At 73.0% G+C, this 56,973-nt stretch carries 46 protein-coding genes, 1 pseudogene and 2 riboswitches (1 of these 49 only partly in view); of the genes and pseudogenes, 19 read left to right on the top strand and 28 right to left on the bottom strand.

Going from position 1 to position 56,973, the window contains the following annotated elements; all coding sequences use genetic code 11:
- The 3 genes in view from ACFQO7_RS10305 to ACFQO7_RS10295 are tightly spaced (at most 49 nt apart) and all read right to left on the bottom strand, a layout consistent with a single transcriptional unit that may run on beyond the window.
- A protein-coding gene (locus ACFQO7_RS10305; protein WP_376806150.1) for a cobyrinate a,c-diamide synthase crosses the window boundary here: on the bottom strand, positions 1-22 show its beginning. It extends 1,379 nt beyond the left edge of the window; the window shows 22 of its 1,401 coding nt (coding positions 1-22); it begins with the start codon at positions 20-22; the stop codon falls past the left edge of the window.
- A 49-nt stretch (positions 23-71) separates the two neighbouring features.
- Positions 72-686: a cob(I)yrinic acid a,c-diamide adenosyltransferase gene (gene cobO, locus ACFQO7_RS10300; protein ID WP_376806149.1), complete on the bottom strand. Its 615-nt coding sequence runs from the start codon at positions 684-686 to the stop codon at positions 72-74.
- 22 nt (positions 687-708) lie between these two features.
- Complete coding sequence (locus ACFQO7_RS10295) at positions 709-2,880, bottom strand: VWA domain-containing protein (RefSeq protein WP_376806148.1); 2,172 nt, start codon at positions 2,878-2,880, stop codon at positions 709-711.
- An 84-nt stretch (positions 2,881-2,964) separates the two neighbouring features.
- A riboswitch (cobalamin riboswitch) is annotated at positions 2,965-3,125 on the bottom strand.
- A 220-nt stretch (positions 3,126-3,345) separates the two neighbouring features.
- Here ACFQO7_RS10295 and ACFQO7_RS10290 point away from each other — a divergent pair.
- The 3 genes from ACFQO7_RS10290 to ACFQO7_RS10280 all read left to right on the top strand — a co-directional run bounded on the left by ACFQO7_RS10290 (position 3,346) and on the right by ACFQO7_RS10280 (position 7,929).
- The gene (locus ACFQO7_RS10290) at positions 3,346-4,779 is read left to right on the top strand and encodes a trypsin-like serine protease (protein WP_376806147.1); all 1,434 of its coding nucleotides are present in this window, start codon (positions 3,346-3,348) and stop codon (positions 4,777-4,779) included.
- A gap of 91 nt (positions 4,780-4,870) precedes the next feature.
- The gene (locus ACFQO7_RS10285) at positions 4,871-6,838 is read left to right on the top strand and encodes a M14 family zinc carboxypeptidase (RefSeq protein ID WP_376806146.1); all 1,968 of its coding nucleotides are present in this window, start codon (positions 4,871-4,873) and stop codon (positions 6,836-6,838) included.
- A 170-nt stretch (positions 6,839-7,008) separates the two neighbouring features.
- On the top strand, positions 7,009-7,929 hold the full coding sequence (locus ACFQO7_RS10280) for a GNAT family N-acetyltransferase (RefSeq protein WP_376806145.1): 921 nt from the start codon (positions 7,009-7,011) through the stop codon (positions 7,927-7,929).
- Positions 7,930-7,938: 9 nt separating this feature from the next.
- On the opposite strand, the gene ACFQO7_RS10275 is transcribed toward ACFQO7_RS10280, so the two are convergent.
- The 4 genes from ACFQO7_RS10275 to cobN form a co-directional block, all read right to left on the bottom strand.
- Complete coding sequence (locus ACFQO7_RS10275) at positions 7,939-8,769, bottom strand: DUF6585 family protein (RefSeq protein ID WP_376806144.1); 831 nt, start codon at positions 8,767-8,769, stop codon at positions 7,939-7,941.
- A 1-nt stretch (position 8,770) separates the two neighbouring features.
- Positions 8,771-9,127: a hypothetical protein gene (locus ACFQO7_RS10270; protein WP_376806143.1), complete on the bottom strand. Its 357-nt coding sequence runs from the start codon at positions 9,125-9,127 to the stop codon at positions 8,771-8,773.
- Positions 9,128-9,173: 46 nt separating this feature from the next.
- Complete coding sequence (locus ACFQO7_RS10265) at positions 9,174-10,025, bottom strand: DUF6585 family protein (protein WP_376806142.1); 852 nt, start codon at positions 10,023-10,025, stop codon at positions 9,174-9,176.
- Positions 10,026-10,122: 97 nt separating this feature from the next.
- Entirely contained in the window at positions 10,123-13,773 is a 3,651-nt protein-coding gene (gene cobN / locus ACFQO7_RS10260) for a cobaltochelatase subunit CobN (protein ID WP_376806141.1), read from the bottom strand.
- A 39-nt stretch (positions 13,774-13,812) separates the two neighbouring features.
- A riboswitch (cobalamin riboswitch) is annotated at positions 13,813-14,001 on the bottom strand.
- Between the two features lies 1 nt (position 14,002).
- On the opposite strand from cobN, the gene ACFQO7_RS10255 reads away from it, so the two are divergent.
- From ACFQO7_RS10255 to ACFQO7_RS10245, 3 genes are read left to right on the top strand one after another with little or no spacing between them, the layout of a single operon-like run.
- On the top strand, positions 14,003-14,374 hold the full coding sequence (locus tag ACFQO7_RS10255) for a DUF2784 domain-containing protein (protein ID WP_376806140.1): 372 nt from the start codon (positions 14,003-14,005) through the stop codon (positions 14,372-14,374).
- A gap of 9 nt (positions 14,375-14,383) precedes the next feature.
- A complete protein-coding gene (locus tag ACFQO7_RS10250) occupies positions 14,384-14,713 on the top strand; it encodes a hypothetical protein (protein ID WP_376806139.1) in 330 nt (109 codons plus the stop codon).
- Between the two features lie 32 nt (positions 14,714-14,745).
- Positions 14,746-16,080, top strand: a complete 1,335-nt coding sequence (locus ACFQO7_RS10245; RefSeq protein ID WP_376806138.1) for an HNH endonuclease signature motif containing protein — start codon at positions 14,746-14,748, stop codon at positions 16,078-16,080.
- A 315-nt stretch (positions 16,081-16,395) separates the two neighbouring features.
- Here ACFQO7_RS10245 and ACFQO7_RS10240 read toward each other — a convergent pair whose 3' ends face one another.
- The 8 genes from ACFQO7_RS10240 to ACFQO7_RS10205 all read right to left on the bottom strand — a co-directional run bounded on the left by ACFQO7_RS10240 (position 16,396) and on the right by ACFQO7_RS10205 (position 24,986).
- A complete protein-coding gene (locus tag ACFQO7_RS10240) occupies positions 16,396-18,060 on the bottom strand; it encodes a nickel/cobalt transporter (protein WP_376806137.1) in 1,665 nt (554 codons plus the stop codon).
- 2 nt (positions 18,061-18,062) lie between these two features.
- Entirely contained in the window at positions 18,063-19,451 is a 1,389-nt protein-coding gene (locus ACFQO7_RS10235; RefSeq protein WP_376806136.1) for a tetratricopeptide repeat protein, read from the bottom strand.
- 115 nt (positions 19,452-19,566) lie between these two features.
- The gene (locus ACFQO7_RS10230; RefSeq protein WP_376806135.1) at positions 19,567-21,228 is read right to left on the bottom strand and encodes a DUF4331 domain-containing protein; all 1,662 of its coding nucleotides are present in this window, start codon (positions 21,226-21,228) and stop codon (positions 19,567-19,569) included.
- A 223-nt stretch (positions 21,229-21,451) separates the two neighbouring features.
- Entirely contained in the window at positions 21,452-21,844 is a 393-nt protein-coding gene (locus ACFQO7_RS10225) for a PPOX class F420-dependent oxidoreductase (protein ID WP_376806134.1), read from the bottom strand.
- 37 nt (positions 21,845-21,881) lie between these two features.
- Positions 21,882-22,160, bottom strand: coding sequence for a DUF6510 family protein (locus tag ACFQO7_RS10220; protein ID WP_376806133.1), 279 nt, complete (start codon positions 22,158-22,160; stop codon positions 21,882-21,884).
- Between the two features lie 11 nt (positions 22,161-22,171).
- Positions 22,172-22,936: a ferredoxin reductase gene (locus ACFQO7_RS10215; protein WP_376806132.1), complete on the bottom strand. Its 765-nt coding sequence runs from the start codon at positions 22,934-22,936 to the stop codon at positions 22,172-22,174.
- Entirely contained in the window at positions 22,906-23,502 is a 597-nt protein-coding gene (locus tag ACFQO7_RS10210) for a sulfite oxidase-like oxidoreductase (RefSeq protein ID WP_376806252.1), read from the bottom strand. The genes ACFQO7_RS10215 and ACFQO7_RS10210 overlap by 31 nt, the downstream gene beginning before the upstream one ends.
- Positions 23,503-23,702: 200 nt before the next feature.
- Positions 23,703-24,986: a citrate synthase gene (locus ACFQO7_RS10205; RefSeq protein ID WP_203694184.1), complete on the bottom strand. Its 1,284-nt coding sequence runs from the start codon at positions 24,984-24,986 to the stop codon at positions 23,703-23,705.
- Between the two features lie 210 nt (positions 24,987-25,196).
- Between ACFQO7_RS10205 and ACFQO7_RS10200 the strand changes: the two genes are divergently transcribed.
- Positions 25,197-25,718 carry a nucleoside deaminase gene (locus ACFQO7_RS10200; RefSeq protein WP_376806131.1) on the top strand — a complete coding sequence of 174 codons (522 nt, stop codon included), beginning with the start codon at positions 25,197-25,199 and terminating at the stop codon, positions 25,716-25,718.
- A 131-nt stretch (positions 25,719-25,849) separates the two neighbouring features.
- Here the strand turns inward: ACFQO7_RS10200 and ACFQO7_RS10195 are convergent, their stop codons facing one another.
- The 5 genes from ACFQO7_RS10195 to ACFQO7_RS10175 form a co-directional block, all read right to left on the bottom strand.
- Positions 25,850-26,851: an NAD-dependent epimerase/dehydratase family protein gene (locus ACFQO7_RS10195; RefSeq protein ID WP_376806130.1), complete on the bottom strand. Its 1,002-nt coding sequence runs from the start codon at positions 26,849-26,851 to the stop codon at positions 25,850-25,852.
- A gap of 89 nt (positions 26,852-26,940) precedes the next feature.
- On the bottom strand, positions 26,941-29,208 hold the full coding sequence (gene recD2, locus ACFQO7_RS10190) for an SF1B family DNA helicase RecD2 (RefSeq protein WP_376806129.1): 2,268 nt from the start codon (positions 29,206-29,208) through the stop codon (positions 26,941-26,943).
- Positions 29,209-29,396: 188 nt separating this feature from the next.
- On the bottom strand, positions 29,397-30,776 hold the full coding sequence (locus ACFQO7_RS10185; RefSeq protein ID WP_376806128.1) for an FAD-binding oxidoreductase: 1,380 nt from the start codon (positions 30,774-30,776) through the stop codon (positions 29,397-29,399).
- A gap of 120 nt (positions 30,777-30,896) precedes the next feature.
- Positions 30,897-31,181, bottom strand: a complete 285-nt coding sequence (locus tag ACFQO7_RS10180) for a hypothetical protein (protein ID WP_376806127.1) — start codon at positions 31,179-31,181, stop codon at positions 30,897-30,899.
- Entirely contained in the window at positions 31,175-31,483 is a 309-nt protein-coding gene (locus tag ACFQO7_RS10175) for a hypothetical protein (RefSeq protein WP_376806126.1), read from the bottom strand. The genes ACFQO7_RS10180 and ACFQO7_RS10175 overlap by 7 nt, the downstream gene beginning before the upstream one ends.
- A 150-nt stretch (positions 31,484-31,633) precedes the next feature.
- Between ACFQO7_RS10175 and ACFQO7_RS10170 the strand changes: the two genes are divergently transcribed.
- Positions 31,634-34,444, top strand: coding sequence for an ATP-binding protein (locus ACFQO7_RS10170; protein ID WP_376806125.1), 2,811 nt, complete (start codon positions 31,634-31,636; stop codon positions 34,442-34,444).
- 13 nt (positions 34,445-34,457) lie between these two features.
- Here ACFQO7_RS10170 and ACFQO7_RS10165 read toward each other — a convergent pair whose 3' ends face one another.
- Entirely contained in the window at positions 34,458-35,654 is a 1,197-nt protein-coding gene (locus ACFQO7_RS10165) for an LCP family protein (RefSeq protein WP_376806124.1), read from the bottom strand.
- Positions 35,655-35,812: 158 nt separating this feature from the next.
- Between ACFQO7_RS10165 and ACFQO7_RS10160 the strand changes: the two genes are divergently transcribed.
- Positions 35,813-36,019: a CsbD family protein gene (locus tag ACFQO7_RS10160; protein WP_376806123.1), complete on the top strand. Its 207-nt coding sequence runs from the start codon at positions 35,813-35,815 to the stop codon at positions 36,017-36,019.
- A 74-nt stretch (positions 36,020-36,093) separates the two neighbouring features.
- Here the strand turns inward: ACFQO7_RS10160 and ACFQO7_RS10155 are convergent, their stop codons facing one another.
- Positions 36,094-36,276: a hypothetical protein gene (locus ACFQO7_RS10155; RefSeq protein WP_376806122.1), complete on the bottom strand. Its 183-nt coding sequence runs from the start codon at positions 36,274-36,276 to the stop codon at positions 36,094-36,096.
- A 130-nt stretch (positions 36,277-36,406) separates the two neighbouring features.
- Between ACFQO7_RS10155 and ACFQO7_RS10150 the strand changes: the two genes are divergently transcribed.
- Both ACFQO7_RS10150 and ACFQO7_RS10145 read left to right on the top strand, forming a co-directional pair.
- The gene (locus ACFQO7_RS10150; RefSeq protein ID WP_376806121.1) at positions 36,407-36,796 is read left to right on the top strand and encodes a hypothetical protein; all 390 of its coding nucleotides are present in this window, start codon (positions 36,407-36,409) and stop codon (positions 36,794-36,796) included.
- 75 nt (positions 36,797-36,871) lie between these two features.
- Positions 36,872-37,027, top strand: a complete 156-nt coding sequence (locus tag ACFQO7_RS10145; protein WP_166382865.1) for a DUF6131 family protein — start codon at positions 36,872-36,874, stop codon at positions 37,025-37,027.
- 59 nt (positions 37,028-37,086) lie between these two features.
- On the opposite strand, the gene ACFQO7_RS10140 is transcribed toward ACFQO7_RS10145, so the two are convergent.
- Complete coding sequence (locus ACFQO7_RS10140) at positions 37,087-38,184, bottom strand: hypothetical protein (protein ID WP_376806120.1); 1,098 nt, start codon at positions 38,182-38,184, stop codon at positions 37,087-37,089.
- A gap of 166 nt (positions 38,185-38,350) precedes the next feature.
- Complete coding sequence (locus ACFQO7_RS10135; protein WP_376806119.1) at positions 38,351-38,797, bottom strand: hypothetical protein; 447 nt, start codon at positions 38,795-38,797, stop codon at positions 38,351-38,353.
- Positions 38,798-38,890: 93 nt separating this feature from the next.
- Between ACFQO7_RS10135 and ACFQO7_RS10130 the strand changes: the two genes are divergently transcribed.
- Complete coding sequence (locus ACFQO7_RS10130) at positions 38,891-39,571, top strand: TetR/AcrR family transcriptional regulator (protein ID WP_376806118.1); 681 nt, start codon at positions 38,891-38,893, stop codon at positions 39,569-39,571.
- Here the strand turns inward: ACFQO7_RS10130 and ACFQO7_RS10125 are convergent.
- Both ACFQO7_RS10125 and ACFQO7_RS10120 read right to left on the bottom strand, forming a co-directional pair.
- Complete coding sequence (locus ACFQO7_RS10125; RefSeq protein ID WP_376806117.1) at positions 39,472-40,353, bottom strand: diacylglycerol/lipid kinase family protein; 882 nt, start codon at positions 40,351-40,353, stop codon at positions 39,472-39,474. The genes ACFQO7_RS10130 and ACFQO7_RS10125 overlap by 100 nt on opposite strands.
- Positions 40,353-41,909, bottom strand: coding sequence for an FAD-binding oxidoreductase (locus tag ACFQO7_RS10120; RefSeq protein ID WP_376806251.1), 1,557 nt, complete (start codon positions 41,907-41,909; stop codon positions 40,353-40,355). Before ACFQO7_RS10120 ends, ACFQO7_RS10125 begins: the two co-directional genes overlap by 1 nt.
- A 56-nt stretch (positions 41,910-41,965) precedes the next feature.
- On the opposite strand from ACFQO7_RS10120, the gene ACFQO7_RS10115 reads away from it, so the two are divergent.
- The 4 genes from ACFQO7_RS10115 (at position 41,966) to ACFQO7_RS10100 (ending at position 51,257) form a co-directional block, all read left to right on the top strand.
- Positions 41,966-43,552: a glycerol-3-phosphate dehydrogenase/oxidase gene (locus ACFQO7_RS10115; RefSeq protein WP_376806116.1), complete on the top strand. Its 1,587-nt coding sequence runs from the start codon at positions 41,966-41,968 to the stop codon at positions 43,550-43,552.
- Between the two features lie 59 nt (positions 43,553-43,611).
- Positions 43,612-45,177, top strand: coding sequence for an FAD-binding oxidoreductase (locus tag ACFQO7_RS10110; protein WP_376806115.1), 1,566 nt, complete (start codon positions 43,612-43,614; stop codon positions 45,175-45,177).
- 156 nt (positions 45,178-45,333) lie between these two features.
- Positions 45,334-46,212 (top strand): DUF4132 domain-containing protein, encoded by an 879-nt coding sequence (locus ACFQO7_RS10105; protein ID WP_376806114.1) that lies wholly within the window; start codon positions 45,334-45,336, stop codon positions 46,210-46,212.
- Positions 46,209-51,257: a hypothetical protein gene (locus ACFQO7_RS10100; protein ID WP_376806113.1), complete on the top strand. Its 5,049-nt coding sequence runs from the start codon at positions 46,209-46,211 to the stop codon at positions 51,255-51,257. Before ACFQO7_RS10105 ends, ACFQO7_RS10100 begins: the two co-directional genes overlap by 4 nt.
- Positions 51,258-51,319: 62 nt before the next feature.
- Here ACFQO7_RS10100 and ACFQO7_RS10095 read toward each other — a convergent pair whose 3' ends face one another.
- Entirely contained in the window at positions 51,320-52,999 is a 1,680-nt protein-coding gene (locus ACFQO7_RS10095) for an AbgT family transporter (RefSeq protein WP_376806112.1), read from the bottom strand.
- Positions 52,996-54,531: a leucyl aminopeptidase gene (locus ACFQO7_RS10090; protein ID WP_376806111.1), complete on the bottom strand. Its 1,536-nt coding sequence runs from the start codon at positions 54,529-54,531 to the stop codon at positions 52,996-52,998. The genes ACFQO7_RS10095 and ACFQO7_RS10090 overlap by 4 nt, the downstream gene beginning before the upstream one ends.
- 138 nt (positions 54,532-54,669) lie before the next feature.
- Between ACFQO7_RS10090 and speB the strand changes: the two genes are divergently transcribed.
- The 3 genes and pseudogenes from speB to ACFQO7_RS10075 form a co-directional block, all read left to right on the top strand.
- Complete coding sequence (gene speB / locus ACFQO7_RS10085) at positions 54,670-55,704, top strand: agmatinase (protein WP_376806110.1); 1,035 nt, start codon at positions 54,670-54,672, stop codon at positions 55,702-55,704.
- Between the two features lie 124 nt (positions 55,705-55,828).
- The gene (locus tag ACFQO7_RS10080; RefSeq protein ID WP_376806109.1) at positions 55,829-56,446 is read left to right on the top strand and encodes a class I SAM-dependent methyltransferase; all 618 of its coding nucleotides are present in this window, start codon (positions 55,829-55,831) and stop codon (positions 56,444-56,446) included.
- A gap of 334 nt (positions 56,447-56,780) precedes the next feature.
- A pseudogene (locus tag ACFQO7_RS10075) lies at positions 56,781-56,973 on the top strand (cellulose 1,4-beta-cellobiosidase); the annotation flags it as partial.

The following is a 56,973-nucleotide window of genomic DNA, read 5'->3' as shown; positions in this document are numbered from 1 at the left end:
CGATCCTGGGCACCTTCACCATGCGCTGTCCGTTCGCGACTGCGGGGCTCGCTGCGCTCTCTCCTCGCGCTTCACCATTCGATCCCCGCCTGGCCCTTGCGTCCCATGTCCATCGGGTGCTTCACCTTGCCCATCTCGGTGACCAGGTCGGCCAGCTCCAGCAGCGGCGGCGCGGCGTACCGGCCGGTGATCACGACGTGCTGGGAGCCCGGACGGGTGCGCAGAGTCTCGACCACGTCGGCCGTGTCCACCCAGCCCCAGTGCATCGGGTAGGTGAACTCGTCGAGCACGTAGAAGCCGTACCGCTGCGCCAGCAGGTCGCGTTTGACCTGGGCCCAGCCCTCGGCCGCCTCGGCGGCGTGGTCGCGCTCGTCGCCGGGCCGGGCCAGCCACGACCAGCCCTCGCCCATCTTGTGCCAGGTCACCGGCGCGCCCGCGCCTGACTCGTCGTACGCGCGGCCCAGCGCCCGGAACGCGGCCTCCTCGCCGACCCGCCACTTGGGACTCTTGACGAACTGGAAGACCGCGATCGGCCAGCCCACGTTCCAGGCCCGCAGGGCCATGCCGAACGCCGCGGTCGACTTGCCCTTGCCGATTCCGGTGTGCACGGCCAGCACCGGGGACCTCCGGCGCTGGCGCGTGGTGAGCCCGTCGTCGGGCACGGTCTCCGGCTTGCCCTGCGGCATCAGCGGCCTCCACTCGTCTGCGTCATGCCGCCCTCCGGCGGTCCCGGCGGGCCACCCCGGCCAGCCCTTGCGCGGTCACCTCGGCCAGCGGCACGTGCTCCGCGCCGAGCCGTGCCGCCAGGCGGGCGGCGAGCCCGAGCCGCACCACCCCCGACTCGCAGTCCACGACCACCGCCGACACCCCGGTCGCGGCGAGCCCGCCCGCGATACGCATGGCCTCGCCGACCGGGTCCGCCCCGGCGGTGGCCCGGCCGTCGGTCACCAGCACCAGCAGCGCGCGCCGGTGCGGGTCGCGCAGCCGCTCGACCCGCAGCGTGTGCGCCGCCCGGCGCAGTCCCGCGGCCAGCGGGGTACGCCCGCCCGTGGGCAGCTCGCGCAGCCGCGCCGCGCCGGCCTCCACGCTGGACGTCGGCGGCAGCGCCAGCTCCGCCTCGCTGCCCCGGAAGGTGACCAGGCCGACCTTGTCGCGCCGCTGGTACACGCCGAGCAGCTGCGACAGCACCACGCCCTTCACCGCGCCCATGCGCTGCCGGGCGGCCATCGAGCCGGAGGCGTCCACGCAGAACAGCACCAGGTTCGACTCGCGCCCCTGCCGCACCGGCTCGCGCAGATCGGCCGCGACCAGCCGCAGCGGGCCGCCGGGGGTCCGGCCCCGGGCGTGCTGCCGCCCGGCCGCCGCCCGCACGGTCGCCGCCAGGTGCAGCGCGGCCAGGGTGCCGCCGGGCACCCGCGCGCCGACGGTCCGGCCCATCCGGGTGTACGCGGGCGAGCGCCGCCCCGCCGCGCCCTCCCCCACCCCCTGCACCGCGAACAGCCGCGCCCGCCGTGGCGTCGCCGCCTCGGCGTGCTGCTGCCCCGCCGACACGTAACGCCCCTCGTCGGCCCCGTCCCGCTGCCGCGTGTCCCCCTGCGGCACCGGCCGCGGCGGCGTGCCGCCCTCGTCCGGGACCGCACCGCCGGGCCCGCCCGGCCGCGGACCGCCGTCCGGACCGTCGTCGTCCAGGCCGCCGTCGGGCCCGTCGTCCGGACCGGAGCCGTCCGGCCCGTCACCGTCCAGGTCGGCATCACCGTCGAGATCGGCCTTCGGGGCGCCCGCGCCGCCCGCCGCACGGTCCTGGTCGCCGGGAGCACCCGGGCCGTCGTGGGAGCCGTCGGGTTCAGCCGGCGGGGGTGCGCTGTTCAGCGCGTCCTCCAGGGCCTGCTCGTCGAGGTCCGGGGCGTCGAACGGGTCGCGCCGGCGGCGGTGCGGCAGCGCCAGCCGGGCCGCGTCCCGCACGTCCTGCTCGGTGACCCGGCCGCGGCCGTGCCACGCGGCCAGGGCCAGCGCGGCGCGGGCCACCACCAGGTCGGCCCGCAGCCCGTCCACCTCGAACGCGGCGCACACGTGCGCGATGCGGGTCAGCTCGGCGTCGGGCAGCTCCACCGCGGGCAGCCGCCGCCGGGCGGCGTCGATACTTTCGGCCAGCTCGGCATCGGCTTCGGCCCACCGCGCCGCGAACCCGGCCGGGTCGGCCTCGTACGCCAGCCGCCGCCGCACCACCTCGACCCGCTCCTTCGGCTCGCGCGGGGCGCGCACCTGCACCGCCAGCCCGAACCGGTCGAGCAGCTGCGGGCGCAGCTCGCCCTCCTCCGGGTTCATGGTCCCCACCAGCAGGAACCGGGCGGCATGGCGCACCGACACGCCGTCGCGCTCCACGTACGCCTCTCCCATCGCGGCGGCGTCGAGCAGCAGGTCCACCAGGTGGTCGTGGAGCAGGTTCACCTCGTCGACGTAGAGCACGCCGCGGTGCGCCCCGGCCAGCAGGCCCGGCGAGTACGCGGCCTGCCCCGCGGTCAGCGCCCGCTCCAGGTCCAGCGCGCCGACCAGCCGGTCCTCGGTCGCCCCGACGGGCAGCTCGATCAGCCTGGCGCGCCGGACGATGACGTCCTGACCGGCCCTGTGCGGCCCGTCCGGGCACGCGCCGTACGGCGACGCCGGGTCGCAGCCGAACCGGCACCCGGCGACGACCTCAACCTGCGGCAGCAGCCCGGCCAGCGCCCGCACCACGGTGGACTTGGCGGTGCCCTTCTCGCCGCGCACCAGCACCCCGCCGATGGCGGGCGAGACGGCGTTGAGCAGCAGGGCGAGCCGGAGGTCGGCGAGGCCGACGACGGCGGAGAACGGGTACAGCGGGGTCAAAGCCCGCTCAGGCACGAGCCCATGCGCGAGTCCTCTCCGCGGGTTTCCTCGCCCGCGAAATCCGGTGTGGTGACGCCGTGCGGCGTCGCGAGCGGCCGGAGTGTCCTGGCTCCCGGATCGACGCTTCCCCTCGGCCTTCCAACCGTGTCAACGGCCGTGGCCTGGTGCCGAAACGGCGCGCGTCGTGAGACGGAGCCGCTCGGGAGGGGTCGCTCCCCGGTGACAGTGGCGGGACCGCCCCGGACTCGCACCGGGTTCCTCCACTGCCGCTCACCGGCCATCGTGACGGACGCGGTGCGCCGCGTCAAAGCGGGTCGCCCGGACGGAGGTCTGTGTCACGCCCCGGCGGGCGTGACATCAGCACGTAACAATTAACTTCGATATTGCTATGTATCGTTGTCTTCCGCTAGCTTCCAGGGAAACTCTCCGGCGATCCGGCGCCAGAAGCGCTCGGCGCCGGGTGGACCTTGGGAGGATCCTGTGCGGAATTCACTACGAACGGCGCTGCGCGCCGGCGCGATCGCGCTGGCCGGCGCCATGCTCGCCCTGGGCTCGGCCGCCGTCCCGGCGCAGGCCGCGCCCTCCGGCGACGGCTCGGTCACGCCTCAGGTCGTCGGCGGGACCCGGGCCGCGCAGGGCGAGTTCCCGTGGATGGTGCGCCTGTCCATGGGCTGCGGCGGCGCGATGTACACCCAGAGCCTGGTGCTGACCGCCGCCCACTGCGTCGGCGCGACCGGCAACAACACCTCGATCACGGCCACCTGGGGCGTCGTCGACCTGCAGGACCCGACCCGCACCACCCGCACCTCGAACTACGTCTACCGTGCCCCGGGCTACAACGGCACCGGCAAGGACTGGGCGCTGATCCGCCTGTCCAGCCCGATCACCACCGCCCCGCTGCTGAAGATCGCCACGGACACGTCGCTGCACAGCGGCAACTTCGACGTGATGGGCTGGGGCGCGGCCACCGAGGGCGGCGGCCAGCAGCGTTACCTGCTCAAGGCGCAGGTCCCGTTCATCACCGACACGCAGTGCCAGAGCGCCGGCGGCGAGTACTCCGGCCTGGTCTTCAACGAGGAGATCTGCGCGGGCAACTGGAGCTCCGGCGGCGTCGACACGTGCCAGGGCGACTCCGGCGGCCCGATGGTCAAGAAGAACGCCGCCAACGAGTGGATCCAGGTCGGCATCGTGAGCTGGGGCATCGGCTGCGCCCGCCCGCAGAACCCGGGTGTGTACACCGAGGTCCGCTACTTCGCGACCGACATCTACAACGCGGCGGTCTCCCTCGGCGGGGCCCCGGGCGGCGTCTCCGTCACCGGCCCCGGCAACCAGTCGACCGTCGTCGGCACCGCGGTCACCCTGAACAGCTCCGCCTCCGGCGGCACGTCGCCGTACAGCTGGTCGGCCGGCGGCCTGCCGGCCGGCACCTCGATCAGCTCCTCGACCGGCCAGATCACCGGCACGCCGACCACCGCGGGCACCTACACCGTGACCGTCACCGCGACCGACAGCGCGAGCAAGACCGGCACCGCCTCGTTCACCTGGACGGTCAACCCGGTCGGCAGCTGCGCCGCGGCCACCAACGGCACCGACGTGAGCATTCCGGACAACAACAGCACCGGGGTGTACAGCAACATCACGATCTCCGGCTGCACGGGCAACGCCGGTTCGTCGTCCAAGGTCGAGGTGCACATCGTGCACACGTACAAGGGTGACCTGATCGTGGACCTCGTCGCGCCGGACGGCTCGGTGTACAACCTGCACAACCGGTCGGGCGGCAGCACCGACAACATCGACACCATCTACACGGTGAACCTGTCCTCCGAGGTCAAGAACGGCACCTGGCGCCTGCGCGCCCGCGACGCCGCCTCGATCGACACCGGCTACATCAACTCCTGGACGCTCACCCTCTGAGTCCGTCGCACCATCCCCGGGCCCGGCTCCGCGACCAGCGGAGCCGGGCCTGCTCCCGACCCGCCTCCACCGACCCCCTCGGAGGTAACCCGTGCGCAGACTCGCGCTCGTCCTCACCACCCTGGCCACCGGCCTCGCCCTCACCGTGCCCGGCCCGGCCGGCGGCGCGCCCGCCGACGATAGCCACCTGCCTGGATTCACCCTCGCCGGCTCCCAGCAGTACCTGGTCACCGGCCCGCAGACCTTCGCCGACCGCGACGCGGTCGCCCGCACCGGAGCGGCGATCGACCTGATCGAGCACGGCAAGATCTACATCACCGCGAACACGACCGAGGCCGACCGCATCCGCCGCCTGGGCTTCGGCCTGGAGCTGCTGCCCCCGCCGTCCTCGCGGGTCTCCGGGCCGAACGCGGTCCCGCTCGACTTCCCGTCGGCCGACGGCGGCTTCCACAACTACGCCGAGATGAACAGCGAGATCAACCAGATCGTCGCCGACCACCCGACGCTGGTCCGCAAGTCCGTCATCGGCACCTCGTACGAGGGCCGCCAGATCGTCGCGCTGAAGATCTCCGACAACGTCGCCACCGACGAGAACGAGCCCGAGATCCTGTTCAACGCGCACCTGCACGCCCGCGAGCACCTCACCGTCGAGATGGCGCTCTACCTGGCCAACCTGTTCACCGACGCGTACGCCACCGACAGCCGGGTCAAGGCCGTGGTCGACTCGCGCGAGATCTGGATCGTGCCGGACCTCAACCCCGACGGCGGCGAGTACGACATCGCCACCGGCTCCTACCGCTCCTGGCGCAAGAACCGCCAGCCCAACTCGGGCAGCTCGGCGGTCGGCACCGACATCAACCGCAACTTCGGCTACAAGTGGGGCTGCTGCGGCGGCTCCTCGGGCAGCCCGTCGTCGGAGACCTACCGCGGCCCGTCGGCGTTCTCCACCCCGGAGGCGTCCGTGCTGCGCGACTTCGTGCTGTCCCGCCGCGTCGGCGGCGTGCAGCAGATCAAGGCGAACATCGACTTCCACACGTACGGCGAGCTGATCCTGTGGCCGTTCGGCTACACCACCGCCGACACCGTGAACCCGGGCATGACCACCGACGAGCGCAACACGTTCGCCACCATCGGCCAGCAGATGGCGGCGACCAACTCCTACACCCCCGAACAGGGCAGCGACCTGTACGTCACCGACGGCGACATCACCGACTGGCTCTGGGGCGACCAGCGCATCTGGACGTACACCTTCGAGATGTATCCGAAGTCGTCCAGCCCCGGCTTCTACCCGCCGGACGAGGTCATCGCGGCGCAGACCTCCCGCAACAAGAGCGCCGTGCTGATCCTGTCGGAGTACGCCGACTGCCCGTACCGGGCCATCAACAAGCAGGCCCAGTACTGCACCGCGGCGAACGACTTCTCGATCGCGGCCTCACCCGCCTTCGGCTCGGTCAACCCCGGCGGCTCGCTGACCTCGACCATCAGCACCGCCGTCACCAACGGCGCCGCGCAGACCGTCAACCTGACCACGAGCGGCCTGCCCGCGGGCGCGACCGCCACGTTCAGCCCGGCCTCGGTCACCACCGGCGGATCGTCGACGCTGACGATCGCCACCAGCGCGTCGACCCCGGCGGGCACCTACGCGGTCACGGTCATCGGCACGAGCAGCGGGCCCACCCGGACCGTCAGCTACACCCTGACCGTGAACGGCGCGCCCGGCTGCACCGGCACCAACCCGAACGACGTGACCATCGCCGACGTGGCCACGGTCTACAGCGACATCACCATCGCGGGCTGCAACCGCAACGCGTCGTCGACGTCGACGGCCGAGGTGCACATCGTGCACACGTACAAGGGCGACCTGGTGGTGTCGCTGCTCGCGCCGGACGGCAGCGCGTACACGCTGCACAACCGGTCGGGCGGCAGCACCGACAACATCGACACCACCTACACCGTGAACCTGTCCACCGAGGCGGCCAACGGCACCTGGCGGCTGCGGGTGCAGGACGCGGCCTCCGGTGACGTCGGCTACGTCAACAGCTGGACGCTGACCCTGTAGGAGAGACCCCCGGTGCTCATGGGCGGTCCGCTTACGCGGCCTTAATCGGTGTCATCCCTGCGCTGCGCTCCGGGATGACACCGAGCGGCCCCGACACAGACCACCGGTGGCGCCCGCAACGGCGCGGGCGCCACCGGTAATTCGCTTGCCGCCCCTGCTAGACAGGGACCGTGACGAATGAGCTGCTGATCCGCGAGATGACCATCGAGGACGTGCCGGAGCAGGCGCGCATCCGCTACGCCGCCTTCCCGTGGTTCGTCTCCAGCGTGGCGCAGCAGCAGGTGTGGTGGCGCACCAGCCGCCCCGAGGCCCGGCTGCTGCGGCTGCTGGCCGCGCGCGACGGGCAGGTTGTGGGCTGCGCCGTCGGCGGGTTCAACATCTCCACCGCCGAGCCGGGCGCGAGCTACCTGCAGGTCGAGGTGCACCCCGACCATCGCGGCCGGGGCGTGGGCACCGCCCTGCACGAGCGGCTGGAGCAGCACCTGCGCGCCATCGGCGCCCGCCGGGTGCGCACCTTCGCCACCGACGACCCCGCCGACCAGCACTGGGCCGAGGCGCGCGGTTACACGCGCGGCGCCCACGACCGCTACGCCCGGCTGGACACCGCCCACCTGCCGCCCGTGCCGCCCCTGCCGTCCGGCGTGACGGCGGTCAGCCTCCGCGAGGCAGGCCCGCAGGCGGTGTACGACCTGGACCAGGCCGCGTCCATCGACGAACCCGGCGACATGTCCTTCGACGGCATCCCTTACGACACCTGGCTGGCCCGCTACTGGAACAGCCCCGACCAGCAGCTCGACGTCGGCACCGTGGTGCTCGTCGACGGCGTGCCCGCCAGCGTGACGTTCCTGGAGGCCAACCTCGAACTCGGCAAGGGCATCTCCGCCGGCACCTGCACGCTGCGCGAGTACCGCGGCCGGGGCCTGGCGAAGATCGCCAAGGCGGTCGCCCTGCACCGGGCCGCGCAGGCCGGCATCCACACCGCGATCACCTGCAACGACTACATGAACGCGCCGATGATCGCGGTCAACGACTGGCTCGGCTACCAACCCTTCGCCAGCGAGCACTCTTACCTCAAGCAGCTCGCCGGCTGACGGCCGGCGCTACCGGCCGACGCCGCGCAGTTTCGCGAGGATCGCCTCGACCATCAGCACGAACGTGTACCCGTTCGCCATCAGGCCGAAGTTCACCCGCGCCCCGCGCGGCTTGCACTGCGGGTCCAGCAGCGACAGGTAACTCTGGTCGACATGGTCGATCTCGACGCCGCCGATGTCCGACCAGGGTGTCAGAAAGCCCTGGAAGGCCACGCCGTCGTCGGTGATCGTCAGATCGCCGAAGGTGACCGGGTTGCCCTTGTCGAAGTACGCCATCGCCTTGGGCAGCTGCGCCCGCGCGACGCGTTCGGTGAGCAGCGGGCCGAACCGCGTCATGTCGACGTGCACCTGCCAGATCTCCATCCGGCGGCCGTCGACCATGGCGATCCGGATGCCGTAGGGCGTCCTGCGGCTGATCTCCGCGGTGAAGACGGCCAGGTTGGCGAACAGCGCCTGCACCTCGTCCCAGCGGTACGCCTCCGTGCCGCTGCGGCGGGCCCACACCCAACCGTGCTCGAACACGTGCACCCGGAACTGCCGGGCCCGCTTCGACACGGCCGGGCTGCGCAGCAGCACCCACAGGAAGCCCAGCAGGCACGGCGTGGCGAGGGACCAGAGGATGATGGCGGCGATCCAGACCGCCGGGTCACCGATGATCGCGCCCCAGGTCGCGCCACCGGCGAGCACCCCGAACAGCACCGCGAACATGCCCGAGGAGAGCAGCAGCGGCTTGGGGGTGACCGCCGGGTAGCTCTCGCGGTGCTCACCGAGGTTGCGCATCGAGGCCGCCACGGTGACGTCTGGGGCTAGCCCGAGCGCGGATTCCACCAGCAGTGTCATGTCAGCCCGCCCGCATCCATGCCGCCGCGGCCTCGATCTGCGCCTGATCCTTCTTGTTCTCCCGCGAGCCCGCCACCAGGAATCCACCCGCGGCCAGCACGAACAACCCGCCGAACCCACCCAGGACGACGAGCAGGACCGGGCGGCGCGCCTCCTGCTCGGCCTTGACCTCGTCGTAGGTGTGATAGGTCTTGCGGCCGTCCTTGGCGACCTCGAGGCACACGTCACCCGGCCGCATCGCCTTGCCGTCGCAGCTCACCTCGCCACCGGAGCTGAGCGCGGCGACGACGAAGAAGACCACGCCGATCACGGCCAGCACGGACGCGCCGATGACGACACCTGTCTTAGGTTTTGCCACGTTCTTGTGCCCCCTCCGGGCTGTCGGACTTCTCGCGGACGGCGTGCTACGCCTGCGCGGCGCGCAGCTTGCCGAGGATGGTGTCCATCATCAGCAGGAACGTGTACCCGTTGGGGATCTTGCCGAGCAGCGTCTGCGGCGAGATCCGCTTGCCCGCTCGGTCGGCGATGCTGACGTGGCCGGTGTCCAGTCGCACGCCGCCGATCTCCAACCAGGTCAGCAGCTTGCCGCGCCTGGTCTGCACACCATCGTCGGTGATCGTGAAGTCACCGAAGGCCACCGGGTTGCCCTCGTCGAAGAACGACATCGCCTTCGGCAGCTGCGCCTTGGCGACCTCGGCCGACAGCAGCGGACCGAACCGTGCCATGTCGGTGTGGACCTCGCGCAACCGCGTCCGGCGGCCGTCGGTGCAGACGATGCGGTAGTCGTACGTCGTGGTGACGATGCCGGTGTTGTTGACGACGGTGATGGCCGCGTGCAGCGTCTGCACGTCGTCCCAGCGGTACACCTCGGTGCCCTTGCGGCGCACCCACACGAAGCCGCGCTCGAACACGTGCACCTGGAATCGCCGCGCCTGCTTGGACACGGCCGGGCTGCGCAGCAGCGCCCACAGGAAACCGCCGATCGACGGCAGCGCGATCGCCCACATGATGATCGCGGGAGTCGCGCCGACCTCGTTCTCGCCGGGCGCGGCGCCGGCCGTCCCCACGGTCATGATGACGGCCAGCGCCCCGAAGATGACCGCGAGCGTGCCGAGGGCGAACAGGATCACCTTGACCGTCTTGGCCGGGTAGCTCTCCCGGTGCGCGCCCAGGTCGCGGGCCGCGGCGGCCGCGGCGACGTCGGCCGGCACCGCGGCCGGGGTGTCGGTGTGCGCCGTCAGGCCAGGTGTCGTCACGTCGGATCTCCCCGTTCAGCGAAGTGTCGCAGCCACGGTAGTGATCCACCGGATCGTCGTGAATCACCCGATCACCCGACGGCTCGCCGCTGCCCGGTCAGCCTTCGAGACTGCCTTCCGCCTCCAGATAGGCCTGACGGAGCGCGTCCAGCGTGGCCGGATCCGGCTCGGCCCACAGGCCGCGGTCGGCGGCCTCGATCAGGCGCTCGCTGATGCCGCGCAGCGCCCACGGGTTGGACCGCTCCAGGAACTCGCGGACCTCCGGGTCGAAGACGTACGCCGCCGCCAGCTTCTCGTACATCCAGTCGTCGACGACCCCGGCCGTGGCGTCGTAGCCGAACAGGTAGTCCACGGTCGCGGCCAGCTCGAACGCGCCCTTGTAGCCGTGCCGCCGCATCGCGGCGATCCAGCGCGGGTTGACCACCCGGGCCCGGAACACGCGCTTGGTCTCCTCGCCCAGGGTGCGCGTCTTCACGCTGTCGGGCAGGTGCGAGTCGCCGATGACCGCGGTCGGCGAAGCCCCGGTCAGCGAGCGCACCATCGCGATCATGCCGCCGTGGTACTGGAAGTAGTCGTCGGAGTCGACGATGTCGTGCTCGCGGGTGTCGACGTTCTTCGCGGCGACGCTGACCCGGCGGTAGACCCGTTCGAGGTCCTCGCGGGCGGCCCGGCCGTCCAGGTCGCGGCCGTAGGCGTAGCCGCCCCAGACCGCGTACACCTCGGCCAGGTCCTTGTCGTCGCGCCAGTTACGAGCGTCGATGAGCGGGAGCAGGCCGGCCCCGTACGCCCCCGGCTTGGAGCCGAAGATACGGGTGGTGGCCCGCCGCCGGTCGCCGTGCTCGGCCTCGTCGGCGCGGGCGTGCGCGCGCACGAAGTTGTCCTCGTCGGCCTCGTCCAGCTCGGCGACCGCCCGCACCGCGTCGTCGATCAGCGCGACCGCGTGCGGAAACGCGTCCCGGAAGAAGCCGGAGATGCGCACCGTCACGTCCACCCGCGGCCGGCCCAGCTCGGCCGGCGGCACCACGGCGAACCCGGTCACCCGCCGCGACGCGTCGTCCCAGGTCGGCCGGCAGCCCAGCAGGGCCAGCACCTCGGCGATGTCGTCGCCCTGGGTGCGCATCGCCGACGTGCCCCACACGGTCAGCCCGACCGTGCGCGGCCACTCGCCGGTGTCCTGCCGGTGCCGGGCCAGCAGCGAGCCCGCCAGCGCCACCCCGACGTCCCACGCGTTGCGCGACGGGATCGCCTTCGGGTCGACGGAGTAGAAGTTGCGCCCGGTCGGCAGCACGTTGACCAGGCCGCGGGTCGGCGAGCCGGACGGCCCCGCCGCGACGTAGCGCCCGTCGAGCGCCTTCAGCACCGCGGTCACCTCGTCCACGGTCGCGTCCAGCCGCGGCACCACCTCGGTCGCGGCGAAGTGCAGCACCGCCTCGACGGCGTCGTCCGGGCCGCCCAGCACCTCGGCGACGACCGCCGGGACCTTGGACGGCTCCCAGCCCAGCGTCTCGTTGCCGATCACCAGCCGCCGGGCCACGCCCTCGATCAGGTCGACGGCGTCCGCGCCGGTGCGGGCCGGGCCGTCGGCCACCTCGGTCAGGTCCGCGGGCACGGCCGCCACGGCTCCCGGCTCGGCCAGCAGGGCACGCTCGTCCAGCCCGTACCGGCGGCACAGCGCCGCCCGCAGGCCCGGCAGCGCCCCGCGCACGCCGCCCCACACCTGGTCGGCGCGCAGCACCGCGAGCACCAGGTTGATCCGCGCTTCGCCCTCCGGCGCGCCGCCGAGGATGTGCAGGCCATCGCGGATCTGCGAGTCCTTGACCTCGCACAGGTAGCCGTCGACGTGCAGGATGAAGTCGTCGAAGTCGTCCTCGCCCGGCATGTCGGCCTGGTACAGGTCGTGGTGCAGCTGGGCGGCCTGGATCAGGGTCCAGATCTGGGCGCGCACGGCGGGCAGTTTCGTCGGGTCGAGGGCCTGCACGGTGGCGTACTCGTCGAGCAGCTGCTCCAGTTTCGCCATCTCGCCGTACGTCTCGGCACGGGCCATCGGCGGCACCAGGTGGTCCACGATCACCGCATGCCCCCGCCGCTTGGCCTGGGTGCCCTCGCCCGGGTCGTTGACGATGAACGGGTACACCAGCGGAATGTCCCCGAGCACCGCGTCCGGCGCGCACTCGCGGGACAGGCCCAGCCCCTTGCCCGGCAGCCACTCCAGGGTGCCGTGCTTGCCCAGGTGCACCACCGCGTCCGCGCCGAACTCCTCGTCCAGCCAGCGGTACGCGGCCAGGTAGTGGTGGCTCGGCGCGAGGTCCGGGTCGTGGTAGATGGCGACCGGGTTCTCCCCGAAGCCGCGCGGCGGCTGGATCATCAGCAGCACGTTGCCGAAGCGCAGCGCCGCCAGCACGATCTCGCCCCGGTCCACGTACAGCTCGCCCGGCGGCTCGCCCCACGCCGCCACGATGCCGTCGCGCAGGCTCGCGGGCAGCGCCTCCAACCAGCGGGTGTGCTCGCGCAGCGGCACCCGGGCCGGGGCCGCCGCGAGCTGCTCCTCGGTCAGCCACTCCACGTCATGCCCACCCGCCGCGATCAGCGTATGGATCAGCGCGTCCCCGTCCTCGGGGAAGCCCTCGCCCAGGTCGTATCCCGCCTCGCGCAGCGCCCGCAGCAGCACCACCGCGCTGGCCGGGGTGTCCAGGCCGACCGCGTTGCCGACCCGCGAATGCCGGGTCGGGTAGCTGGACAGCACGATCGCGAGCTTCTTGCGCTCGTTCGGCACGTGCCGCAGCCGGGCCTGGCGCACCGCGATGCCCGCGACCCGGGCCGCCCGCTCCGGGTCGGCGGCGTACACGCCGATGCCGTCCGGGCCGGGCTCCTTGAACGAGAACGGCACCGTGATCAGGCGGCCGTCGAACTCCGGGATCGCCACCTGCATCGCCGCGTCCATCGGGCTCAGCGCCGCGTCCGACTCCTGCCACACCGCCCGCGACGAGGTCAGGCACAGCGCCTGCAGCACCGGCACGTCCAGCTCGGACAGTGCCGCCACCGACCAGGCCTCGTCGTCCCCGCCGCCGCTCGCGTCCGCCGGGGTGGTGCCGCCCGCGGCCAGCACCGTCACGATCAGCGCGTCGCAGCCCCGCAGCAGGTCGCGCAGCCCGTCCGCCACCCCGCGCAGCGAGCCGCAGTACACCGGCAGCGCGTTCGCGCCCGCGTCGTGCAGCGCCCCGGCGAGGGTGTCCACGAACGCCGTGTTCCCGGCCAGCTCGTGCGCCCGGTAGTAGACGATCCCGACGGTCGGCCGCCCGGCCTCGTGCGCCGGGTTGAGGCGCACGCCGTACTCCGGCGTGGCCCGCGGCGCGTCGAAGCCCTCGCCGGTCATCAGCAGCGTGTCCGACAGGAAGCGGTGCAGCTCGCGCAGGTTGTCCGCACCGCCCTCGACCAGGTACGCCAGCGCCTCCCCGGCCACCCCGGCGGGCACGGTCGACTCGGCCTGCAGCGCGGCGTCGGGCAGCGCCTCCCCGCCCAGCACCACCACCGGCAGCCCGCCGGCGAGCACCGCGTCGAGCCCTTCCGGCCAGGTGCGGCGGCCGCCGAGCAGCCGTACCACCACGAAGCCGACACCCCGCAGCAGCTCCGGGACGTCACCGGCGTCCAGCCGGGCCGGGTTGCCGATGCGCCAGGGCGCATCCGACGCGCGGGCGGCGAGCAGTTCCGTGTCCGCAGTGGACAGCAGCAGACCTTGGACAGCCGTCATGGCCGCGTACCTCCTGTCGGGGTCCGCGCCCCGGTAGCAGAGTCGATGCGGCGGCCGGAGTCTCCTGACTCCCGGATCGACGCCCGGCCCCGGGCCTTCCCTTGCGGTGGCCTCGGATCTCTCCGACGGGGTGGGGACGGGCTCCCCGGTCACAGTGGCGGGACCGTCTCGGCTCTTCCCCGAGTTCCTCCCTGCCGCCGAGAGCGATCCTAGCGGCAGATAATGGAGCATGGCCTATCAGTGGCTCGCCGGGCTCACCATGGTGGTGCACTTCGCGTTCCTCGCGTACGTCGTGGCGGGCGGTTTCCTGGCCTGGTGGCGGCCGTGGCTGATCTGGCCCCACCTGATCGCCGCCGGCTGGGGCTTCACCACGGTCGCGCTCGGCCTCGACTGCCCCCTGACCTACGTCGAGGACTGGGCCCGCCGCGAAGCCGGCGAGCAGGGCCTGTCCCGCGGCTTCATCGACACGTACCTGACCGGGGTGGTCTACCCCGAACGGTTCACCGTGCCGCTGCAGGTGCTGGCCGGCCTGGTCGTGCTGACCTCCTGGATCGGCTTCGCCCTCCGCCGCAGGCCCGCCGGCACGGCCGACGTGCCATAGAGTGCCCGGATGATCGAGCAGCTCACGCCCGGCGGACGTCCCGCGTTCGTCGTCAACGTCGGGGTCCACCTCCATCGCGACGGCCGCTGGCTGCTCATCAAGCGCAGCGAGAACGAGGCGCACGCCGCGCGCCTGCTGTCGGGCGTGGGCGGCAAGGTCGACCTGCCGGCCGGGCCTGCGATCCCCGACGTCCTGGAGCAGACCGCGCCGCGCGAGGTCGCCGCGATCGTCCACCTGACCTTCGACGAGGCCGACGCCGACCCGGACCTGCCCCCGGTGGCTCCGCCGCAGCCTCCGGCTCGCCACGGAAGCCATCTGTTGATCGGTAAACTTCGCTGATTCTTGTCGTACGCCAGTTCTAAAATGGAGCCATGCATGAGGGGTTGACGCAGGCCGGGCGAATGGTCGCCGCTTGCGTTGACTCGTCCGTGTGGTCGCTGACCGACTCCGAGCTGATCACCTCGCTCGACTCGGCACGAGCATTGCGGGAACGCCTGGCGGCCGTGGAGCTGTCGCTGGTCCGCGAGCTCGACGCCCGTGCCGTCCCCGCCGCTCACGGCGCCTCCAGCACCGCGGTCTGGCTGCGCGAACACTGGCGCATCGGCATACGCACGGCCAAGCAGACCTTGGAACTCGCCCGCGCGCTGGAGCGCCTCCCCACCACCGCCGACGCCCTCGCCGCCGGAACCGTCAACACCGAGCAGGCCGCTGTCATCGCTCAGGCTCTCGCCGCACTCCCCTGCGAGGTGGGGCTGGAGACCGCGGCGAAGGCCGAAACCGCACTGATCGGATTCGCGGCCCAGTTCGAACCGTCCGTGCTCCGCCGTTTCGGCGAGCGCATCCTCACGCACGTCGCCCCCGACACCGCCGAGGAGCACGAACGCGAAGCACTGGCCGCGCAGGAGGAACGCGCTTACGCCACCCGCACGCTGACCCTGGTCGCCGACCGCAGCGGGCGGGTCCGCCTGACCGGCTGGCTCGACACCGAAGCGGCCGCCGTGGTCACCGCCGCGCTCGACCCCCTCGCCCGTCCTGGCGTCCTCAGCCACACCCGTGCCCTATCCCTCAGCGGCGACAGCGATCCCGTCGAAGGCTCATCCGCCAGCGGGCACAGCGCGGCTGAAAGCGCTCGTGACATGCGCACCGCGGGTCAACGGCGGGCCGACGCCCTCACCGAGATCTGCCGCCGCGTGCTCGCCTCGGGCGAACTGCCCGACAACGGCGGCGACCGTCCTCAGCTCGTGATCACCGTCGACTACGACGGCCTCGCTCAGCGCACCGGCTCGGGGCTGCTCGACAACGGCGCGACGCTCACTCCTGAGACCGTCCGGCGCATCGCCTGCGACGCCCAGGTCATTCCCGCCGTGCTCGGCGGCGACGGGCAACTGCTCGACCTGGGCCGGACCCGACGCCTCGTCACCGGAGCCCTGCGCCGAGCGCTCGTACTCCGCGACCGGGGCTGTGCCTTCCCGGGCTGCGACCGCCCACCTCGCTGGTGCCAGGGGCACCACATCCGGCACTGGGCCGACGGCGGTCCCACCGACCTCGACAACGCCGTGCTGCTGTGCGGACACCACCACCGCGTCGTCCACCACGACGACTGGCAGGTCCGGGTCGGCCACGACCGGCGGCCCGAGTTCATCCCGCCGAGCTACGTGGACGCCGCCCGGCTCCCCCGCCGCAACACCTTCCACCTGCGGCCCTAGGCCGTGCCCGAGCACCGATCACACCGGGCCGAGCCGGGCTTCCACTCGGAGAATCGGCAACCGCCCGAGCAGGTGGACGGCCGCCGCTGCGCACCCTGCTTTACCGCCCACACGGCTGGCAAGGCAAGCAGCTCGCCCTCGGCTTCCTGCTGGTCGACGCGCGTCGGACAGGTGACCGTCCAGCAGTGCCGCCACCTCCGCAGTCGTCCGGTACTCCAGCAGCGCGTAGCAGCAGGACCAGCCGTCGTCGTGAACGACGACTGGTCGCCACCAACGCCTTGCACGAGTGATTTGTCTGCGGCGCCCGTGCCGCGATCAGACCACCAGCGTCGCCGCACGTGCGGCGAGGCCGACGCCGACGAGCAGCACCATCGCGCTCGCGGCGTACGGCCCGGCCAGCCGGAGCCGCCGGAACCGCTCGAATCGCGCCGACCAGCGATCGCGGACCTTGAGCAGCAGCAGGCCCGCGACGGTGAGCGTGCCCGCCATGCCCAGCCCGTAGGCGAGCACGAGCAGGATGCCGAAGCCCGTCCGGCCCAGCGCGATCGCGCCCAGCAACACCACCAGCGCGGACGGGCTGGGCACCAGACCCGCCGCCACCCCGATCGCGCCGAGCCCGAACCGGCCGCGTCCCGTGCCCTCGGCAGCATGGGAGCCGTCGTGGGAGTGCACCCGGCCGAACAGACCATGCCGATGCCCGTGCCCGTGCCCGTGGCCGTGACCATGGCCATGGCCATGGTCGTGGCGATGGTCGTGGCGATGGTCGTGGCGATGGTCGTGAGCATGGTCGTTGTCGTGGCCATGGCGATGGTCGTGAGCATGGTCGTTGTCGTGAGCATGGTCGTTGTCGGACGTGCCATGGGAGTGGGCATGGTCGTGGTCTGAGGTGTCGTGGGTGTGGCCGGGCCTGCGGCGCAGGGTGGCCAGCAGCATCGCGAGGCCTACGGTGATGACGATGGTGCCGCTGGCCAGGCCGAGCCAGCCGAGCACGGTCTGGCCGGTCAGGCCGGAGACGGCGGTGAGCAGCAGGCCCAGGGCGATGACGCCGCCGGTGTGGGTGGCGGTGACGGTCGCGCCGACGGTCAGCGCGTCGCGGGGGCGGCCCGCGCGGTCGGCGAGGTATACCGCCATCACGGTCTTGCCGTGGCCGGGAAGCAGCGCGTGGCCCGCCCCGAGCACGAGTGCGAGCAGCGCGGCGAGCAGCCCGACGAGCGGGGTGAGCCGGTCCGCTCCGACGGTGTCGAGGACCTGCTGCTGCGCCCAGGCGGCCCAGCGCAGCGGCGCGGGATCGCCTGGCCGGGCGGGCGCGCCCAGGTCCGGTGCGACTGCCGAGGTGAGGCCGGTCGCCGGTGCGCCGGGTGGCGCTGCGGCGGGACGGGCGGGCAGGCTGGCGTCGCGGACGTCGAGCGGGGAGCCGAGCAGGTCGACGGGGTAGTCGCGCAGCTCGTTCGTGGTGCTGCGGGCGGGCACGGGTGAGTCGGGCAGGTCGACGCCGACGCCGGTGGCGGTGATCTCGCGCCAGCCGACGCGGTCGGCGAGGTGCCCGTTGTGGACGGTGAGCACGGCCGGGCGGTCCAGCCGGGCGGGGGTGCTCAGGGTGCAGGTGACCCGGCTGGTGGCCAGGCGGGCGGAGCCCGGTTCGAGGATCATCGCGGCCGAGCGGACGGTCCAGGTCAGGGGGCGGTCGTCGAGGCGTACCGCCAGCTCCCGGGCGAAGGCGTCGCAGGCGGCCGTGGCGTGCGCACGCAGCTCGGGGACGTCGGCGACGCCGTCGCCGGAGGTGTCGACCGCGCCGCGCTGCTGCAGCGTGGGCAGCTCGGCGATGTCGAGGATCGTGGTGGCGTCGACGGCGTCGGGACGCAGGGTCAGCGCGACGAGCTGGTTGATGGAGAGGTTGCCGAGCGGGTGCGCGGACGCGGGGGCGGGCAGCAGCGCGAGCGCGCCGCCGACGAGCGCCGCGACCAGCGACGTCTTACGCATCATCACGCACCTGCCGAGGCCAGGGCGCGCGCCGCGGCGGGCGCGTCGACCGGGGAGAAGTGGGGGTTGAGCCGCAGCGCCCGCGCGAGGTCGCGGCGGGCGGCGGCGCGGTCGCCGAGGGCGAGTTCGATCATTCCCAGGTGGTACGCGTGGAGCGCGCTGCGCGCGCCGAGCGCCGCCGCGGCACAGGCCAGGGGCAGCGCTTCGCGGTGCCGTCCGGCCTGGTGCAGCGCCCAGGCGAGGGTGTCGGCGACGTCGGTGTGCCTGCGCCGCTGCCACTCGCCCGCGGCCAGGCGCACCGCGGTGGCGTGGTCGCCGCGGGCCAGGGCCAGTTCGGCGGCGGCGAGGTCGTCCGCGCCTCCCCCGGCGGCCAGCAGGTCCAGGGCGGCCTGCGCCAGGGCCAGTTGCGCCTCGGGCTCGGCGGCGCGGCCGAGCGAGCGCAGCAGCAGCGCGTGCTCGACCAGCAGGGACGGGGTCGGCGAAGCCGCGGTCAGCGCGGCGTACCCGGCCAGCGCCTCGGCGGTGCGGCCGCCCGCGGCGTCGACGCGGGCGAGCCCGTGGCGCAGCGGCAGGTAGCCGGCGTCGGCGGCCGGGCCGGCCTCGTACGCGGCGCGGGCCGCTGCGAGGTCGCCGCCGTGCCAAGCCAGGTCGCCAAGCTGGTGGTGGACGAAGGCCAGGTCGGCGGGTGCGATCGCGGTGGCGAGCGCCTGGGTCCACAGCGCGTGGGCCTCCTCGACGCGGCCGTGCTGTTCGAGGTCGTACGCCGCCCGGGACAACGCGGGCAGGCCCGGCCGCAGGTCGAGCATGCGCTGCGCCGCCTCGGTCGCCTCGGCGGGCCGGCCGAGCTGGGTCAGCGCGTCGGTCAGCACCCCGTACGCGTCGGCGCTGAACGGGTTGCCCGCGATCGCCTGCCGGGCCAGCCGCTCGGCCAGCGCGAAGTCGTGCCGCGCGTTCGCCAGCGCGCCGAGCCCGACGAGCGCCGCGTCGTTGCCGACCGTCCCGCCGCCGGTCTCCCCGACCGTGCCGGTGTCCGCGCCGCTGGCTGTGCCGCTGCCCACGGCCTCGGGCTCTTTGCCGGCCGGGTCCGTCGAGGACGGACCCGGGTGCAGGCGCAGCGACTCGCGCAGCGCGCCCTCGGCTCGGGTGTAATAGCCGGGGTCCCCGGTGATCCGGGCCCGCTCGACGTACGCGCTGCCCAGCGCCGCCCAGGTGGTCCAGTCGCCGGGCACGTCCCGCAGCCGCGCCTGCGCCTGCTCGATCGACTCGACCAGCGGGTCGCCCTGGGCGTACGCGGACTCGGCCGTCCAAGGCTCGGGCCCCGCGCCGAACGTGCCCCCGAGCCCGAGCAGCGCCGCGGCGGTCACGCCCACCGCGATGATCCGTCGCCACATGTCTACCTCCCCTTTCACAAGATCAGCGATGGGAAGGGCACCTTCTACATCGCTATGCGAGCCGATGCGCTGCTCATCTCGCTGACGCGAGCTGACGAAGGTGCCCTTCCTTTCCTCAGCGGGTGTGGGCGGGCTCGTCGGGGCCGTGGGTGTGGGGGCGGTTGCGGCGGCGCATCCACCAGCCGGCGAAGAGCAGCAGGCCGAGGCCGCCGGCGACGGAGGAGCCGACCATCGCCATCGCGCCGCCGGTGGACATGCCCCCGTCGCCGCCGGAGGACGCGGACGCCGGGGAGGCGTCGACCGAGGCCGGTGCGGCCGGGTTGCCGCCGCCCGTGCCGGCCGTGTTGACCCCGACCGCGTTGGGCAGGGCCACGTACGGGAACGTGTCGCCGAAGGCGTTCTCGTTGGCGTCGACCTTGTCCCCGGCGGCCAGCGCGTCCACGATCTGGCCGGTCTGCGCCGCGCCGACCAGGGCCTGCAGCTCGATGTCGACGACGTCGTCGGCCAGCCGCCGCCCGTTCGGGAAGCCCTGCAGGTCGCCGCCGATGACGCCGAGGCGGTTCGGGTCGGCGGTGATCGGCACGGACAGGTTCAGCCGCAGCATCTCCGACGGGCGGAACTTCGACGGGTTCACGTCGGCGTTGTTGAGCTGCGAGTTGAGGTCCGCCTTGATCGGGCCGTCGGCCTTGGTGGTGATCCCGGTCAGGAAGATCTCGACCAGGTCGTTGCGCGGGGTGGCCGGCGCGGGGATGTTGTAGATCGTCTCGATCAGTTTGGGCACCTCGGGTTCGGTGACCCGCTTGACCAGCTGCGGGATCTTCGCGTCGCCGTCGGGGCGGGAGGCGTTGAACGCGTCCTTGAGCCCGGCGGGCACGACGACCTCGTTGACCAGCGGGTTGCCCAGCCGCGAGACCTGCACCCGGTCCCCGCTGCGCGGGTCGCCGGTGCGTCCGGTGATACGCACCCGGGGCCGTTCGGTGGTGGTCCAGACGCCGATCACGGGGTTGCGCGCGCCGTCGCCGCGCAGCGCGACGTCCTTGAACGGCACCTCCAGCGCGATGGTGTTGACGTTGTATCCGGCCAGCGTGTCCTGCCCGGTCTCGCTGAGGTCGCCGCCGTAAAGCAGGTCGAACACCCGCAGGTCCAGGAAGAACGGGTCGTCGGCCTGCCCGGCGAAGATGCGCCAGCCGCCGGGCAGCTTGACGGTGGCCTGCTCGCGCAGCGCGCCGTAGTCCGGCATGGACGCCGGGCCCACCCGCGAGGGTGCGACGCCGACGTTGGTGGCGCGGGTGCGGAAGGCCTCGCCGTTGAACGAGGACTCCAGCGTGTACGTCTGCTTGAACAGCAGGTTCTCGTCGTCGAGCGAGGTCACCGGCCCGTTGTTGAACAGGAAGGTGGAGTTGCCGCGCTTGTCGATGTTCTTGAACGTCCACCGGAAGCGGGCGTCGGGCCGCGCGTCCCCGTCGCTGTCCACATTGATCAGGTACTGCGCGTCGGTGGCGAACGGGTGGAAGTTCGGGCCGCCGTTCGGCTCCTGGAACGGCACCCAGTTCGCCACGAACGTGACGTAGCCGGGGCGGTCCGGGCTGACGAAGGCGTACAGGTCGGTCGCGTCGACGGCGGGGTCTTGCGCGATGAGGGGCGCCTCGCGGTGGCTGGACGCGCCGGCCGTGCCGGGCCCGAGCGCGTACAGCCCGCCGGAGACGGCCAGGCAGGCCGCCACGGCGAGCGCGGCGCCGGTCCGGCGGCGGACCAGTTGGCGCAGGGTGAGTCTCATGGTCGGGTCCTCCGGTACTGAGGGGCAGACGCGCCGACCGCGTCTGTTGCCGGAACTTCGGACCCACCCACCCGCATAGATGGGGGCCTGTCCACTTGCCGTCACCGACCCATCCGAACCCCTCCCGGCACCGAATGAAAGGAAGGGCACCTTCACAACGCTCCGCGTTGTAGAAGGTGCCCTTCCCATCGCCCGATAGGCGCTGAGCAGGCCGGGAGAGCGGTCAGGCCTGGGCGAGGCGGACGGTCGGGGTAACCTTGACGATCACGCGTACCTCGTCGGCCTTGCGCCACGGGTAGCTGTCCTTGCCGAGGTACTTGTAGGCGAGCTTGTCGATGTGCGCGTCCGCGCCCTCCTCGACGAACTCGACGTCGCCCTTCACCCAGAGGGTGCGGTAGTCGTTGGCCTTGTCCACGATGGAGATGCCGACCCGCGGGTCGCGGACCATGGCGTTGTACTTCACGCGGCCCTTGGCGGTGTTGAACAGGATGTGCTCGCCGTCGGTGTCGATCCACACCGGCGTGACGTGCGGCGAGCCGTCGAAGTCGACCACGCCGACGTGGGCGAGCTGCGGCTCGTTGAGCAGCGCGATGTCCTCTGCGGTCAAAATAGTCATAAAACGAAATCTACCCGCCAAAGCATGGTCAAACCGGTCACTCCGCGGGCATCGGAATGCGCAGGGACATGGTGCCGCGCAGGTCGAGCCAGGCGCTGCTAGGGCCGCGGACCAGCCGCATCACCACCTCCTCGCAGGACGGGCAGCGGGCGACCAGGCCGGGTGCATGGGTGTACACCTTCAGGCCCGCCACCGGCCCCTCGTCGCCGCAGTTGACGCAGCGTCCCATGGCCTGGGTCATGTCCACCGCGAAGATCTCGCGCAGCGGCCCGGCCAGGGCGTTGCCGTCGGTGAAGTCGTCGGAGAAGAGTTCCATCACAGCCTCCGTCAGGTGCCGCTCGGGCCGAAGCGCTCGGTCTTCACCCGGCGGGCGTCGTGGCCCAGCGCGATCAGGATGTCGGCGACCGCCTCGACGAAACCGGTCGGCCCGCAGACGAAGCAGGACGGCCCGAAGTCCGGCGGCCAGCCGCCGTTGTTCACGTCGGCCACGCCCAGCCGCCGCGGCGGCAGCGGCCAGCCCTCGGGCGTCTTGCGGGTGTACACGTAGCTGACGTCCAGCCCGAAGTCGTCGCGCGCCCGGGTGCGCAGCTCGTCGGCGTAGTACCGGTCCTCCGGCGTGCGCGCCGAGTAGATCAGGCGGAACAAGGCCTTGCTGCCCGCCGCCCGCCGGGCCCGGATCATCGCCATCAGCGGCACGATGCCCGAGCCGCCGCCGATCAGCAGCACGGGCGCGGTGTCCGCGGACCGCCACACGAACCAGCCGCCGACCGGCCCGCGCAGTTCGATCACGTCGCCGACGGACAGGGTCTGGGTGAGGTACGGCGACACCTCCCCGTCCTCGACCAGCTGCACGGTCAGCGCCACCCGGGTGCCGTCGGCGGGCGTGGCGATGGAATAGCTGCGCTCGGTGCTGTACCCGTCCTCGGCGGTCAGCCGCACGTCGACGTGCTGACCAGGCAGGTGCCCCGGCCAGTCCGGCACGTCGAACACGAGGGTGCGCGCGCTGGGCGTCTCGTCCCGGAACTCGACCAGCCTGGCCGCCCGCCAGACCAGCCGCGGGCTCAGTCCCCCTGGTACCGCTGCTCGCGCCATGGGTCACCGTAGTCGTGGTAGCCGGCGCTCTCCCAGAAGCCCGGTTCGTCGGAGTCCATCAGCGTGATGCCGCGCACCCACTTCGCCGACTTCCACAGGTAGAGGTGCGGCACCAGCAGCCGGGCCGGGCCGCCGTGCTCCGGCGTCAGGTCCTCGCCGTCGAACTTGTAGACGATCCAGGCCTGCCCGTGCAGCAAATCCTCGTACGGCAGGTTCGTGGTGTAGCCGCCGTACGAGTGGACCATCGCGTAGTCGGCCGCCGTGTCCACGCCCTCCAGCAGCACGTCCAGGCTGACGCCCTGCCACCGCGTGTGCAGCTTCGACCACTTCGTCACGCAGTGCAGATCGACCGTCGGCTGCTCGCTGGGCAGCGCCATCAGCTGCTGCCAGTCCCACCGGTGCTTCTCCCCGGCCTCCGTGACGATCACGAACTCCCACGTGTCCGTCGGCACCCGCAGCGTCGGCCCCGCCGTCAGCACCGGGAAGTCCTCGGTCAGGTACTGCCCCGGCGGCAGCCGCACCTCGCCGCCCTCAGTCCCCCGCCGCCCCCGGAACCCCGGCGACACAATCCCACCCATCCCCCACAACTACCACCCCACCCCCACCCCACCAACCCCCTTTGCCACGTTGATCATGAACTTATGGCACGGCTCGACGGCGAGTCATGGCCACAACTTCATGATCAACACGGGAGGGCGGGCAGCCCGAGACGCGAAAGCGCGCCCGCGGGTGCGGGCGCGCTTTCGGTGGAGCAGGGTGGTGCGGGTCAGCGGTTGGCGACCGGGATGAAGTCGCGCTCGGGGGCGCCGGTGTACACCTGGCGCGGGCGGCCGATCTTGGTGGCCGGGTCGCTCATCATCTCGCGCCACTGGGCGATCCAGCCGGGCAGGCGGCCCAGGGCGAACAGCACCGTGAACATCTTCGTGGGGAAGCCCATGGCCTTGTAGATCAGGCCGGTGTAGAAGTCCACGTTCGGGTATAGCTTGCGCGACACGAAGAAGTCGTCGGCCAGCGCGATCTCCTCGAGCTGCATCGCGAGGTCCAGCAGCGGGTCCGGCTTGGCCATGCGGCCGAGCACGTCCTGCGCCATGTTCTTCACGATCGCCGCGCGCGGGTCGTAGTTCTTGTACACCCGGTGGCCGAAGCCCATCAGGCGTACGCCGTCCTCGCGGTCCTTGACCTTCTTCACGAACGCCTGCACGTCGCCGCCCTCGGCGCGGATGCGCTCCAGCATCGACAGCACGGCCTCGTTGGCGCCGCCGTGCAGCGGGCCCGACAGCGCGTTCACGCCGGACGACACCGAGGCGAACAGGCTGGCCTGGGCCGAGCCGACCAGGCGCACCGTCGACGTGGAGCAGTTCTGCTCGTGGTCGGCGTGCAGGATGAGCAGCAGGTCGAGCGCCTTGGCGAAGACCGGGTCGACCTCGTAGCCGGTGGCCGGCACGCCGAAGGTCATGCGCAGGAAGTTCTCCACGTACCCGAGGGAGTTGTCCGGGTAGAGCATCGGCTGGCCGATCGACTTCTTGTACGCGTACGACGCGATGGTCGGCAGCTTGGCCAGCATGCGCACGGTCGAGATCTCGACCTGCTCGTTGTCGAACGGATCCTGGCTGTCCTGGTAGAAGGTGCCCAGGGCGCTCACCGCCGCGGACAGCACGGCCATCGGGTGGGCGTCACGCGGGAAGCCCTCGAAGAACCGCTTCATGTCCTCGTGCAGCAGCGTGTGCATGCGCACCCGCTCGGTGAACTCCGACAGCTGCACCGCGGTGGGCAGCTCGCCGTACATCAGCAGGTACGAGACCTCCAGGAAGGTGGAGTGCTCGGCCAGCTGCTCGATCGGGTACCCGCGGTAACGAAGAATGCCCTCGTCACCGTCGATGTACGTGATCGCGGAGGTGCAGGCGGCGGTGTTGACGAAGCCCGGGTCGTACGTGACGTATCCGGTTTCCTTCAGCACCTTGCCGATGTCGAGCCCGGACGGGCCCTCGACGGCCGGCTGCACTTCCAGGGAGAGGTGTCCACCCGGGGTTTCCAGGTTCACATCCGCCACGACTTCCCTCGCTTTATCGGGAGCTTGTCTTACCAAAAGTTAAGTTTCAGGGTAAGCACTCGACGGCGGCATCCGCCCCATCCCGTGCTGAGGGGAGAATCACGGTCCCCGGCTTGTTTTAAGGCGACTTACCCTCTTTTCTGCTGAATTAACAGGGGTTGTGTGTCCAGAGCGACTGCCGGGCGCGGCCTCGCGTCTTAGGCTGGACCCGTGGCGACGGAGCCCCTGGCCAGCGTGGACATGTCGGGCGAGGAAGCCGAAAGATGGCTGGCCCTCGCGGTGAAGTTCGCTGTCGCCAACGTGGAATCGGGCGGCGGCGGGCCCTTCGCGTCGATCATCGTGCGCAGCGGCGAGGTCATCGGCCGCGGCGTGAACCGGGTCATCCGTGACCTGGACCCCACCGCGCACTCCGAGATCGTCGCCATCCGCGCCGCCTGCCGCCAGGCCCTGCACTTCCGCCTGCCCGGAGCCGTGCTGGTCTCCACCTGTGAGCCCTGCCCCATGTGCCTGACCGCGGCGCTGTGGGCCGACGTCGGCCGCATCGTGTACGCCGTCGACCGCCACGAGGCCGCCGCGGCCGGATTCCCGCAGGTCGAGCTGTACGACCTGTTCGAGGACCCGCAGCACAAGTGGACCGTGCCCGTCGGCAAGATCTCCATCGCCCAGGCCCAGGACCCCTTCGAAGCCTGGCAACGCACCAAACCCCAACGCCAACACCAACCCCGCCCCTGACCCCCCCTCCCCCCGCCCCGCGCCGCGCGCCGCGCGCCGCAACTCTTAAGGACTTGCGGCCTCAAGCCGTGCGTGAGGCCGCAAGTCGTTGAGAGTTGCGCCAGGGCCAGGGGGCCGGGCGGGGTGGGTGGTCAGGCGGGGTGGGTGGTCTTCCAGGTGGTGAGGAGGGTGGACTCGTCGGCGCGGGTGATGCCGGCCCAGGGCTTGCGGGTGGGGCCGGTGGCGAGCCAGGCGAGGGTGTCGCGGGCGGTGTCGGCGAGCGGGCGCGGCGACAGGCCCGCCGCGAGCGCGTCGGTGACGTCGCGGGACAGGAAGCCGGCGTACTCCGGCAGGGGCAGCCACATCGGCAGCGAGCGCTCGCCCGCCCACGGCTCGACGCCCTGCTCCGCGAGGAACTCCTGGTCGACCCAGGTCAGCTGCGGTGCGGTGCCGACCCCCTCGGCGATGCCCGCGAGCATGTCCGCCCGGTTGACCGGCGCGCCGATGCCGTCGTACGCACCGGCGAGCCGCTGCTCGGCGGCCTGCACCAGCCAGGCGGCCAGGTCGCGCACGTCGATCCACTGGACGGCGTCGCCGGGCGTGCCCGGGGCCAGCACCTCGCCGCCCTCGGCCAGCCGGGACACCCAGTAGTCGAAGCGTCCCGTCGGGTCCTCGGGGCCGACGATGAGCCCGGCCCTGCACAGCATCGCGCGCTCCGGCCCGACGGCGTCGAGCAGCGCCTGCTCGCAGGCGACCTTGGCCGGGCCGTAGTTCTCCCCGGTCGCGTCGTCGGTCTCCAGGGGCAACGGCTCCAGGAGCGGGGCGTCGGCGGCGCGCTGGCCGGGGGTGCCCTGGTCGGCGTAGACGGAGCAGCTGGAGACGTACACCCAGTGCGGGATGCGCGCGCCGAGCATGGCGGTCGCGTGACGGACGTGGCTGGGTCGCCGAGCCACGTCGATGACGGCGTCGAAGTCGCCGTCGAGACCGGCCAGGCCGTTGGGATCGTCGCGGTCGGCGGTCACGGCCGTGGCACCGGCCGGGATCGCGCCGGACACACCGCGGGTGACGCAGGTGACATCGTGGCCCGAGGCCAGCGCGAGGGCGGCCACCGCGCGCCCGAGGAAGACGTTGCCGCCGAGTACGAGCAGTCGCATGGGCGTCAGCATCGCCGACCCGGCGCTCGATTCGCACACCCGTTCGCCATCGGCGTACCCCGCCGCGGCGATGCTCAAGTGGCGCGGGGTCAGGATGGCGGGATGAGGCGGTGGTCGAGGGCGGTGTGGCGGCGGCCTGCGCCGAGGGTGCGCACGGCGACCGCGAGGGCGCGGGTGGACCCGGCGAGCACGACCAGCTTCTTGGCCCGGGTGATCGCGGTGTAGAGCAGGTTGCGCTGGAGCATCATCCAGGCGCTGGTGGTCAGCGGCACGACCACCGCCGGATACTCCGAGCCCTGCGAGCGGTGGATGCTGATGGCGTACGCGTGGACCAGCTCGTCGAGCTCGTCGAAGCCGTACTCGACGTCCTCGTCCTCGTCGGTGCGCACGATCAGCTTGTGGTCGTCGGGGGCCATGCCGGTGACCACGCCGACGGTGCCGTTGAACACCCCGGCCGTGCCCTTGTCGTAGTTGTTGCGGATCTGGGTGACCTTGTCGCCGACCCGGTAGACCCGCCCGCCGTAGCGGCGCTCGGGCCGGCCCTCGACGGCCGGGGTCAGCGCCTGCTGGAGCAGCTGGTTGAGGTTGCCCGCGCCGGCCGGGCCGCGGTGCATCGGGGTGAGCACCTGGATGTCGCGGCGCGCGTCGAGGCCGAACTTCTTCGGGATGCGCTGCGACACCAGGTCGACGACGAGAGGCGCGGTCGCCTCGGTGTCGTCGCACTCGAAGAAGAAGAAATCGGGGAAGCCCTTGAGCTGAGGAAACTCCCCGGCGTTGACGCGGTGCGCGTTGACCACGACGCCGGACTGCTGCGCCTGGCGGAAGATCTGGGTCAGCCGTACGCGGGGCACGACGTCGGCGTTGAGCAGGTCGCGCAGCACCTCGCCCGCGCCGACCGAGGGCAGCTGGTCGACGTCGCCGACCAGCAGCAGGTGCGCCCCGGGCGCGACGGCCTTGACCAGTTTGTTGGCGAGGATCAGGTCGAGCATCGAGGCCTCGTCGACGACGACCAGGTCCGCGTCGAGCGGGTTGTCCCGGTCGTAGCTGGGGTCGCCGCCGGGCTGGAGTTTCAGCAGCCGGTGCACGGTGGTCGCCTCGTGGCCGGTCAGCTCGGCGAGGCGTTTCGCGGCCCGGCCGGTCGGCGCGGCCAGCACGATCTTGGCGCGCTTGGCGCGGGCCAGCTCGACGATCGAGCGTACGGTGAAGCTCTTGCCGCAGCCCGGGCCACCGGTGAGCACCGCGACCCGCTCGGTTAGCGCGAGCCGCACCGCCTGCTCCTGCTCGGGGGCCAGCTCGTGGCCGGTGCGGGTCTTCAGCCAGGCCAGGGCCTTGGTCCAGTCGACGCCGTCGAACGCGGCCAGCCGGTCCCGCGAGGTGTTGAGCAGGGTCAGCAGGCTGCCGGCCAGGCCGCGCTCGGCGCGGTGGAACGGCACCAGGTAGATCGCGGGCACCAGGCCGTCGGCGCCGGGCACGTCTTCCCGGACCACGCCCTCCTCGTCGATCAGCTCGCGCAGGCAGGTCGTGATGAGGTCGGCGGGCACGCCCAGGTCGGCCCCGTCCTTGTCGGTGACCGCAAGGATCTTCGCGGCGGCGGTGGTGAGGTTCGGGGCGGGCAGGAAGCAGTGGCCGTTGTCGGCGGCCTCGCTGAGGGTGTGCTGCAGGCCGGCTTTGACACGCTGCGGGCTGTCGTACGCGATGCCGACCGCGCGGGCGATGGTGTCGGCGGTGCGGAAACCGATCCCCCACACGTCGGCGGCCAGCCGATACGGCTCCTCGCGCACGACGGTGATGGAGCCGTCGCCGTACTGCTTGTAGATGCGCACCGCGAGCGAGGTGGACACGCCCACACCCTGCAGGAAGATCATTACTTCCTTGATCGCCTGCTGCTCCAGCCAGGCCGCGGCGATCAGCTTGGTGCGCTTGGGGCCCAGTTTCGGCACCTCGATCAGGCGCTGCGGCTCGGACTCGATGACCCGCAGCGTGTCCACGCCGAAGTGCGCCACGATGCGCTCGGCCAGCCGCGGGCCGATGCCCTTGACCAGGCCCGAGCCGAGGTAGCGCTCGATGCCGACGATGGTCGCGGGCAGCACCGTCGTGTAGTTCCACACCTCGAACTGGCGGCCGTAACGCGGGTGCGAGGTCCACCGGCCGGTCAGCCGCAGGCTCTCCCCCGGCTGCGCGCCCAGCAGCGCGCCGACGACGGTGAGCAGGTCATTGCCGGACTTCTCGGTCGCCACCCGGGCGATCGTGTAGCCGGTCTCCTCGTTGGCGTAGGTGATCCGCTCCAGCACCGCTTCAAGCACGGTGCTCGGCGGCCGGCTCGGCGCGGCGGCCGGGGGCGAAGTCGACGCGGTCACTCCGACATGGTGCCGCAACGGTGCGTCGAAACGGCGGCCGCGCTCCGGCCGACCGCGGCCGACAGGCCGGCTCTGCGCATCCGCGCTGCTCAGCATGGGTGAGGCGTTAAGAAGGTGCCCTTCCACTACCGATAGCGATGTGAAGGTGCCCTTCCTTCGGCTGAGCGCGAGGGGGAGGGGTGCTTGGTTCAGCGTTCGGGGCGGATGTTGGGGTTCAGGTGGAAGGTGTTGTCGGGGTCGTAGGCGGCTTTGATGCGGGAGAGGCGGCGGTAGTTGTCGAGGCCGTAGGAGGCGACGACGCGTTCCTGGCCCTCCTGACCGATGAAGTTGCTGTAGACCGCGCCGGTGGACCAGGGTTTGACGTCGGCGCGCAGGTCGCGGGCCCAGCGGATGGCTCGGTCGTCGTCGTCGGCGTCGGTCCACAGGCCCAGCGGGTGGACGACCCAGGGGGCGCGCCGCCACGGGACCGGATAGGCGGTCGGGCCCGCGGCGACCGCGCCGCCGTACGGGAAGAGCACGTGCTGCGACGGGGACGGGACGACCATGTCCTCGGCGCGCGCGCAGAACAGGTCGATCGCCTTGTCGGGCAGGGTGTCCAGGTGCTCGGCCGACCAGTAGTTGCGGTAGCCGGGCGGGTCGTCGAACATGCACTGCAGCTCGGCGTAGGGCACCTCGGCGATCAGCTCGCCCTGGTGGCCCAGCCGCAGCAGCGGGCCGATCACCCGGCGCGCCTGCGCCAGGTCGCCGGCGTACGTGACGAGCATGGCGCAGGTCAGTCTGCCTACCAGGTGCGCGGGCGTGAACGGCTCGGCCGGGCCGGTCAGGTAGATGATGCCGCCGCCGACCTCCTCGGGCGCGTTCTCCATGAAGTCGCGGTAGGCCCGGGTCACTTCCGGCCCCGCCTCGGGCGGCCACAGCAGCAGCGCCACCGAGGCCGTGGGCAGCGGGTACAGGCGCAGCGTCAGCGAGGTGACGACGCCGAAGTTGCCCCCGCCGCCGTGCAGCGCCCAGAACAGGTCCGGGTGGCTCTCCTCGCTGGCCACGACGGTGTTGCCGTCGGCGGTGACCAACTCGGCGGCGGCCAGGTTGTCGCAGGCCAGGCCGAACTTGCGCTCCAGCCAGCCGGAGCCGCCGCCGAGCGTGAAGCCGCCGACACCGGTCGTGGAGACCCGGCCGCCGGTGGTGGCCAGGTCGAAGGGCTGGGTGGCGCGGTCGAGGTGGCTCATGGTCGCGCCGCCGCCGATGCGGACGACCCGGCGCTGCGGATCGACCGTCGCCTGGTTCATCCGGCGCAGGTCGATGACGAGGCCGCCCTCGGTCGACGCGGTGCCCGCCACACCGTGGCCGCCACCGCGCACCGCGATCTCCAGGCCCTGCTCGCGCCCGAACTCGATGGCCCGGGACACGTCCGCCCCGGTGGCGCACTGGGCGATCACGCTCGGCCGTTTGGCAATCATCGAGTTGAACAGGGTCCGCGCGTCGGCGTACGCCGCGTCGTCCGGCCCGATCACCGACCCGGCGAAGCCCGACCGCAGATCGGCCACCGCCGTCGCACCGAGGACGGTCATGACAACTCCCCACGCAGCTAGACGGCGCACCAGGGTCCGCACTCCAGCCTAGTGAGGCTCGGGACGAGCCACCGCGAAAAGGGAGTTCTCGTCATACCGCCCGCGTGGACGGCAGGCAGGTCAGCAGAACCAGCCGTTCTGCACCCAGCCGTTGCGGTTGACGTGTCCGTAGGCGAACCCGTAGATGTAGCCACCCTGCCGGGGACCCTTGACCAGGAAGGTCTGACCGGCATAGAGGGTGCCCATCCAGGCGCCGAGCGGCTCGGTGCGCACGAACAGCGATTCGGCGCAGACGGTCTCCCGCACGCCGACGGTCCCGTTGGCCGCCTGGGCGGCGGCCGGCACGGCGAGCACGGCAAGGGCGGTCACGGCCGCGGCGGCCGCGCGCAGGGTTCCGGTCACCATGAGTCGTACCCTCCGATGCACTCGATCCGCAGGTAGCCCCAGTCGTTGGGCCCGAAGTCGAAGGTCGCCGCCCAGCCGTTGTAGACCGGGTGCGCGCCGGGGGTGTGGCCGATCTTGTTGCCGTACTCCAGCACGCGCTTGAGGCCGTGCGGGCCGGACGCCGAGTCGTAGTTGTCGTAGAAGCTGGCGCTCTGGCAGACGTTGATCGCGTGGCGGGGCACGACGACGGCCTGGGCCGGACTCGCGGTGGCGAGCAGGCCCACGGCCACCAGGGACGCGATGACTCCCGCGGAGATTCGCATATCCACTATCCTCACTCGATGGAGATCGAGGCAAAGCTATCAACGGTGAAGTTTCTACACAAGATTCGGGCAGAAACTGAAACTTTCCTTTGCCCGGTGGATCCGGACTTTCGCGGTGATGAGGCACGTCGCGCTCATTAGGCTCAGGGCATGGTGCCGGTCTCTCCGGTTTTCGTGGGCCGGCAGGCCGAGACGGAGCGGCTGCACGCCCTCGCGCGGCAGGCGGCGGGCGGGCACGGCGTCGCGGTGCTGGTCGAGGGCGAGCCGGGCATCGGCAAGACCTCGCTGCTGGACCGGGTCGCCGCGGACTGCGCCGACCTCGGCATGCGACTGCTCACCGGGGCGGCCGAGGACCTTGAGCAGCAGCTGCCGTTCTCGGCGATCGCCAACTGCCTGGGCATCGGCGCGGCCACCAGCGACCCCGAGCTGGCCCGGGTCTCCGGGCTGCTGCGCGGCGAGCAGGCTTTCACGCAGAGCCTGGCCGCCGTCAACCACGACTTCGTCATCACCGAGGCGATCCTCGACCTGTTCGACGAGTGGTTCGCGCAGGGCCCGGTCGCGCTGCTGCTCGACGACGCGCAGTGGGCCGACCCGCAGAGCCTCGTCGTGACGCACCGACTCGGCCGGGGCATCGAGCAGGAGCCGATGCTGCTGGTCGTCGCCACCCGGTCGGCGCCCCGGGCCGCGGCCGTCGACGCCCTGGAACGCAGCCTCGTCGCCCGCGGCGGGCACGTGATCGAGCTGGCGCCGCTGCCACCGGACGAGGTCGAGGTGCTCGCCCACGATCTGCTCCACGCCGACGCCGGCCCTCGGCTGAGCCGGCTGCTCGGCACCGCCGGCGGCAACCCGATGTACGTCACCGAGCTGCTGGCCGAGCTGGCCGAGGAGGGCGCGCTGGCGGGCCGGGACGGCCGGATGGAGCTGGTGTGGGACACCGACGAGCGGGCCGAGGGCTGGGTGCCGCCGCCGCTGGCCGAGGTGATCCTGCACCGCCTCGGCTTCCTACCGCCCGCCGTACGCGACGCGCTGCAGTCCGCCGCCGTGTTCGGGCGCACCGTCGACCTGACCGAGCTGTCGCAGGTGCTGGGCCGCCCGGTGGCCGAGCTGGCCGACGTCGCCGCCAGCGCGGTCGAGGCGGGCATCCTCACCGACACCGGCACCTGGCTGGAGTTCCGGCAGCCGCTCATCCGGGAGGCGCTTGCGGCCCGGGTGCCGCCCTCGGCCCGGGCGGCGCTGCACCGGCGGGCGGCGCAGGCGCTCCACGCCGAAGGCGCGGGCGTGGAGCGCGTCGCCGAGCACGTGATGGCCGGCGAAGGCGTCGACGACCGGACCACGCAGTGGCTGATCGGTGTGGCCGACCCGCTCACCGCCCGCGCGCCCGAACTGGCCGTGGAGCTGCTGCAGCGGGCCCTGCCCGGAGCGCCCCGGCGGCAGGCGGCCAGGCTGCGCCTGCAACTGATCCGGGCACTGCTCTGGCGGGGCACGCACGCCGAGGCGGAACGCCTGGCCCGCGACGCCGTCGCCACCGGCGACGATCCCGCCTGCGACGGGGAGCTGCGCTGGCTGCTCGCGCAGACCTGCTATCGCCGCGGGCACCTGCGGGAGTCGCTGGAGGTCATCGAGCAGGCCCTGGCCGAGCCGGGGCTGAGCGAGACCGAGCGCGGGCGCTTCCACGGCTTCGCGGCCGTGTGCCTGTTCTTCCTGACCCGCTTCGACGAGGCGCGGGCGGCCGCGCGCCGGGCGGTGCGGGCCGGTGAGGCGACCGGGGACGTGCGCTGCACCGGGATCGGCGACTTCGCCCTGGCCATGACGCTGGCCATGGACGGGGACCTGGAGCAGGCGCTGGTCGTCAACGACCGGGCCTTCGCCTCGCTCACCGAGGGCGTGCAGCCGGACCTGCAGGTCGACCCGTACACCCTGCGCGGGATGTGCCTGCTGGAGCTGGACCGGCCGGCCGAGGCCGAGCGGGCGCTGTCGGCCGCGATCGCCGCCAACCGCGAGTCCGGTGGGGCGTACCTGCCGATCGCCCACACGCTGCGGGCGCGGCTGCTGTTCCTGGACGGCCGCTGGGACGACGCGCTGGTCGAGATCGAGGCCGCCGCCGAGCTGCCGGACCTGCTCGGCAGTGCGGTACGGCTGCGCGGCATGGCCGATCTGATCGCGGTGCACCGCGGGGCCACCGTCGACCCGCCCGCGGGGACGGGCGCGTCCTACCCGCACCACTTCAGCCGCTGGGCACGGGCGCTGTGCGTGGAGTCCCAGCAGGGTCCGGCGGCGGCGTTCGAGCTGCTGGCCCCGGCCTGGGAGAAGGCGCACGGGCTGGAGCCGCGGCGGCTGGTCTACCGCGTGTGCGCCGACCTGGCCCGGCTGGCGGTCGCCGCGGGTCACCGCGACCGGGCCGGCGCGCTGGCCCGAGAGGTGGACGCGCTGCTGGTGGGGCGCGCCCACCCGAGCCTCACCGCGACCGCGAAACTGTGCCACGGGCTCGCCGGCGACGACGCGGAACTGCTGCTCGCCGCAGCCGCGGACTACCGCGAGGCGGGGTGGCCGCTCTACGAGGGCAACGCGTACGAGAACGCCGCCGAGGCGCTGGCCCGCCAGGACCACCCGGCACAGGCCCGTCGGGCCCTGGACAAGGCGCTGGAACTGTACGGCGCGCTGGAGGCGACCGCCGACACCGCCCGCGCCGAGGCCCGGCTGCGGGCGGCGGGCGTGCGCCGGGGCGTACGCGGCCCGCGCAAGCGCCCCAAGCACGGCTGGGCGGCGCTCACCGCGACCGAGCAGCGCGTCGTCGCGCTGGTCGCGTCGGGCCTGTCCAACCCGGACATCGCCGCGCAGATGTTCCTGTCCCGGCGCACCGTGCAGTCGCACGTGTCCAGCATCCTCGGCAAGCTCGAACTCAACTCGCGGGTCGAGCTGGCGGTGCAGGCCGCCGAACGCAGCACGGTGCAGGCCGGCTGACCCGGGCGGCGGCTCACCGCCGGTTCGCCTCCGCCGGGCTGTCGATCGGCGATTCGAGCTCCGACGCGTCGCCGATGACGGATTCGGGGTGGGCGGCGACGTACTCGTCGAGCGTGCCGTTCGCGGCCGCCTGGAACATGAGCAGCGTCTGCGGGCTGAGCGCCTGGGTGCCCTTGACCTTGGCCCGGTTGTACATGCCGTTGTTGGTCTTGAGCATGACCAGGTCGCCGGGGGTGAGGCCGCGCAGCGTCCAGATGTAGTCGAACAGGTCGGCGTGGCCGGTGTCGAGCTTCAGGGTGCTGCCCGCGGCCGCGAGCAGTGAGTTGATCTTGATGGGATTGGTGATGACGCCGGCCGAGGTCACCTTGTCGCCGATCGCCTTCAGCAGCTGCTGCTGGTGGCGCTGCCGGTCGTAGTCGCCGTACGGGCCGCTCTTGCGCTGGCGCACGTAGTCCAGCGCCTCCCAGCCCGCCATGTCCCGGCAGCCGACGTGGTGCACGTAGGTGTTGGGCAGGAACACCCCGGACTTCTTGCCGTAGGCGTACTTCGGCTTGCCGTCGACCACGACGAAGTGGTCCGAGCGGGTCTCCTGGTCGACGCACATGTGCACGCCGTCCAGCTCGTCGACGACGTTCTTGAACGCGTCGAAGTCGACGACCGCGACGCCGTCGAACTTCAGGCCGGTCAGCTCGTGCACCATGTTCGCGGTCAGCGCGGCCCCGCCCTGCCAGCCCTGGCCGTTGCGCGAGCCGTAGGTGTAGGCGGCGTTGGCCCGGGTCCTGGCCCCGTAGAAGTTGGCCTTCGGGTAGGCCGGGATGTGCACCAGGGCGTCACGCGGGATCGACATCAGGTAGGCCCGGTCGTGCCCGGCGGGCACGTGCAGCATGATGATCGTGTCGGCTCGGCCGCTGCCCTCGACCCAGCCGTCGCGGGTGTCCAGCCCCAGCAGCAGGATGTCGATCGCGCCGCGCAGCGTGCGCCCCTCGACCTCCGGCTCCTTGCGGGCCTCCCCCTCCAGCACCGAGCCGGTCTCCACCGCACTGGTCAGGCTGTGCAGGTAGGACTGGGTGACCATGGCGCCGCCGAACCCGAGCGCCAGCACCAGCACCATCACGCCGAGCATCAGCACCGCCCACACCGGCAGCCGCCGCCGGCGGGGCCGGAGCGGGGTGGTGTCGGGCAGGCCGTGGGGGCTTTCGAGCGGGGTCATCTGTCTCTCCGTGCCGGGGGTCTCCTGGCGAAGGACCATACCAGCCATTAACGGGTCTTTAGCGAGTTTTGTCTCGTTCGCACACCTCGGGAGGTTTCAGACCGGCTGCGCTGGGTACCCCGACGGTAGAGATATCCGCTATCTCGAAGGAGTTCGACATGGGTATCAAAGACAAGATCAGCAACGAGGCCGAGAACATCAAGGGCAAGGCCGAAGAGGCCACCGGCAAGATGACCGACAACGAGCGCCTCGAGGCCGAGGGCAAGATGGACCAGGCTTCCGCGAAGGCGAAGAAGGCCGGCGAGAAGGCCAAGGACACCATGAGTGACGCCAAGGACGCGGCTAAGGACGCCATCCGCCGGTAGTCGTTGCCCGCCCATGACAGCGCCGCCCCCGCGATCGAGTCGCGGGGGCGGCGCTCTGTCGCCGGTGCCGTCGGTCAGTGCTCGGAGCCGGAGAACGGCTCGGGCGGGTTGCGCGGATCGCGGTTGTCCTCGGTCAGCCGCTCGGTGTCCTCGTGCCGGCGCTGCTCGTCGCGGTGCGCCTCGTCCCGGGTGTGCTCCAGGTCGGTGCCGCCCGCCGGCTCGATCGGCTCGTACTCCTCGGGGCTGTGATCGGTCATGCCGGACTGCATACCCGCGCCACGGCCTGCACAAACGCCTGCGGAGACGGTGCCGGGTGTATCCTGATCATCTCGGCGACATCTCGTGTTGTGCCCGCCGCGGGCGTATCGCGGCCCTATGATCTGCTTCATGACCGTCAGTGAACAGCTCATTACGGCTAGCGACGAGGACCGGGCGGACCTCCGCGCCGAGCTGATCACTCTGCTCGACCGGTGGCAGGCCTGGCGCAACGACCCGGCGTACCCGGGCACCGGGCGGGTGGGGCCGGCCTGGCAGGCGGGCCTCGACCGGGCCATCGCCGACACCCGGGAGTCCGTGTACGCGCTGCCGCCGGACCACGACCCCAGCGCGCTGGCCGACCTGACCCAGCCCCTGCTGAGCACCTTCTGGGCGCATCGTCCCGGGCCGATGGCCGAGGTCGTCACCCAGGTGGCGATGCTGCGGCTGCGGGCGGTGACCATGCACGGCCGGGTCGCCCGGCGGCCGGCGCAGGAGCCGGTGGGCACCGCCGCGAATTGATCGTCCGGTTTAGCCCGCCTGAACGCCGGGTACCTCAGCAACGATGGGGAGCGTTCCTCGAGTGGGGAGACCGAAGTGCTGGTTCTGGGCCTGATTCTGTTGCTGCTGGGATATTTCCTCCACATCAGCATCCTGTGGACGATCGGCTTGATCCTGCTGATCGTCGGCGCGATCCTGTGGATCCTGGGAGCGGTCGGCCGCCCCGTGGGCGGACGACGGCATTATTGGTGACAGGCTGAGATGCGAAGAGGGGCGTCCCGAGGGGCGCCCCTCTCGCTGTCCGGCGGCGGCTACTCCTCGGTTACCGCGCCTGGCCGGGCCGTCGCGCTCAGCACGACCGCCACCAGCAGGCCCGCCAGCGCCTGCACCACCGGGATGCCGGTGTAGAGCTCGGGCAGCGCCCGCGCCGCGAGCTCCGCCGACGGCCCGGCGGGCGACGCGAACAGGAAACCGATCGCCAGGTAGATCGCCCAGGTGAAGAAGCCGGCCAGCGCGGCGACGGCCCACAGCCGGCCGCGGTCGCCCGGAGCGGGCCGCAGCCACAGCACGGCCAGGTCGGTGAGCACCCCGGCGACCAGCAGGCCGCCGATGAGTTCGAGGTTGCCGAATCCGGTGATGGCGGCGCAGAGCGCGCCGATGACCGCGTAGACGACGGTGACGCTGCCGGGCGGCAGCGCCCACCGGCGGGCCAGGGCCAGGATCGGCAGGATCAGCACCAGGTTGGTGACCAGGATCGAGGTGGCCATGTCGGAGCTGAGCCGCTCGTCGTCGTTGATCAACGAGAGCATGATCCGGCCCGGCGAGTACACCAGCGCGTTCGCGTACTGCAGGAACAGCAGCACCAGCGTGGCCCCCAGGGCGATGGAAAGCACCGCCGGCAGCAGCCCCAGCAGCCCGCGGGCCGGGTCGATGCGGCGCGCCCAGGCCGTGCGCAGCGGCGTCGTCACGATGATCATCATCGCGCTGACCAGGCCCAGGTGAGTGGGGCTGAACAGGATGTCGATGGTCTGCTCGACGCCGAACACGACGTGCCAGAGCATGTCGCCGAGACCGGCCAGGGCGAACCCGCCGATCGCGAATACGGCCGGCGGGTAGCCGGCCGGCATGGCGCGCAGGTCGGGCAGCCGCCCGCCGCGGAACGCGGCCCGGCAGGTCCACAGGATCCAGCCCGCGGTCACGATGAAGCCCCAGTAGAAGACCGCGTGCCAGGGCGTGAAGAACGTCTCCAGTTCGGGCACGTTGTTGTGCGCCCAGGCGTCGACCATCAGGCCGATGGTGAACCAGGTGCCCAGCAGCACGGTCACCAGGTCCGTGCGGTAGGACGTCACCGGCCGGTCCGGATCGGAGGCCGCCGCGGGCGCGTCCTGTGCGGGTGCGGTGCTGACCATGCGGATCCCCATCCTGCCGTGCGCCGACTCGTGGCGGGACACAGGATATCGCCGACGATCACCGCGCGCCGACCGCAGGAGTGCACCCGATCGCCGGCCGCTGCCATCGACGCAGCTCAGCATGAATGCGGGCGGCACGCCTTTCGGTAGCCGCCCGCCGTGCCGATCAGGGGGTCGCGGTGGGCGCGGCCGAGGCGGTCGGCGCGGGCACCGGTGCGTCCGGCAGCGTCTTCGGCGGCAGCGGCCAGGGCATCGGCTGCCCGTCGAGACCCCGCTGGCGCAGCCGCTCCTGCAGCAACTGCCGCTTCAGCTCCCCGTCCCGCAGCCGCTCAGGCCGCACCCGCTCGTCGCGGTCGCGCCTGCCGCCCCACGGACCGCGGTCGCCCCGGTCGGCGCGGTCGAAGTCGTGGCCGTGGTGGCCGCGGTGGTGCCCGGCCATCAGGCCGACCGCGAGGCCCAGGCCGCCGCAGACCAGGCCGCCGAGCAGGAACGCGATCAGGATCGCGGCCAGCGTCCCGCCGGACGGCCGGGACCAGGTGCGGGCGCGCGGCGCGGGCTGCGGGTCCGGTTCGGAGGTGTCGTCGTCGACCGGCTGCTGCGGCTCGGTGGTCATGCGGGGCTCCCAGGCTGAGGGGTACGGCGGGCCGGCTACCACTGTGACACCGCCGAGCGCCGGGCGGTAGCCGGGCGTGGTACACATGGGCCGGTGGACGCTGAGGAGGAGCCGGGTGGGCGGCGCGTGGAGGACCTTGTGCTCGACGCCGCCCGTGACTGCGTGCTCGCGTACGGCGTGCGCCGCACGACGGTGACCGACGTGGCACGCCGGGCCGGGGTGTCCCGGATGTCGGTGTACCGCCGCTGGCCCGACGTGCAGAGCCTGGTCGCCGACCTGATGAGCCGCGAGTGGCACCGCGTGATCGTGGACGCGGCGCGGCAGGCCGCCGCGGCCGACGGCCCGTTGCGGACCCGCCTGGTGACGCAGTCGGTGACCGCCGCCGCGACGCTGCGCGTGCACCCGCTGCTCCGCAAGATCCTCGAAGTGGACCCGGAGATCCTGCTGCCCTACATGCTGGACCGGCGTGGCGCGGGGCAGGAGGAGATGCTCGGCTTCCTGGTCGAGATGATCGCGGCCGGGCAGGCCGAGGGCTCGGTGCGCGCCGGCGACCCGGCCCGGCTGGCCCGCGCCGTGCTGCTGACCGCGCAGTCGTTCGTGCTGTCCGTGGCCACCGTCACCGACGGCCACACCCCGTCCGACCTCGATGCCGAGCTGACCCTCCTGCTCGACCGCTACCTCTCCCCGGCCGGCGGGGCGAGCACCGACAGGGCGCCGGGCAGCACCCGTACGCGCAACTCGCCGAGCGTGGTGAGCGGGTCGCCGTCGGCGTAGGCGGGCACCGGGCGGTCGGCGGCGACGGTGACCGCCGCGCCGCGCAGCACGGTGACCTCGGGGCGGCGTACGTGCACCCCGCTCCGCATCTCGCGCAGCACCAGCGGGAACAGCAGTTTGGACACACTGCCGAGCACGATCACGTCGAGCTGCCCGTCGTCCACGACGGCGCCGGGCGCGACGTGCAGGCCGCCCCCGTAGTAGCCCGAGTTCGCCACCACCACCGAGTACGCCCGCGCCGACAGCTGCTGCCCGTCGACGTCGAGCCGGTAGACGGTGGGCCGCCAGCCGAGCAGCGCCCGGGCCCCGGCCAGCGGGTAGACCAGCCCGGCCGGGATGAACCGGGCGCGGTTGGCGCGCTCGTTGGCCGCCGCGTCCACTCCGGCGTACACGCTGCCCAGCACGGTCTCGCCGCCCGCGTCGAGCGCGTCGACACGGCGCGGCTGCCCGTGCAGCGGCAGCTCGGCGACGTCCTCGGCGCGGTGTGGCAGGCCGAGCTGCCGGGCCAGGTCGTTGCCCCGCCCTGCGGGCACCACGCCCAGCACGCCGCCGGTGCCCGCCAGTGCCGCGCCGAGGCAGCGCAGCGTGCCGTCGCCCCCGGTGGCCAGCACCACCTCGCCGTCGGCGGCACAGCGCCGGGCGACCTCGCGGGCCTGCCCGACCCCGCCGGTGTACTCGACGCGCACCCGCGCCCCGCCCGCCCGCAACAGCTGCGCGACCGGCATCAGCCGGGCCAGCCCCCGGCGCGCGGCCGGACCCACCACCGCCGTGAACGACCTCATCAGGGCACCAGGATGCCTGGATTCAGCACGCGCGCCGGGTCGAGTTCGCGCTTGACGGCCCGCAGCACGTCGACGCCGAGCCGGCCGATCTCCTTGGCGAACCAGTCGCGGTGCTCGGTGCCGACGCCGTGGTGGTGGCTGATGGTCCCGCCGGCCGCGATGATCGCGTCGTTGGCCGCCGCCTTGGCCCGCTGCCACCGCGCCACCGGCTCGTCGCCGTACGCGGTGACGACGGTGAAGTAGAGGGAGGCTCCGGTCTCGTAGACGTGCGAGACGTGGCACAGCACCATCGACGGCACGGGCAGCGCCGCGAAGAGCGCCTCGCGCACGGCGTCATACAGGCCGGGTAGCGCGGACCAGAACGCCGCCGTCTCCAGCGTCTCGGCGAACGCGCCCGCGTCGAGCAGCGCGTCGCGCAGGTACGGCGCGTCGAACCGGTGCGCGGCCCACTGCTCCCCCGGCTCTTCACCCAACTCCTGCCCGCCGCACTCGCGCAGCACCGCCGCGGTCTGCGCCACGGCGTGCTCGACGGACGCGCCCTCGTGGCCGACCACGAGCAGGCAGCCGCCGTCGCCACGGCCCCGCCCGGCCGCGCCGAGCATGGTCTCCACCTCGTCGGACAGCCGCAGCACGGTCGGTCGCGGACCGTCCTGGGCCAGCCGCCGCGCGGCCGCGACACCGTCGGCGAACGACTCGAAGCGCCAGCCCTCGTAGTGCCGTTCGGCGGCGAGCGGGCGGACCCGCACGGTCACGTCGGTGATCACGCCGAACGCGCCCTCCGAGCCGAGGAACAGCCGGCGCAGGTCCGGCCCGGCCGACGAGGCGGGGGCGCGACCGGTGCTGATCGTGCCGCGCGGGGTGGCCACGGTCAGGCCGACGACCATGTCGTCGAAGCGGCCGTAGCCCGCCGAGGCCTGGCCGGACGAGCGGGTGGCGGCGAAGCCGCCGATGGTGGCGTACTCGTACGACTGCGGGACGTGGCCGAGGGTGAAGCCGTGCTCGGCCAGCAGCTCGTCGGCGCGCGGCGCGGGCAGCCCGGCCTGCAGCACCGCGGTGCGCGACACCGGGTCGACCGCGACCAGCCGGTCGAGGCGGCGCAGGTCGAGCGTGAGGTATCCGACCGCCTCGGGGGCGAGCCCGCCGACGACCGAGGTGCCGCCGCCGAACGGCACCACCGCGAGCCGGTGCTCGGCGCAGACGGCCAGCACGGCCAGCACCTGCTCGTGGTCGGCGGGGGCGACCACGGCGGCGGGCAGCTCGGGCAGCTCGCCCGTGCGCTGGTGGAACAGGTCGGGAGTGGACTTGCCCGACGCGTGCAGTGCCCGCTCGGCGGCCTCGGTGCCGACGTGCTCCGCGCCGACCACCGCGACCAGCGCGGCGAGGGCCGCTTCGGCGAGGGCGGGGGCCGGAGCGCTGACGGCGTCCAAAGCGGTCGCCGGTCCGGGCGGGGTCACGTCGAAGACCTGTTTGAGCAGCCCTGCCACGGCCTCGGGCAGCGGCTTCGCCTGCTCCGGTGTGCCCCAGCGCGCCCAGGTCGCACGCCGCTCTTCCCGCATCGCATCCATGTGTGACAGAGTTACATCTAGTGTCACTTCGGCGCAAGGAGGCGACCGTGTCGGACGCTGCCCGCACCTCTCTCAACGCGTCGCGCCGGGATCGCGAACTGGCTGAACTGGCCGCCGGTGAAGTGGTGGACGTGCTGGTGGTCGGCCTCGGCGTGACCGGGGCGGGGGTCGCGCTGGACGCCGCCACACGCGGGTTGTCGGTGGCCGCGATCGACGCCCACGACCTCGCGTTCGGCACGTCGCGGTGGAGCTCCAAACTGGTCCACGGCGGGCTGCGTTACCTGGCCAAGGGCGAGCTCGGGGTGGCGTACGAGAGCGCGGTGGAGCGCGGTGTGCTGATGGCCCGCACCGCCCCGCACCTGACCCGGGCGCTGGCGATGATGCTGCCCGCGACCGCGTACACCGCGCCGCTGACCATCGGCCTGGCCGGGGCCGGTTTGCGCGCCGGTGACCTGCTGCGCGCCGTGGCGGGCACCCGGCGCGCGATCCTGCCCGGGGTGCGTTCGCTGTCCGCGGCCGAGGCCCGCGGCATGGTGCCCGCGCTGCGCTCCGGTGGGCTGCGCGGCGCGCGGTTGTCCTGGGACGGGCAGCTGTGTGACGACGCGCGCCTGGTCACCGGCCTGGCCCGGGCCGCGGCCGGGGCGGGCGCGAAGGTGCTGACCCGCTGCCGCGCCACCGAGCTGACCGGCGACGCGGCCGCCGTGCTCGACACGCTCACCGGCGCCCGGCACACCGTCCGGGCCCGCGCGGTCGTCAACGCGACCGGCGTCTGGGCCGGGCAGCTCGCCCCCGACATCACCCTGCGGCCCTCGCGCGGCACCCACCTGGTGCTGCCGTCGTCGCTGTTCGGCGGCCTGTGGACGGGACTGACCATCCCGGTGCCCGGCGAGCTGTCCCGCTTCGTCATCGTGCTGCCGCAGGCCGACGGCCTGGTCTACGTCGGCCTGACCGACGAGCCGGTCGACGGCCCCGTCCCCGACGTGCCCGAGGTCCCCGAGTCGGATGTGGACTTCCTGCTCGACGTGCTCAACTCGGCCCTGGAGACCCCGGTGCGCCGCACCGACGTGCTCGGCGCGTTCGCCGGCCTGCGCCCCCTGATGGCCGCGGGCGGCCGCACCGCCGACATCTCCCGCCGCCACGCAGTCATCCAAGGCCATGACGGCGTCCTGACCGTCGTCGGCGGCAAGCTCACCACCTACCGCCGCATGGCCGAGGACACCGTCGACGTCCTGGCCACCCGCCGCGGCATGAACGCCGGTCCTTGCCGCACCCGCGACCTGCCCTTACCCGGCGCGGCCCCCCGCGACCTGCTGACCCGCGTCCCCGCCCCCGCCCGCCTCATCGCCCGCTACGGCACCGAGGCCCCCGCGGTGCTCGCCGAGGCCGCGCCGGAACTGCACGCCCCGATCGCCCCGGGCAGCCCCGTGACCGGGGCCGAGCTGCAATGGGCCGTCCGCCACGAAGGCGCGCTCGACGTCGACGACCTGCTCGACCGGCGCACCCGACTGGGCCTGGTCCCCCACCACCGCGCCGCCGCCCTGACGACGGCCGAACACGTCCTGAACGAAGGAAGGGCATCGTCGGCTCGCGTCAGCGAGACGAGCAGCGGCTGTGCACAACGCTCCGCGTTGTAGAAGGTGCCCTTCCCATCATCACAGCGCTGTGAGCAGCGACGACACGAGTGGAGAACGGTATGGGCGGCGCAACCGGCCGGGAGCGGTCGTGGTGGGGCTGGGGCTGGGCGGACCAGGCGGTGGACGCCGACGGGTGCGCGAAGCTGGCGCGGCGGGTAGGCCCGTTCCTGCCGCTGGACGGCGAGCTGACACCGGTGCCCGCGGTGCCGGAGCTGCCGCCGTCGCGACTGCGGCCGCCCGCGAGCATCGCCGCGCTGTGCCGCGACGACGCGCGGACCCGGGCCGCGCACGCGTACGGCCGCGCGTACCGCGACGTGGTCCGGCTGCTGCACGGCGCGCTGGACAACCCGCCGGACCTGGTCGCGTACCCGCGTGACGAGCAGGACGTGATCGCGGTGCTCGACTGGGCCGCGGACACGGGCACGCCGGTCGTGCCCTTCGGCGGCGGCACCAGCGTCGTCGGCGGGGTCGAGTACCGCGGCGGCGGCCCGTGGCTGTCGCTGGACCTGACCGGCCTGTCCGGGGTGGTCGAGGTCGACGAGGTCAGCCGGGCCGCGCTGATCCGCGGCGGCACGTTCGGCCCCGACCTGGCGGACGCGCTGCGCCCGTACGGCCTCACCCTGCGGCACTTCCCGCAGAGCTTCGAGTTCTCCACCTTCGGCGGCTGGCTGGCCACCCGCGCGGGCGGCCACTACGCCACCGGCTACACCCACATCGACGACCTGGTCGAGTCGATGCGGGTGGTGACCCCGGCCGGGATCGCCCAGTCGCTGCGGGTGCCCGCCTCCGGCGCGGGCCCGTCGCCGGACCGCTTCTGGCTCGGCTCCGAGGGCGCACTCGGCGTCATCACCGAGGGCTGGGCTCGTGTCCAGCAGCGCCCGACGTTCCGCGCCGGGTCCGCACTGCGTTTCAGCGGGTACGCCGACGCGGTGCGCGCCGTGCGCGCGGTCGCCCAGTCGGGGCTGCGCCCGGCGAACTGCCGCCTGCTCGACCCGCTCGAAGCGATGCTCGGCGCGGCGGTCGCCGACGGGTCGAGCCGGCTGCTGCTGGGCTTCGAGTCCGCCGACCACCCGGTCGACGCGCTGCTCGCGCGGGCCGTCGAGCTGTGCCGCGACCATGGCGGCGTCGCCGAGGACGCGGCGCAGGACAGCACCGGGCGCTGGCGGGACACCTTCGTCGGCGCGCCGTACCTGCGCGACGGGCTGGCCCGGCTCGGGGTGGTGGTGGAGACGTTCGAGACGGCGTGCACGTGGGCTGCGTTCGAGGCGCTGCACGCCGCGGTGATCGAGGCGGTCGCGGCGGCGGGCGAGTCCGAGACGGGCAGCCCGGCGCTGGTCACCTGCCGGTTCACGCACGTCTACCCGGACGGCCCGGCGCCCTACTTCACCGTGTACGCGGCCGGTCGGCGCGGCGGCGAGGTGGCGATCTGGGACGCGCTCAAGCGGGCGGCCGGTGACGCCATCGCGGCTAACGGCGGCACGATCACCCATCACCACGCCGTAGGCCGCGACCATCTGCCCTGGTACACCGGGCAGCGGCCGGAGCCGTTCGCGCTGGCGCTGCGGTCCGCGAAGTCCGCTGTGGACCCGGCGGGCGTGCTCAACCCGGGCGTGCTGCTGCCCTGATCAGCGCAGTAAGAAGCCCGCTTCGGCGATCACGGGGGAAACCGTCGAAGCGGGCTTGCAAGCGAAGGTACCTCGTTTTCCCGCGCGACGCCATCCCTGTCTTCAGGAATTTCTGCGTAAGCAACTTGTCAGTCGACGCTGGCACAATCCCCGCTCGTGAACGGGGACACGACGACGGGCTGGCTGCCCGCCGGCTCGGGCTACGAGGTGGCGCTGAGCAGCGGACGGATCGTGGCGCGCAACGCGCAGGACGTACGCCTCAAGGCCATGCCGGCCGCGCTGAAGGACGATCGGGCCGTGGCCGGGCTGCGGCAGCTGCGCGACTGGCTGGCCCGGCACGAGGCGCAGGTCCGCGCCGACGTCGAACGCTGGATGGTGCACAGCCTGCCGGTCACCGCGCGACTGCTGGCCACGGTCTGGGCCGACGACGCCTGGCGCGCCGAACTGCGCGACCTGATCGTGACGCCGTACGGCGCAGACGGGCCCGACCTGGCCCGCGCCGGATTCCTGCGCGACGTCGACCCGGACCGTGGCGTCGGCGTGGTCGACCTCGACGGCGAGTCGGCGTGGCTGTCCGCCGAGCGCTTCACCGTCCCGCACCCGGTGCTGCTGGCCGACCTCGACGAGCTGCGCGAGTTCGCCGTCGAGCTGAACATGGGGTCCTCGCAGCTGTTCCGGGACGTGCACGGCAAACCCGCCGACGCCGCCGGGCAGGCCGCGGTCATCGCCGCGTACGAGGGCGCGCACTACGCGCAGCAAAGGCTGCTGACCTCGCGGGCGATCGCGCTCGGCTACCCGGTGCGCGGCGGCACGGTCCGCTGCCGGATCTGGGAGGACGGCCGCTCGATCGACGCCACGGTGTGGGCCGGCGAGAGCTACCCGGGCGAGCCCGCCTGGACCGGCGCGCTGCAGTTCGCCGACGCGCAGGGCCGCGCCATGCCCACCGCGGACGTGCCGCCGATCGCCTGGTCCGAGGGCGTCCGGCTGGCCGCCGCGCTGCACGCCGGCCGCACCGTCACCGAGGAGGAGTCATGACCGAGCAGCTGCTCGACGCCGGTGCGGTGCTGCCCGGCTCCGGTCCGCGCGTGGCCGGCGTCGCCGTGCTGACCGGGCGCTCCTACACGCACCCGGCGCTGCCCGGCCGGACCGTGGTGCGCCTGGCCGGCGAACCGCTCGGGCCGGCCGAGGACCAGAGCATGGAGTATCTCGGCTTCGCCCGGTCCGGGGCCGTACCGGTGGGGCACGCACGGGTGCGGGCGCTCGGCTTCCCCGACTGGGTGCTGGTCAACGACCCGGCGCGCGGCGGCGAGGCGCTGGCCCTGGTGAAGGACCTGGAACGGCTGGCCCGGCTCGCGAAGTCCAAACCGGGCAACGCCCGCGACGGCTATGAGGCCATCGCCCGCCGCCTCGCCGCGACCGCGCCGCATTTCCTGCCGACCTTCTGGGAGCAGGCCGGGCGGGCGTACGTCGCCGCGGAGAACCTCCGCCAGGCGGCGACCTGCTTCGGTCTGGCCCGCCGCGCCGAGCGGGAGCACGGGTCGGCCGTCGACGAGGACCGGCTGCGCGACGTGCATCTGGAGTTCGCGCTCGCGGGTGCCCTGACCGCCAAGGCGCTCACCGAGTACGCCCGGGACCTGCGCCGACGCAGGCCTGGCGGAGAGACCTACCGGCTGGTGCGCGACATCGCGGTGCGGCGGGTCGCGGGCGGACTGCCGCCCGGCGCGGGTTTCGCCGAGGAGCTGCGTGCGCTGGCGAAGGCGGCCGGGCTGAACGCCGCCGCCGAGGACGAGGCGCTGCTCGGCGACCTGCTCCCGCTGCCCGCCGTGGCGCAGGCGCACGCGGGTTTCTGGAAGGCGTACCGCCCGGTGCTGCAGCGGCTGGCCCGGCGCGATCCGGAGGTGCCGGTCCGGCTGCTGGCGCTGCTCCCGGCGCGCGAGGACGCGCAGCTGTGCGAGCAGTGGCTGGAGCTGCTGGAGGCCGCCGGGGCCGTCGCGCTGCTGGCCGCCGCGGACGGACCGGACGCCGCGTCCTGGCTGGAGCGTTTCGTCCAGCACCGCGACAGCGGCTACCGGCACCCGCTCACCCGCAGCCCGCGCCTGGCGGCACTGATCGAACGGCTCGCGCCGCGGCTGCGCGCGGCGGGCCGCCCGCTGCGCCTCACCCCGCCCCTGCAGTCGTGCGGCGTCGACCTCGACCTGCTCGACGCCTGCCGGGCGCACGGAATCGTGGTCGAGGTCGACACGGACACGCTGCCGGTGCGGCAGTGGGCCGAGACGGTCGGCGACGGGCGCCGGGATCTCGCCGCGGTGGCCGCCGACCCGACACTGCTGCCCGCGCTCACCCGCGGCACGTGGGAACTGCTGGGTCTCTTCCTGGGCGCGGAGCCGCTCGGCAGGGACCGGTTGCGCCGCCTCCCGCTGGTGCTGGAGACCGCCGGGCTGGCCACCGCGCTGCGCGACGGCCTCGCCGTCTTCGCCGAGCAGGCACAGGGCACCACGCTGGCCGGGCTGGAGACGGTGACCCGATCCCTGGCTCCGTTGTGGAGCGCGCAGGGCGTGATGGTCGCGCCGCACGACCTGCGCCGGCTGGCCGCCCTGGACATGCCCGAGGTGCTGGCGCGCACCCTGCGCGCGGGCCTCGTCAGCGAGCTGGGCTGGCCGGCATACGAGACGGCGGCGACCCCGCTGAAACGGGTCGAACCCACCGACAGCTGGCCCGCGCTGGTCCTCACCGACCAGACCCGGGTGGTCCGGGTGCACCCCGACGGCCGATCCGACGAGCACACCGTGCAGCCTCCGCCCGGCTCGGCCTGGCACCACCGTGCGATCGACGGCCGCGACCTCGACGGGCGCCTGCTGGTGACCGGCGCCCGCGAGGACGGCGAGCGCTGGGGCTACTGGGCCGACAGCCCGCACGACGTGTTCGCGGCCCGTGCCGGCGAGCGCGACTGGTCCGGGGCTCCCATGCCGCAGCTGCCGTTCCCCGGCGGGGTCACCACCGGCGGGCGGCCCTGGTCCGGCGGCCACGAACCGCACGTCTACCAGGTGAGCAGCGACGGCACCACGTACTGGCGCAACGAGCGCGAACCGCACGTGCCCGGCCAGGCGCATGTCTGGCGGTGGCGCGAGTACGACCCGGCGACCGGCATCGGCGGCCGGGCCGGCCTGCCCACGTTCTTCGAGCAGGACGCACCCGCGGGCGGCCGCCTGATCGCCCGGTGGTCGTGGCTGCGGCCCGCGCCGGAGGCGTTCGCCGGATCGCCGCTCGGCTGCGCGGACGGGCTGCTGGGCTGGCGGGTGTTCGCGTTCGAGGACGGCACCCAGCTCGGACAGGCGACGGACGGGCGCACCGTGCGCTGGCGGCCGACCGTGCACTCGGGCGACCAGTATCTCGTCGGCGCGTTGCGGCTGCCCGGCGACGAGCGCCCCCGGCCGGTCACCGCCCGCGTGATCAGCTACCCGCGCGCCGCCGACCTGACCGTCACGGTCTGGGACGCCGACGGCGCCCACCCGGTCCAGCAGTGCGCCGCCTCGCACACCCGGCCGCCGTTCACGTACTGGCACGGGCTGCGGCCGCGGGACGAGCGCGGCTCCGCGGCACTGCGCGCGGTCACCCCGAAACTGGCCGCCGCGCTGCTGGCGGACGTGTCGGGCGGGGTCAACGCGCGCCTGGACGAGCTGATCCGCGTCGCGATCCGCCGACACCTGCCCGAACTCCACGACGAGGAGCTGCGCCGGGCCGTCCGCGACGCGATCCGCACCACCGTCCGGCTCCGCGACCACCTCGCCACCCTGTCCCGCCTGCTCGACGCGCACGCCCCGCTCCGGCCTGCGACCAGCCATGAGTCTGCGGGCGGGACGTCTACCGCACCGCAGGACTCGGCCGATCGCGGTCTGGCAGCCGACCGGCCGTCGGCTGCCACACCGAACACTCCCGGGCCGGGAGCTCAGCTCTCGACGGCCGGGATTGACCCGGCCGAACACGGCTCGACCACCTGCGCACCCGCAGCCCCACCAGGCCCGACCACCCGCACACCGGCCTCCCCGCTCGACACGACCGACCGCGAGTTGGCGGACGCGCTCGGCGCGCTCGTCGACTGGAAGAGCCGCTACTACTACGGCGGTCAGGAGGCAAGGACCGCAGTCCTCGGCCAGCTCGCGGCGCTCACCCGGGCGCTGTCCGAGGCTCCTGGCAAGAGCACCGGCACGACGGAGGAGGCCGCCGCCGCGTCGGTCGCCATGCCGAACGCCGAGTCGCCGTGGCCGAAGCTGCTGCCGGGGCTGGGCGCGGTGCTGACGGTCGCCGCGTCGCCGACCACGACACCGGGTCGCCGGGCCGCGCTGGCCCGGCTGCTGCGGGCGTTCGCGGACTCGCCGTTCGCCGCGCCCGACCCGCGGCTGCGCTTCGTCGAGCTGGCCGTCACGGACGACTACCGCTACGCCGACGAGGTCCACGCGGGTGAGCACCGGATCGTGTTCCTGTCCGGCAACCGCCACCGCCTCACCGTGGACGGCCGGGTGCAGACGTCGATCCGGTACGCCGTCGACCGGTGCCCGGAGGCGGCCTTCGCCCCGATCCGCGGGCTGGAGGTGCGCGCCGAGATCCACCGGGCGGGCTGGGGCGATGCGGCACGGCTGCGGGCCGCCGGCGACCTGCTCGACGGCTCGGGCTCCGACACCGGAACGGGCACCGGCTCGGGTGCCGCGCCGTGGCGGCCCGAGGCGGTCGGCCGGCTGGCCGAGCTGACCGGTCTGACCCGGTCCGAGGCCGCGCTGCTGCTGGCGGGGTTACCGATCGGCGACGACGAGCCCGCGCTCACCCCGGCGCAGCGCGAGGCGCTGGGTTTGTCCGCGGCCCACGCGCGGCTGGCCGTCGACCGGTGGCGGAAGGTCGCGTACGAGCATCGCATCGCGCTGCTGGACGCGGCCGTGCCCGCCGACCCGGCTCGGCTGTGGACGCACGGGCCCGACGCGGACGCGGTCGCGGCGGCGTGGGTCGCGCGGTTCGGGCGGCGTACGCCGATCACGGAGGAGCTGCTGATCGAGGCCGACCGGGTGATCCCGGGCGGGGACGGGGCCGACGTGCTGCGCGCGGTCATCGACCCGGAACCCGACGGCTGGCTGCACACCGACGGGGCGAGTGAGGCGTACGAGTGGTACCTGGCCACGAAGGCCGAGCGGGGTGACTCGTTCGACGAGCAGCGGCTGACCGCGGTCGCGGCGGCGCTGGCCTGGCTCGCGTACCGGCTGCCGGCGGGCGACCCGCACCGCGGCCGGCTGGCGCACGCGCTGGACCTGGTGCGGCAGCGGCTGGCCAACCCGCGGCTGGCCGTCGGCACGGCCGTGCACTCACGAGCGCTGGTGCCCGACGACCTGCCCGGCCTGTGGCGCAGCCACGACCACGGCACGCGCGGGGCGTACCACCTGCTGCCCGCCGCGATCACCACACCGGACGACCCGGCGCTGGCCCTCGGCCAGCCCGACGTGGCCGCAGCGCTGCGCCTGCTGCGCGACCCGGCCCTCGCCGCGGCCATCAGCGGTGCCGCGCATCCCGCGATGGGCGGTGACGGCACGGGGCCCGCGGACGGTGAGACGTTCGCGGACGGCGGTGGCGGCCACGCCACCTCCGTGCGAGTCGGCAGCGGTGAGGAGTCCTCCCCGGTGGCGTATCTGCAGGACCCGAGGGTGAGCGTGCCGGAGCTGGTGGCGGCCGTGGCGGCGGCGCACGGACTGGCGACGGAGGCGGCCGCGTACTACCTCCAGCTGGTGGCGCTGCCCGACCCGACCGACGCCAACGCGGCCCGCTGGCTGGGCGTCACCACAGCGCGGCTGAAGCCGCTGCGGGCGGCCCTGGTCGAGGCAGGGCTCGTCGTCGAAGCGCGGCGCGAGCGAGCGGGCCGCACGGTGTTCCTGCCGGGCGGGTGGCTGAACCTCAAGGCCCCCGCCCTGCCACTCGAATCGTCGAAGGCCCCGCTGCTGGGGCTGCGTCTCGACACCGCACCGCCGCTGGGCACGGTGCTGCTCGGCCGACCGGTCGCCGACCTGTTCCGTGCCGCGTGGGCGGCGCGGGTCGGTGAATGATCACTGTTTCAGGTCAGGAAGTGCGGTCGGACCGCGCTTCCTGACCTGACGACGATCACCACCTACCCCAGCTCCACCGGCGCCCCCGGCCCGAGCGGGATGCCCAGCAGATACCAGACGACGAAGAACAGTGTCCAGGCCACCGCGATGATCAGCATGTACGGGATCATCAGCGAGATCACCGTGCCGACCCCGGCCTCCTTCTTGTACTTCTGCGCCAGCAGCACGATGAACGGCAGGTACACCATCAGCGGGGTGACCACGTTCATGGGTGAGTCGGCGACCCGGTAGGCGGCCAGCACGGTCTGCGGCGCGACGCCCAGGCGCAGGAACAGCGGCACGAAGATGGGCGCGAAGATGGCCCACTTCGGGATCACGCCCGGGATGATGATGTCCAGCACCAGCACCACCAGGATGAACCCGATGAGCAGCCACAGCGGTCCGATGTTGGCGCGCTCCAGCCCGTCGGCCATTTTCACCGCGGCGACGGTGGCCATGTTGGTGTAGTTGAAGTACGCGATGAACTGGGCGATCACCAGCAGCATGAAGATCAGGCCGCCGAGCCCGGCGAACGTCTTCGTGATCGCGTCCATCGCTGCCGCGCTGCCCCTGAGCGTGCCCGCGCCCGCGCCGTAGCACAGGCCGCACACCAGGAAGACCAGCATGATGATGAAGATCAGGCTGTCCATCAGCGGCGAGTCCTCGACCAGGCTGCCGGTGACCGGGTTGCGCAGGATGCCCCACGGTTTGGGCGGCACGGACAGCAGCACGAGCACCGCCAGCACGGCGAGCAGCCCCCAGAACGCGTACCGCAGCCCGCGCGCCTGGGCGGCCGGGGGCGCGTCACCCTCGACCGGCGCCGCCTCGGGGATGTCGGTGGCCTCGTGCGACACGGCTCCGGTGTACTTGCCCAGCCGCGGCTCGATGACCTTCTCGGTGATGAAGGTGATCAGGAACGCCAGGAAGATGGTTGAGCCGATCGCGAAGAACATGTTCGCGGTGAGGCTGATCTTCCGGGCCGGGTCGGCCAGCGCGACCGCCTCGTTGGTGATCTCGGTGATGATGCCGTCGGTCGGCGTGATGAGCACGTTCACCATGAACGTGCCGCCGACCGCGCCGAACGCGGCGGCGAGCCCCGCCAGCGGATGCCGCCCGACGCTCATGAAGGCGACCGCGCCGAGCGGGATCAGCACCAGGTATCCGGCGTCGGAGGCGATCGACGACAGGATGCCGACGAGCACGATGATGAAGGTCAGCGACCACGGCGGGGCGACCGCGACCAGCTTGCGGATCAGCGCGCCGATGAGCCCGGCCCGCTCGGCCAGGCCGACGCCGATCATGGCGACGAGGATGACGCCGACGACACCGAAGTTGGTGAAGTTGGTGACCGCCGAGGTGAAGATGAACCGGATGCCGTCCGCGGTGAGCAGGCTCTTGATCGCGGTGGTCTCGGTGTGCGTCTTCACCTCGGGGTGATAGAACTCCTCCGGCGGGATGTCCAGCGAGGGCTGCTGGGTGCCGCCGGGATAGGTCTCCTGCGCCACGACCGGCGCGGGCGCGGCCGACTCGTAGGTGACCTGCACGCCCATCGCCGCGAAGATCGCCGACAGCACGATGATCACACCGATCAGGATCAGGAAGATCATCACCGGGTGCGGCACCTTGTTGCCGACCTTCTCGACCCCGTCCAGCATCCGCTGGGTGAACGGGCGCTTGCCGGCGGACGCGGTCGCTGCGGTCATGCCCGGCCCTTGGCGGCCGACGGGTCCGATTCGGGGCGCCGGAAGGCCAGCGCGAGGTCCAGCAGCAGACGCGCGCCGAACCCGGTGCAGCCCTGCGGAAGCCAGCTGCGCGCGGTGTCGTTCTGCGCGGTGCCGGCGATGTCGAGGTGCGCCCACGGGGTGCCGGCCACGAACTCCTCCAGGAATAGCGCCGCATGGATCGCCGCGGCGTTCGCGCCGCCCATGTTCTTGATGTCGGCGACGTCGGAGTCCAGCTCGCCGCGGTAGCGGTGCGCCATCGGCAGCTGCCAGACCGGCTCGTCGACCCGCGCCGCGGCGGCGCGCACCTGATCCACCAGGCCCTGGTCGTTGCCGAACACCCCGGCGATCTGCGCGCCGAGCGCCCGCAGGCAGGCCCCGGTCAGCGTGGCGATGTCCACGATCGCGTCCACCGGCTCCTCGGTGGCCAGCACCAGCGCGTCGGCCATCACCAGGCGGCCCTCGGCGTCGGCGTTGACCACCTCGACCGTGGTGCCGCCGCGGATGGTGAGCACGTCACCGAGCTTGGTCGCGCTGCCCGAGGGCATGTTGTCGGTGCACATCAGGTAACCGGTGACCGCGACGGGGCAGTCCAGCTCGCGCAGCAGCGCCATCGCGGCGAGGATGGCTGCCGCGCCGGACATGTCGTTCTTCATGGTCGCGTGGACCGCGTCGGCCGGCTTGAGGCTGATGCCGCCGGAGTCGTACATGATGCCCTTGCCGACCAGCGTCAACCGGGGCACGTCGGGGTCGCCCTCGGGGCGGTAGCGCAGCTTGATCATGCGCGGTTCGTCGGCGCTGCCCGCGTTCACCCCGAGCAGGCCGCCGCAGCCCAGCTCGATGAGCGCATCCCGGTCGTACACCTCGACGGACAGCCCGCTGTCCGCGCCGAGCTGCGCGGCGACGCCGCCCAGCCGATCCGCGGTGAGCAGGCTCGGCGGCGAGTTGGCCAGGTCGCGGGCCAGCGCGGCGGCCCGGGCGTACGCGAGCCCGCGGCGCACCCCGTCCCGCACCGCCTGGACGTCGTCCGTCGCGGCCACCAGGGTGAGCGCCGTGACCGGCGGCGCGGGTTCCTTCTTGAGCACCTCGAAGCGATACCGGGCGAGCAGCACGCCCTCGACCGCGGCCTGACCGGCCGTCTCCGGCGGCACGCCGGTCATCGCGTCCAGCGCCAGCACCAGCCGTCCGGCGGTGCCCACGGCGCGGGCGAACGCGGCGGCCGCGTCGCGCAGCCCGTCGCCGTCGAGCTTCGCCGGGTCCCCCGCACCGACCGCGACCAGGGCCGGTCCGCCCGGCCGCGGCAGGGCCAGCGCCTGTCCGATCCCGCCGGTGAACCCGGCCCCGGCCAGGGCGTCCCGGTCCACACCCAGCGCCTGCGGCACCGCACCCGAGGTGGCCACCAGCACGCCCCTCGGCGCGTCCCCCGCGTCGAGGTCACCGGCGGCGACGACGGCCACCTCGGGAACACGCGTCCAGGAGGGGACGGGGTCGAAACCTGTCGCCGTCGCTGTCATCCCACCGCTCCTTCATGCCGACGGCGTCCCACACCGGTTCATCGTTGTCCTGAAGCACAGCATCACGGCTCTCGGGAGAATTTGAGGACGTTTTGCAGGGATTGGTCGATCAGCCGGGCCACCGGCGAGAATGGAGGCGTGACCCGCTACGGCGCGCAGTACGGCCCCGACTTCACGTTCCTCGGGGTGCCTCGCTGCGACTGGGCCGACCCGGCCACGTACGCCGAGGCTGACGTGGTGATCCTGGGTGCGCCGTTCGACGGCGGCACCTCGCACCGCCCCGGCACCCGGTTCGGGCCCAACGCCATCCGGGGCACCGACTACCTGCCGCACGACGGGTCCCGCCCGCACCTGGCGCTGCGCGTCGACCCGCTCGGCCCGGACCTGGCCGTGTACGACGCGGGCGACCTGGAGCTCTACAGCGGCGAGGTGCTCCGCAGCTGCCAGAGCATCGAGGACGCGGTCGCCTTCCTCACCGGGCACGGGGTCATCCCGCTGATCCTCGGCGGCGACCACACCATCACCTGGCCCGACGTCACCGGCCTGGCGAGGACGCGCGGCTACGGCCGGGTCTCGGTGATCCATTTCGACGCGCACGCCGACACCGGCGACATCACGTTCGGCTCGCTCTACGGCCACGGCCAGCCGATGCGCCGGCTGATCGAGTCCGGTGCGGTGCGCGGCGACCGCTTTCTGCAGATCGGACTGCGCGGGTACTGGCCGGAGCCGCCGACCCTGGACTGGATGGCCGACCAGGGCATGCGCTCCTACCACATGAGCGAGATCGGCGCCCGGGGCCTGGACGCGGTGCTCGACGAGGCGTTCGCGATCGCCGTGGACGGCTGCGACGCGGTCTTCCTGTCCGTCGACATCGACGTGTGCGACCCGGCGCACGCCCCCGGCACGGGCACGCCCGAACCCGGCGGCCTCACCGCCCGGCAGCTGCTGGACGCCGTGTCCCGGATCTGCCGCACCCTGCCCGTGGCGGGCATGGACGTCGTCGAGGTGTCCCCACCGTACGACCACGCCGAGATCACCGCGATGCTCGCCAACCGGGTGGTCCTGGAGGCCCTGTCCGGCCTGGCCCGCCGCCGCCACGACACCCGCACCGGCACCACCTGGGACCCGGCCACCCCCCTGCTCGACGGCCGCGGCTCCACCACCTCCGACTGACCGCTCTTGATCGTCCGACTTGCCAGGCACCTGTGCGTATCTTGATCGTCTATTCGCCCACCTGCCCGGCAAGTCGAGCGATCATGGGCACCGTAGGCGGTCCGGGGCGGTAGGGTCGGCGGCGATGGACGCCGAGGACTGGAACCGCCGCTACGCCGCCGCCGACCTGGTGTGGAGCGCCGAGCCGAACCGCTTTGTGGCAGACGCGCTCGACGCGCTGCCGCCGGGCCGGGCGCTCGATCTCGCCTCGGGCGAGGGCCGCAACGCGCTGTGGCTGGCCGGCAAGGGCTGGCGGGTGACGGCGATCGACTACGCGCAGGTCGCGGTCGACAAGGGACGCGAGCGGGCCCGGCAGGACGGGCTCGACGTGGACTGGGTCGTCGGCGACGTGCTGGCGTACCGTCCGCCGGCGGAGGGCTTCGACCTGGTCCTGATCGCCTACCTGCAGCTGCCGCCGGATCAGATGGCGCAGGTGTGGGCGCTGGCGGCCCGCGCGGTCGCGCCCGGCGGCACGCTGTTCGCCATCGGCCACGACCGCACCAACCTCACCCACGGCACCGGCGGCCCGCAGGACCCCGACCTGCTCTGGGTGCCCGAGGAGCTGACCCACCACCTGGCCGTGGACGGCCTCACCGTGGACCGGGCCGAGCGGGTGCGGCGCGAGGTCGCCACCGACGAGGGCGTACGGCAGGCCGTCGACGCCCTGATCCGGGCTCACGCCCCGATCCCCGACCTGCCCTGACGACTCGTTCCGGCACGCTGCCGGGCGGATCTTGCCAGGTCATCATACGTCTTAGTTGCACGACCCGACTTTGTGCCAGATCCATCGACGCTCATTGCGGTCCTGTTGCGACGGTGTGAAACTTCCATCACGCGCGCAGGGAGCCAGACCGCGCGACACGGCACCGAGGGCCCCGGTTCTCCGGGCGGCGCCGCGCACCGCCGTTACAGCTCGTCCGGGCTGTCCCTTCCTTCCTGCGCCGGAACGTGCCGCCCACCCGGTGGCCACGTGCCCGCGCAGGCCCCGCACCGGTCCCACCAGCGGACCGGTCCGGCCTGGCTCAAGGAGTACCCAAGTGAGGATTCCGATCAGATCCGCCGGACGCCGCCTGACGGCGTTGCTCGGCGCGAGCGCACTGGCGGCCATTGGGCTGGTCGCCGTGGCCACGCCCGCACAGGCCGCCGTGTCCTGCCAGGTGACCTACACCAAGGCCTGGGACAACGGCAGCGGCTTCGGCGCGAACATCACCATCACCAACACCGGCGACC

Source organism: Catellatospora aurea (assembly GCF_042663325.1).
Classification (GTDB): domain Bacteria; phylum Actinomycetota; class Actinomycetes; order Mycobacteriales; family Micromonosporaceae; genus Catellatospora; species Catellatospora aurea.
Note: the sequence above shows the minus strand (reverse complement) of the source record. Positions and strands in the feature narration are given on the sequence as shown.

What these genes read in the sequence shown, in the direction of transcription:
- cobN (WP_376806141.1), bottom strand. Translation starts at nt 13,773, where the DNA reads ATGACGGCTGTCCAAGGTCTGCTGCTGTCCACTGCGGACACGGAACTG.
- ACFQO7_RS10230 (WP_376806135.1), bottom strand. Translation starts at nt 21,228, where the DNA reads ATGAGACTCACCCTGCGCCAACTGGTCCGCCGCCGGACCGGCGCCGCG.
- ACFQO7_RS10250 (WP_376806139.1), top strand. Translation starts at nt 14,384, where the DNA reads ATGATCGAGCAGCTCACGCCCGGCGGACGTCCCGCGTTCGTCGTCAAC.
- ACFQO7_RS10095 (WP_376806112.1), bottom strand. Translation starts at nt 52,999, where the DNA reads ATGACCGCAGCGACCGCGTCCGCCGGCAAGCGCCCGTTCACCCAGCGG.
- ACFQO7_RS10225 (WP_376806134.1), bottom strand. Translation starts at nt 21,844, where the DNA reads ATGACTATTTTGACCGCAGAGGACATCGCGCTGCTCAACGAGCCGCAG.
- ACFQO7_RS10170 (WP_376806125.1), top strand. Translation starts at nt 31,634, where the DNA reads ATGGTGCCGGTCTCTCCGGTTTTCGTGGGCCGGCAGGCCGAGACGGAG.
- ACFQO7_RS10180 (WP_376806127.1), bottom strand. Translation starts at nt 31,181, where the DNA reads ATGGTGACCGGAACCCTGCGCGCGGCCGCCGCGGCCGTGACCGCCCTT.
- ACFQO7_RS10175 (WP_376806126.1), bottom strand. Translation starts at nt 31,483, where the DNA reads ATGCGAATCTCCGCGGGAGTCATCGCGTCCCTGGTGGCCGTGGGCCTG.
- ACFQO7_RS10140 (WP_376806120.1), bottom strand. Translation starts at nt 38,184, where the DNA reads ATGGTCAGCACCGCACCCGCACAGGACGCGCCCGCGGCGGCCTCCGAT.
- ACFQO7_RS10100 (WP_376806113.1), top strand. Translation starts at nt 46,209, where the DNA reads ATGACCGAGCAGCTGCTCGACGCCGGTGCGGTGCTGCCCGGCTCCGGT.
- ACFQO7_RS10215 (WP_376806132.1), bottom strand. Translation starts at nt 22,936, where the DNA reads ATGGCGCGAGCAGCGGTACCAGGGGGACTGAGCCCGCGGCTGGTCTGG.
- ACFQO7_RS10120 (WP_376806251.1), bottom strand. Translation starts at nt 41,909, where the DNA reads ATGCGGGAAGAGCGGCGTGCGACCTGGGCGCGCTGGGGCACACCGGAG.
- ACFQO7_RS10220 (WP_376806133.1), bottom strand. Translation starts at nt 22,160, where the DNA reads ATGGAACTCTTCTCCGACGACTTCACCGACGGCAACGCCCTGGCCGGG.
- ACFQO7_RS10110 (WP_376806115.1), top strand. Translation starts at nt 43,612, where the DNA reads ATGGGCGGCGCAACCGGCCGGGAGCGGTCGTGGTGGGGCTGGGGCTGG.
- ACFQO7_RS10155 (WP_376806122.1), bottom strand. Translation starts at nt 36,276, where the DNA reads ATGACCGATCACAGCCCCGAGGAGTACGAGCCGATCGAGCCGGCGGGC.
- ACFQO7_RS10240 (WP_376806137.1), bottom strand. Translation starts at nt 18,060, where the DNA reads ATGCGTAAGACGTCGCTGGTCGCGGCGCTCGTCGGCGGCGCGCTCGCG.
- ACFQO7_RS10160 (WP_376806123.1), top strand. Translation starts at nt 35,813, where the DNA reads ATGGGTATCAAAGACAAGATCAGCAACGAGGCCGAGAACATCAAGGGC.
- ACFQO7_RS10195 (WP_376806130.1), bottom strand. Translation starts at nt 26,851, where the DNA reads ATGCGACTGCTCGTACTCGGCGGCAACGTCTTCCTCGGGCGCGCGGTG.
- ACFQO7_RS10245 (WP_376806138.1), top strand. Translation starts at nt 14,746, where the DNA reads ATGCATGAGGGGTTGACGCAGGCCGGGCGAATGGTCGCCGCTTGCGTT.
- ACFQO7_RS10150 (WP_376806121.1), top strand. Translation starts at nt 36,407, where the DNA reads ATGACCGTCAGTGAACAGCTCATTACGGCTAGCGACGAGGACCGGGCG.
- ACFQO7_RS10125 (WP_376806117.1), bottom strand. Translation starts at nt 40,353, where the DNA reads ATGAGGTCGTTCACGGCGGTGGTGGGTCCGGCCGCGCGCCGGGGGCTG.
- ACFQO7_RS10135 (WP_376806119.1), bottom strand. Translation starts at nt 38,797, where the DNA reads ATGACCACCGAGCCGCAGCAGCCGGTCGACGACGACACCTCCGAACCG.
- ACFQO7_RS10165 (WP_376806124.1), bottom strand. Translation starts at nt 35,654, where the DNA reads ATGACCCCGCTCGAAAGCCCCCACGGCCTGCCCGACACCACCCCGCTC.
- cobO (WP_376806149.1), bottom strand. Translation starts at nt 686, where the DNA reads ATGCCGCAGGGCAAGCCGGAGACCGTGCCCGACGACGGGCTCACCACG.
- ACFQO7_RS10255 (WP_376806140.1), top strand. Translation starts at nt 14,003, where the DNA reads ATGGCCTATCAGTGGCTCGCCGGGCTCACCATGGTGGTGCACTTCGCG.
- ACFQO7_RS10235 (WP_376806136.1), bottom strand. Translation starts at nt 19,451, where the DNA reads ATGTGGCGACGGATCATCGCGGTGGGCGTGACCGCCGCGGCGCTGCTC.
- ACFQO7_RS10080 (WP_376806109.1), top strand. Translation starts at nt 55,829, where the DNA reads ATGGACGCCGAGGACTGGAACCGCCGCTACGCCGCCGCCGACCTGGTG.
- ACFQO7_RS10185 (WP_376806128.1), bottom strand. Translation starts at nt 30,776, where the DNA reads ATGACCGTCCTCGGTGCGACGGCGGTGGCCGATCTGCGGTCGGGCTTC.
- ACFQO7_RS10090 (WP_376806111.1), bottom strand. Translation starts at nt 54,531, where the DNA reads ATGACAGCGACGGCGACAGGTTTCGACCCCGTCCCCTCCTGGACGCGT.
- ACFQO7_RS10275 (WP_376806144.1), bottom strand. Translation starts at nt 8,769, where the DNA reads ATGACACTGCTGGTGGAATCCGCGCTCGGGCTAGCCCCAGACGTCACC.